Source organism: Lysobacter panacisoli (assembly GCF_009765165.1).
Lineage (GTDB): Bacteria > Pseudomonadota > Gammaproteobacteria > Xanthomonadales > Xanthomonadaceae > Lysobacter_J > Lysobacter_J panacisoli.
Window position 1 is genome coordinate 1 of sequence record NZ_VLNU01000002.1, and the last position, 57,311, is coordinate 57,311.

Consider the following 57,311-nt stretch of genomic DNA (forward strand, 5'->3'; position numbering starts at 1 on the left):
AGCGCCAATGCCATGCGGTACATCACCAGCAGTGCGCCGCCCGTCAGCGCCGGCCCAATCGTGCCGACGCCGGCCAGCCATTGAGCCCGATCCTTGTCCGTCTCCAGGTTCTGACTGCCGTCGTGGAGGTTCAGGGCGTCGAGGGCGACCATCGCCGCTTCCATCTTCGCCAGGCTCGCGTTGATCATGTCCTCGGCATGCTTGCTTTCACCCGTCAATGCCACGGTGATCTCACCCGGCAGCCCGTTCACCAGGAGGCTGTACACGTCACCGTTGCCGAGGGTCAGCGTCAGCGCCAGCGTGACGATGAAGGCGACACGGCCCGCATCCACCATGCCTTCCATCGCGTTGTGAACCCGCCCCTGCAGGACGCGATAGCCGTACCACAGCAGCCACAGGACTACGATCACCGCTGCGCTTCCGCCTACCCAGCGCATCATTTCGTGGAGCGTGTTGTCGCGGAACGTATCGATTTCCTGATGCAGGAACTCGAAGATGACCTTGTAGTAGAGCCACTGGCCGATGCCGTCCCATTGGGTGCTCAGGCCATCCATCAATCCGGCGGTCAACACCTTGCCCATTCCGTGGCCCTTCCTCTTCGGGAAGGTCAGAGTTGAGTGCACATGCCCGCCAGTCCATAGGAACCGTCTGAACTATCGGCACTGCTAGCGCATAGGGAGGCGAATGACCTTCGGCTTGCTGACGCGACTCACTCGCCCGGCTTGGCCGCTTCCGTAGGTGCCGTGGTCGCATGCCTGCGCAGCAGCACCGCTTCGCGGTGGGCGATGTAGGCGTTCGAGGCGAGGATGATGCCGGCGCCGACCCAGGTCCATGCGTCTACCGTCTCGCCGAACCACAACCAGCCGACCAGCGCCACCAGCGGCAGCTGGACGAAACTGATCGGCGTCAGCGCGGAAACTTCACCCAGTTTGAGTGCGTGCGTCCACAGCACCTGGCCGCCGGTGCCGAACAGGCCCGCGCCGATCACCCACAGCCAGGCGATGCCCTGCGGCCATTCCCACACGAACAGCGCGGGCACGATCGAGATCGGCACCCAGAACAGATACGTGTAGAGGACGATGGTGTTGGCGGCGTCCACGCGCGAGAGCTGCTTGATCTGGATCGCCACCACCGCGCTCAGCACTGCGGCGAGCAGCGCGATCAGCGTGCCGGCGCTGAAATCGGTGGAGCCGGGTCGCACGATCACCAGCACACCGATGAAGCCCAGCGCGACGGCGGCCCAGCGTCGGCCGCGCACGTGTTCGCCCAGGAACAGCACGGCGAGGATGGTCACGAACACCGGTGAGGAATACGACAGCGAGATCGCCTGCGCCAGAGGCAGGTGGCCGATCGCCCAGAAGCCGGCGAGCATCGAGAAGATGCCGATCGAACAACGCACGAAGTAGCGCGACAGCTGCGTGGTGCGCAGCGAGGCCGGGTCCACCCGCATCACCAGCGGCAACACCGCGAGCAGGCCGAACAGGTTGCGGAAGAACGCGATCTCGAACGTGTGCAGCGTGTGCGAGGCGAGGCGGATGGTGATCGCCATCGCGCCGAAGCAGAGCGTGCTGGCGAGCATGAAGCCCGCGGCGCGAAGGGGATGGTGGATCGTCGTCGCGCTCACGGAGTTCTCTTACCAGTCCGCACCGATGACCCGTGGCTCGGGTTCGATGGCGACGTTGAAGCGCCGTTGTACCGATTCGGCGATGCGGCGGGCGAGGTCGAGCAGCTGTTGCCCGGTGGCGCGGCCGTGGTTGACCAGTACCAGCGCGTGCGTCGGCGCCACGCCGGCGTCGCCGTCGCGATGGCCCTTCCAGCCGCAGGCATCGATGAACCACGCGGCCGACAGCTTGCGCGTGTCGGCGTCGCTGCCGCGGAACACCGGCATCGCCGGGTACTCCGCCTGCAACGCCTCGACCAGCGCGGCGGGCACGATGGGATTCTTGAAGAAGCTGCCGGCGTTGCCGAGCACCGCCGGGTCGGGCAGCTTGCGGCGACGGATGGCGATGACCGCTTCGGCGACTTGGCGCGGCGTCGGCGCAGCGATGCCCATCGCGATGAGTTCGTCGCCGATGCCGGCATAGTCGAGCTTCAGCGACGGCGCGCGCGACAGCGCGAATTCCACCGCAGTGACGATGAAGCGGTCGGGCTCGTGTTTGAACACGCTGTCGCGGTAGGCGAACTTGCACGCCTGCGCATCGAGGCGATGCACCTGGCCGGTGGACGGTTCGAACGCTTCCACCGCGTGCACGAATTCGCGCACTTCCACGCCGTAGGCGCCGATGTTCTGGATCGGCGCGGCGCCGACGGTGCCGGGAATCAGTGCCAGGTTCTCCAGCCCGGCGAAGCCGTCGGCGAGCGTGCGCATGACGAAGCCATGCCAGGGCACGCCCGCGTCGGCGCGGACGATGGCGTGGCCGTCGTGTTCCGCGACGATACGCACGCCGTGCGCTGTCAGCGCCAGCAGCGGCATGCCGGGATCGCCGGCGAACAGCAGGTTGCTGCCGCCGCCGATCACCAGCGGCGCGCGCGCGGAGAATTCCGGGCGGGCCAGCAGTTCGGGCAATGCGGCGGCATCGCGCACGTCCGCCAGCAGCGGGGCGGTCGCGGCGACACCGAAGGTGTTGCGGGTTTCCAGCGGGGCATCGTGCAGGACGCGGACGGACTCGCTCATGCGTCGTCCCGCGATGTTTCGCGCATCGCGCTCATACCACCGGCGGCATGTTGCCGCGACTAGGAGCTTCCTTGCGGCGACGCATGGCTTCGACGCATTCGTGGATCAGCCCCGGTCCGCGGTAGACGAGACCGGTGTAGCACTGCACCAGGGTCGCGCCCGCGGCCATCTTCGCTGCCGCATCGGGGCCGGAGAGGATGCCGCCGACGCCGATCATCGGGATCGCCTCGGGCAGGCGCGTGCGCATCATGCGCAGCACGGCAGTGGCCTGGCCCAGCAGTGGTTTGCCGGACAGGCCGCCGATCTCGTTGGCGTGCGGCGCACCTTCGATACCGATGCGCGAGACCGTGGTGTTGGTGGCGATCACGCCGTCCACCTGCAGGTCGCCGAGCACGCGCGCGGCGGCCTCTACGTCGTCGTCGCTGAGGTCGGGCGCGATCTTCACCAGCATCGGCACGCGCTTGCCGTGCACGCCGGCAAGACGCTCCTGCGCGTCGCGCAGCGTGCCGATCAGCCGGCGCAGCGCCTGTTCTTCCTGCAGCTCACGCAGGCCCGCGGTGTTGGGCGAGGAAATGTTGACGGTGACGTAATCGGCGAGCGGGTACACGCGCTCCAGGCAGAGCAGGTAATCCAGCTCGGCGGAGTCGTTGGGCGTGTCCTTGTTCTTGCCGATGTTGATGCCGAGCAGGCCGTTGCGGCGCTTGGCCTTCTCGACATTGCGCACCAGCGCGTCCACGCCGCCGTTGTTGAAACCCAGCCGGTTGATGACGGCCTGCTGGTCGGGCAGGCGGAACATGCGCGGCTTCGGGTTGCCTTCCTGCGGACGCGGCGTGACCGTGCCGACCTCGACGAAGCCGAACCCCAGCGCGAGCAGCGCGTCGATGTGCGCGCCGTTCTTGTCCAGCCCGGCGGCGAGGCCGACCGGGTTGGGGAAGGTCAGGCCGAACGCGCGCGTCGGCAGCGGTGCGGGCCGGCGGGCCAGCAGCACGCTCGTGCCGCTGCGGTACGCGGCCTCCATCGCCTGGAGGGCGACGCCGTGGGCGGTCTCCGCATCGAAACCGAACAGGAAGGGGCGCGCGAGTCCGTACATGCCGGTCCGTCAGAGATCGAACTTGATGCCCTGGGCCAGCGGCAGCGCGTCCGAGTAGTTGATGGTGTTGGTCTGGCGACGCATGTAAGCCCTCCACGCATCGGAGCCCGATTCGCGGCCACCGCCGGTTTCCTTCTCGCCGCCGAACGCACCGCCGATCTCGGCGCCGGAGGTGCCGATGTTGACGTTGGCGATGCCGCAGTCCGAGCCGGCCGCCGACAGGAACGCCTCGGCCGCCTTGAGGTTCTGGGTGAAGATCGACGACGACAGGCCCTGCGGCACGTCGTTCTGCATGTGGATGGCGTCGTCCAGGTTCTTGTACTTCATCACGTACAGGATCGGCGCGAACGTCTCGTGCTGGACGATCTCCGCGTCGTTGCCCAGGCCGGTGACGATGGTCGGCAGGACGAAGTTGCCCGGACGGTCGATCGCGGCACCGCCGGTCTCGACCTTGCCACCGGCCGCCTTGGCCTTCTCGACGGCGTCGAGGTAGGCCTGCACGGCGTCGCGGCTGTTGAGCGGGCCCATCAGGTTGGTCGGGTCGGTCGGATCGCCGATCTTCTTCTCGACCTGCTTGTACGCGGCGATCAGCTTGGCGAGGACGTCGTCGTAGATCGACTCGTGCACGAACAGGCGGCGCGTGGTGGTGCAGCGCTGGCCGGCGGTGCCGACCGCGCCGAAGGCGATCGCGGGAATGGCGAGCTTCAGGTCGGCCGAGGGGTCGACGATGATCGCGTTGTTGCCGCCCAGCTCGAGCAGCGAGCGGCCCATGCGGCGCGCGACGCGCTCGCCGACGATGCGGCCGACCTTGGTCGAGCCGGTGAAGCTGATCAGCGGGATGCGCTTGTCGTCGACGAAGGTCGAGGCGAGCTCGGTGCCGGCGTCGTTGAACAGGAAGAAGATGTCCGGGAAACCGCCGGCCTTCAGCGCCTCGTTGCAGATCTTCATCGACGCGATGGCCGACAGCGGGGTCTTGGGCGAGGGCTTCCAGATCGTGATGTCGCCGCAGATCGCCGCGATGAACGAGTTCCAGGCCCACACCGCGACCGGGAAGTTGAACGCGGAGATCACGCCGACCAGGCCGATCGGATGCCACTGCTCGTACATGCGGTGGCCGGGACGCTCGGAATGCATGGTCAGGCCGTACAGCTGGCGCGACAGGCCGACCGCGAAGTCGCCGATGTCGATCATCTCCTGCACTTCGCCGTCGCCTTCCGGCTTGGACTTGCCCATCTCCAGCGCGACCAGCGAACCCAGCGCGTCCTTGTGCTTGCGCAGCGCGTCGGCGCACAGGCGGATGGCTTCGCCGCGACGCGGTGCCGGGGTGGTGCGCCACACCTTGTAGGCGGCCTGGGCGCGCTCGACGATGGTGTCGTAGTCGGCCTGCGAGGACGCGTGGACCTTCGCCAGCACCTCTCCGTTGGTCGGGTTGACCGACTCCAGCACGCCGGCGTCGCGGGTAGCGGACCACTGGCCGCTGCCAAGGAAGGTGCCGGATTCGGTGTCGGCCAGGCCGAGCGCGGTGAGGACGGGGTGGGTCATCGAAAGCTCCTGGGTTCGGGGCGGGCAACAGGCCGGAAGCGGGGGCTTCGCGGGGACGATTGCATTGCTCGCCGCAATGGCGGCCCCGACACGATTCGAACGTGCGACCTTCCCCTTAGGAGGGGGACGCTCTATCCAGCTGAGCTACGGGGCCATTAGCCGCGCATTTTCGCATGAACGCGCCGGATCCGGGCCGGGGTTTTTCGAGGCCGTGGTGGCACTTGCGCGCGCGGACCACGCCGATCAGGCCGCGGGACCGGCGGGAACGTCGTCCGGGTCCGCCGGCTGGCCGCGCGCGACCACGGTGGTCGCGGTGAGATCGCCGGTGACGTTGCCGAGCGTGGCGAATACGTCGGGAATCGTGTCCAGGGCCAGCAGCACGCCGAGCGGTTCGACCGGCAGGCCCATCGCTTGCGTGACCGGCATGTTGGTGGCCATGAAGCTGACCTGCCCGGGCAGGCCGACCGAGCCCATGCTGATCACCACCGCCAGCGCCGCGCCCGCCGCGAGCTGGGCGACGCTCAGGTCCACGCCGTAGGCCCAGGCGATGAACGCCGCCACGCCCATGTACTGGATCGGGCTGGTGATGCGGAACAGCGACACCGCCATCGGCAGGACCAGCGAGGTCACGCTCAGCGGGTGGCCGAGGCGTTCGCGCGAGGATTCGATCATCGCAGGCAGCGAGGCCAGCGACGACTGCGTGCTGGCCGCCACGACCTGCGCCGGCGCGATCGCCGAGGCGAAGCGGCGCAGGCGTTCGCGCCCGGCCAGCACGGCAATGGGGTACATCAGCGCGGTCGCGCACAGGTACATGGCCGACAGGATCGCGATGTACCAGCCGAACGCGCCGATCATGCCGTGGCCCACGCGCGCGCATACCGCCAGCACCAGCGCGAACACGCCGATCGGCGCGACCCACAGCACCCAGTGCACGATCACGATCATCACGTCGGCGATGCCCTGCACCAGTTCCAGCACGCGGCTGCGGCGCGTCGCCTCGATGCGGGTCAGGCCGAAGCCGAAGAACAGCGCGAACACCACCAGCGGCAGCATCGCGCTCTGCGCAGCGGCGGCGATGGCATTGCTCGGGATGATCCCGGCGAACCATTCGGCCAGCGAGCTGGGCAACGACAGCTGCGCCGCGCCGGCGGTCGCCGCGCGCAGCGATTCGGCCAGTCCTTCCTGGCGCGGCACGAACGAGAACAGGATCGGCGCGACGATCGCCGCGTAGGCCGCGCACAGGCTCAGGATCACCACGAAGGTCACGATCGCGCGGCGCGCGGTGCGCCCCGACGCGGCGGCGTCCGTGGCGTGGTTCACGCCCAGCACGACCAGCGCGGCGACCAGCGGCACCACCGTCATCTGCAGCGCGTTGAGCCACAGCCGGCCCACCGGCGCCACCAGGTCCGCCACCTTCACCGCCAGCACGGGATCGCCCCAGGCCAGCAAAAGGCCGATCACGGCGCCGAGGAAGAGTGCGAGCAGGACGCGGGCGGTGTTCGACATCGGGTATCCAGAAGGGAAGGGCGGGTCGGGACGGACGCGATGTCCGGCCCGATATTCTCATCGAGCCGGCGTCGCCGGCGGCAGGGCCCAATCGTGGCGCAGTCGTTCCAGTTCGTCATGGGGCAATAACACGAAGACCGGTCGCCGCGCCGGCGACAGCCACGCCAGCAGTGCCTGCATCGCCGGTTCCGCCATCGCGGTGCAGCCGGCGGTCGCCTCGCCGGGCGCCTTCCACAGGTGGGCGAAGATGCAACTGCCCGCGCCGCTGCGGTTGTCGGGGTTGTGTTCGATCACGAAACCCAGCTTGTAGCGCTGGTCGCCGTTGGCGAGCAGGTCGCGGCGCATGGGCTCGCTCGAACCGGCCACCGCCGCTTCGCCAACTTCGCGCGAATCGACGATGCGGTTGTAGAGCGGCGAGCCGTTGACGTCGATGCACCAGTCCGAGGCGTTCATGCCCTGATACGGCCAGCCCGTGTCGGCGCGGTCCGCGTAACCGAACGCGGTGCCGATGCGGAACACGCCTGCCGGCGCGCGGCCATCGCCTTCGCGCTTCTGCGGCCCGTTCGACTGCGCCGGATGCAGGCCGACGCCCCACGCCGAGCCGCTGCGGCCGACGGTGATGGGCTGGGCCTGTCCGACTTCGCGCCATCGCGTTCCGTCGCGCTCGAAATGACGCAGCGAACCGGTGGTGGCGTCCCAGTCCGGCGTGACCACCAGCACCAGCTGCTGGGCGTCGGCCCATGCGAGCTCGGCCTTCCTCGTGCCGGTGGCGCAGGCCGCCAGGCACAGCACGGACAGGATCAGGCAGGCACGCAGCAGGGTCTTGGCGGCAGGCATCGGCATCCTCGGGTGGGTCAGCTGTCGAGCAGGTCGTGGATGCGCTCGAAATTGCGGTCGAGCTGCATGCGGCGCTCCTCGCTCGCGTCGCACAGCAGCACGAAGATCAGATCGAGCAGGTGCTGCAATGCGGACTGGTAGAGCAACGGTTCGATATGGCGGCGCTCGTCGTGCGCGGACACCAGCAGGGCCGCATCGGCGTGCGCGCGCAGCGGATTGGGCGTATGCCGGGTCACCGACACGACCTTGCCGTCGCGTTCGCGGAACAGGTGGCTGATCTGGCACAGCGCCGGCTGGCGGCCGTGTTCGGAGAACACCAGCAGCACGTCGCCACGCGCGCAGGTGGAGACGCCGGCCTGCATCAGCATCGCGTCGACGTAGTGCACCGTCAGCACGCCGAGCATCGACAGCCGCGTGGCGAACGCGCGTGCCGGGATGCCGTCCTCGCCCAGGCCGATGATGAACACCTTGCCGGCCTGCTGGATCGCATGGGCGATGGCGTCGATGCGTTCGGGCGGATTGATCAGCCGCGTTTCGGCCTCGGCCAGCGCCTTGAGGTGCCACAGGTTCTCGGCGAGCGCCGCATGCGGATCGTCGCGACGGACGTCGGCGGTGCCGGTTTCCTCGGCACCGTCGCCGCGCGCCACCGCCTGCCCGATCGAGTACTTGAGGTCCGGATAGCCCTTGTATCCGAGCTTCTGGCTGAACTTCACCACGCTCGACTGGCTGATGCCGAGCGCGTTGGCGAGCTGCTGCGAAGAGTAGTCGCGCAACAGGTGCGCGTTCTCCAGCAGGAAGTCCGCAATGCGCCGTTCGATGGCCGACATCTGGTCGCGTTCCGCGCGGATCTTCAGCAGTGGCGACATGCCCGCTCCACTCAGTCGGGAAGGAGTTCCAGGCCGCGGATCTCGCGGATGCCCAGGCCGGGCGCGTCGGTCACCGAGATTTCCGACTCGTTGAAGATGACGCCCCCGTCGACCGGATTGAACGCGCTCAGCGACGGTCCGTCCAGATCCACCTTGGTGATCGCGTTGGACTTGGCCACCGCCAGGTGCACGGCAGCGGCGACGCTGATGCTGCTTTCGAGCATGCAGCCGATCATGCATTCCACGTCGTACAGCGCGGCGATGTCGGCGATGCGGATCGCATTGGACAGGCCGCCGGTCTTCATCAGCTTGATGTTGATGATGTCGGCCGCGCGCATGCGGATCAGGTCGATCACCTCGGTCGGTCCGAACACGCTCTCGTCGGCCATGATCGGCGTGTGGACGCGCTCGGTGACGTATTTCATGCCGTCCAGGTCCTGCGCCTTGACCGGCTGTTCGACCAGCTCCAGGCGCACGCCGGCGTCCTCGAGCATGTTGATCGCATGCACGGCCTGTTTTGCGGTCCAGCCCTGGTTGGCGTCCAGTCGCAGCAGGGCGCGGCCTTCGACGGCGGCGTAGATCGCCTTGACCCGCTCGATGTCCACGCCGATGTCCTTGCCGACCTTGATCTTCAGCGACTCGAAGCCGCGTTCCACCGCGCTGATCGAGTCGGCCACCATCTTGTCGATGTAATCCACGCTGATGGTGATGTCGGTGGTGATCACCGGATCGCCGCCGCCGAGCATCTTGTACAGCGGCACGCCGTAGAGCTGGCCGAACAGGTCGTATACCGCGATCTCCACCGCGGCCTTGGCGCTGGTGTTCTTCTCCAGCGCGGTCTGGATGAGCTGGGTGATGCGGTTGAGGTTGGCGATTTCCTGGCCGATCAGGCGCGGCGCGATGAACTTGCGGATCGCTTCGATGATCGAGCCGTGGGTGTCGCCGGTGATGACTGCGGTGGCCGGCGCTTCGCCGTAGCCGATCTGGCCCGTGTCGGTGTGCACCGCGACCACGATGTCCTCCACCGCTTCGACCGTGCGCAGCGCGGTCTTGAACGGCGTCTTCAGCGGTACGCGCAGCATGCCGAATCGGATGTCGGTGATTTTCATTCTTCGTGTTCGAGGGATGGAGTACGGGTAGGGTGGCGGCGCCCGGTTACGGGCGGATGCGCTGGATGTTGGTGATGCGGTCCACGAAGCTCTGTTTCTCGTTGAACAGCAACGGCGACAGCGGCGAAACGGTGACACCGTTGGTGCGCGCGCGCATGGTCTTGCCGTCGCCGTCCTTGAACGTCAGGCCGGTGGTGTCGTGGATCACGTAGGGCTCCCCGTCGATCTGGCCGATGACCATCATCACGTGGCCGGGGATGTAGACCAGGTCGCCGACCTGGAGTTCACGCACCGCCGGATCGCGGCGATCGCGGCCGTCCTTCGCGTCGAAGGCGATGCGGTTGAGCGCCGGGCTTACCGCCTGGTCGCTGGTGTTGCGCGGCAGCTGCACGCCCATGCTGCGGTAGATCTCGGAGACGAAGCCGCTGCAGTCGCGGGCGTTGTAGCTGTGGCCCCAGCCGTAGCGCTCGCCGAGGAACTTGAAGCCCTGTTCGATCAGGTTGCGCTTGTTGAGCGACAGATAGTCCGCATCGCTGGGCTCGCGCCGCGGCAGCAGCGCAGGCGCGAAGCGCAGGCGCCCATCGGCTTCGCGTACGGGCAGTTCGATCACGTCGGCCGTGTAGGCGTGCTGTCCGTTGACCGGACGTCCCACCGGCCAGTCCGCCAGCAGCGGCACGCGCACGCCCATGTCGAGCTGAAGTTCGGACACCGCCGGCTCTTCCGGCGTGAACACAGTGGTCGCGCGCGCGCCGGTGACGATGCGATAGGGCGTCTTGCGGCCGTAGCCGAACACCTGATCGGCGCTACCCTGCGCGACGAAGCGCTTCTCGATCCACGCTGCGTAGCGCGTGTTGACCACGAACCACCACTCGCCGTCCCGGCTTTCGTGCGCGATCACCACCGGATCGCCCGGGAACAGGCCGCTTTCCTGGAAGCGGTCGATGTCGTGGTCGTCGCTGGAATTGAACACGCGGGTGCGCGTCGGGAAGGTGCGCAGGTCGGCGCGATGCACCACCAGTCCGTAGCGCGTTTCCTGTCGCTGCGGGATGGCCTGCGGCTGCGCGTTCGCGACGATCGCGTCGAGTGCCTCGCGCGTGAGCATTTCCCCGCGCTCGTCGTAGATCGCGCGGGTCGGGCGCTTCGACAGTCCTTCGACCCAGCCGGCGACGCGGGCGCGGTCGAGTTCGGCCGGCAGCGCCTGCAGGTCGTGCATGCTGCGGTCGAGCTGCATCAGCTTCGCGTTCTGCGCGGCGATCGCGGCGGCGTCCATCACCACCCGGTCGGCGTCGGCCTGGCGCTGCACCCAGAACGCCGGGTCCAGCTGCGCGCGCTCGACGCCGACGACGCCGGTATCGGGCACGGTCCAGGCGCGTTCGAACGCCGCCGCCTGCGGGGTCGCGAAGGACAGGAAGGCGAGGGCGGCGAGCGTGGCGATCAGTCGCATGGCACGGAATCCGGTGTCGGGCGGGCAAACCGGCGTGCGCGCCGGCTTTGTGTGAGGCCGCGGGGCGGGCCGTGCCGACGCGAACAGCCCGCGGCTCGGCGGGAATTCCGCGTCGCTGAGCCTGCCCGGTTCGATCATCGCGTCCCCTCATGGCCGCCGGATATTGATGGCGGCCGGCTGGGCAGAATAGATACTTCTTTTTCTTGGATAGTCAAGAATAAATTATTGACCGGGTACTCCAGTCATGTTACACAGCCATGAAATCGACACCCAGTGAGTCGGCTGCGACGTGGACGGTCCCTTGTTACCGCTGCAATCGCCAGTGCCCGGCACGCGTCCAACGCGCGTGATCGCCGGGGCCATGCTGACCCTCGCACTCGCCGCGGCCGCCGGTGCCGCTCCGACCTCCCAACCGCTTCCCGCTGCGATGGCGGAGATCGACGCCGGCCGTTTTGCCGACGCGACCGCGCGGATCGACGAGGCGCTCGCACGGCCCGGCGTCGATGCCGAAAGCCGTGATGCGCTGGAGTTCCAGCGCGAACGTATGCGCCGCATGCGGCTGGATTTCGACCTGACCGAGGCCGAGGCGAAGGCGCAGCTGCGCGAACGCATTCCGGACTTGCGCGACGAGGAGTTCGCACGCTGGACCGCGTCGAACCAGCTCGAGCATCTGGTGATCGACGGGCAGCCGTTCTACTTCAGCCGATCCGTCTCGAACCTGTTCCGTGTGAGCCCCGAGGCGGTGGCGCGTCGCGCCGCGCCGTTCAAGCCCACCGAAGGGCCGATGGAAAGCGCGAACGCCTACCACGACGAGGCCGTCGCGCAGTCGCGCAGCAGTGGCGACACGAGCGTCGCACCGCGACGCGTGCGCGTGACCCAGTCGATCTCCGTGAATGCCGATGCGGTGCCGACCGGTCAAACCGTGCGCGCGTGGATTCCGTATCCGCGTTCGCTGCGGGGCCAGCAGGAAGATATCCGCTTCGTGTCCAGCGTGCCGGACAAGCATGCGATCGCACCCGAATCGACGATGCAGCGCACGGTGTACCTGGAAGAGGCGGCGACGAAGGGCAAGCCGACGACGTTCTCGATCACATACGAGCTGACGATCTTCGGCCAGCACCATCGCATCGATCCGGCCAAGGTCACCGCACTGGGCGATCGCCCGGATCTTGCGCCGTACCTGTCCGAGCGTGCGCCGCACATCGTCTTCACCGACGACCTGCGCGCGTTCTCGCAGCGCGTCGTCGGCGACGAGAAGAACCCGTACCGCATCGCGCAGAAGCTGTTCCAGGCGGTGGACCGGATTCCGTGGGCCGGTGCGCGCGAGTACTCGACGATCACCAACATCAGCGACTACGCACTGCATGCCGGCCACGCCGACTGCGGGCAGCAGACGCTGTTGCTGATGGCGCTGCTGCGGCTCAACGGGATTCCGTCGAAGTGGCAGTCGGGCATGGTCTATTCCGACGGCAGCTACGACAACCTCCACGACTGGGGCGCGCTGTATCTGGCGCCCTATGGCTGGGTGCCGATGGACGTGACCACCGGCCAGTTCAAGGACGCGCGCGATCCGGACGTCGAATGGTTCTATCTCGGCGGGCTGGACGCCTACCGCATCGCGTTCAACGACGACTACGGAACGGATTTCGTTCCGGCGAAACGGCATTTCCGGTCCGAGACCGTGGACTCGCAACGCGGCGAAGTGGAGTGGGCAGGGGGCAACCTCTACTTCGACCAGTGGGATTACGCGTTCGCCGCACAGGTGCTGCCGGCGACGCGTTGAAGGTCAACCAGTTTTCTTTTGCATTTCAACCTTGTGAGAGAGGGGAGAGGGGAATGAGCGGCAAGGTTTTGCGTAAGGCAGCGCTGTGCCTGGCATTGGGCACGTGCATGGCGTCGATGGCGCCGTTGGCGATGGCACAGAACGTCACCGGTTCGGTCGCGGGTCGGGCCAGTGCTGGCGACCAGATCACCGTGGTCAACAAGGCCACCGGCCTGAGCCGCACGGCCACTGTCGATGCCAATGGCACTTATCGCCTGGGCCAGTTGCCGGTGGGCGACTACAGCCTGCAGGTGAACCGCTCGGGGCAAGCTGTCGGCGACGCGGTGGCGGTGAACGTCTCGCTGGGCAACACGACGACGGTCAACCTGGGCAGCTCCGGCAGTGTCGTCAACCTCGAATCGGTGCAGGTCGTCGGCTCGCGCGTGGTCAACCGCGTGGACGTCAGCTCGACCGAAACGGCCACCAACATCACCCGTGAGGAACTCGCACGTCTGCCGGTGCAGCAGAGCATCGAAGCGGTCGTCCAGCTCGCCCCGGGCGTGCAGGCCGGCAACGCGACGTTCGGCGGCCTGACCTTCAGCGGTTCCTCGGTGGCCGAGAACGCCGTCTACATCAACGGCCTCAACGTCACCGACTTCTACACGCGACAGGGCTTCTCCAGCGTTCCGTTCGCGTTCTACCGCGAGTTCCAGGTCAAGACCGGCGGCTATTCGGTGGAGTTCGGCCGCAGCACCGGTGGCGTGGTCAACACGATCACGCGTTCGGGCACCAACGAAGTCGAAGGTGGCGTGGAGATCACGTTCGAGCCAGCCGCCATGCGGTCCTCGGCCGATGATCAGTACCACTCGGACGGCACCGTGCATGCGCTGGCCAGCCGTGACACCCAGCAGTTCACCAAGGCCAACGTCTGGGGATCCGGCCCGCTGGTGCGCGACCGCCTGTTCCTGTTCGCGATGTACGAGCAGCGCGACACCGGCGAGCGCAACACCAACGACCCCGGCAACACCTGGACTGACAGCGACACGAACGACGGGTTCTGGGGCGCCAAGCTGGACTGGAACATCACCGACAACCACCTGCTTGAAGTACTGGCCTTCTCCGACAAGTCCGATACGGAGGCGGCGGCGTACAACTACGTCTTCGCCACGGGCGAGATCGGCGCCTACCAGGGCGACAGCTTCTCCACGACGGGTGGCGACAACTGGTCGCTCACCTACACCGGTCACATGACCGAGAACTTCGTCGCCAAGGCGATGTACGGCATCAACAATCGCAGCAGTTTCGTGCGTTCGGCATTGGATGAACAGTGCAGCCGGGTGACGGCCGGCTCCAGCTACTCGACGATCTACAACTCGATGGGCAGGCCGGTGCTTGGCTGCCATCCGACCGGAAACTCGGTGGTCAACCGGGACGACGAACGCGAAGCCTCGCGCCTGGACTTCGAATGGAGCCTGGGGGATCACCTGCTCCGCTTCGGTTTCGATCGCGAACTGATGACCACCGAGCAGTCCTCGCGCTATCCGGGCCCGGAGGGTCAGACCTACACCGCCATCACCGTCGTACCCGGCCAGGAGATCTGGGACACGTCGGGCGCATTCGTGCCGGCAGGCGTCACCCAGGCCATCGACGCGCGCAGGCGCCTGCTGGGCGGTACGTTCGAGACGGAGGCCAATGCCTTCTACATCGAGGACAACTGGAACGTCACGCCCAACTTGCTGCTCAACCTTGGCGTGCGCTGGGACAGCTTCGACAACCGCACGGCGGCCGGCGACAGCTTCATCAAGATTGACGACATGATTGCGCCGCGCGGTGGCTTCTCGTGGGACATGAAGGGTGATGGCAGCACCAAGCTGTACGGCAACCTGGGCCGTTACTACCTGCCCGTCACCAACAACATCAACGTATCGTTCGCTGGTGGCCTGATCGACGAGCACACCTACTACGCTCTCAATGGATGGAGCCAGCAGACCAATCCGGTCACCGGCGCTGCTTACCTGGCGCCCGTGCTCGGCCCGCAGATCGGCCCGGTGGACGACCGCCTGAACGTCGGCGGGGGCGACCTGCGCCAGAGCGTGGACCGCGACATCAAGGCGGTTTACCAGGACGAGTTCATCCTGGGCTACCAGGCCATGCTCGATCCGGCGTGGTCCTGGGGCGTCAATGGCACGTACCGCCGCATGGAACGGGCGCTCGACGACATCCGCATCAACCACACACCATGCGGACCGACCGGCAGCACGCTGTTCCCGATCGGCAATCCCGGCGAGAACCTGACGATCTGGGGCGACGAAAGCATCGGCTGCGCGGCCGAGGGCTGGATCACCATCGACACCTCGAAGGACGGCTACCGCAAGGGCGGCAGTGGCGAGGTCATCGGCTACTACGATCCGGAGCGCACATACAAGGCAGTGGAATTCCAGATCGATCGCGCATGGGACGAGAAGTGGGCGTTCAATGCCTCCTACCTGTGGTCCAAGTCGGAAGGCAACTTCGAAGGCCCAGTAAATTCGGACCTGGGGTATGGCGATACCGGCATGGTCCAGCACTGGGATCACCCGGCCAACAACGAGCGCTACGGCTACCTTTTCAACGACCACCGCCACCAGATCAAGGTGCGCGGCAGCTACGCACTCAACGAGCAGTGGACGTTTGGCGCCAATCTGCAGGCGCAGTCGGGCGGTCCCGTGACGGCCTTCGGCGTCGTATGGCCGAACGACAGCACCGCGGCTGGCAGCTTCACCAATGAGTTTGGCAGCGGCGGATCGGGCTGGATCTGCGTGGATAGATGTTCCGGCCGGGATCCGGTCACCGGCGTTGCGTACACGTACGCGGACCGCGTACTCGAGTACACGCCGCGCGGCGCCTACGGAACCCTGCCGTGGACCTGGACCCTGGGCGCCAACGTGACCTGGAAGTTGCCGGTGGAGACGACCGACCTGCAGGTGCGGTTCACTGTCTTCAACCTGACCAACAACCAGGAGAAGGTCAACATCCACTCTCGCTACGAGGCCGCGCCGGGTGTCTACCGTCCGTACTTCGAGGAGGGCACGCGGTGGCAGTCGCCGCGCTACGCGCAGCTGGTGGTGAGCTGGCGCTTCTGATCGATGTCGCGAACGCCGGGCGGTGCACGCGGCCCGGCCTCGATGGACTGGCGGGCGTGCTGCGAAAGCAGGCGCCCGCATCGCATCGACGGCATGCAATGGATACGACGACATGAGTGTGGTTGAAGGCAAGGCAATGACGGCAATCGCGGACGTGGCCGCATCCAGAACGTTCGACGGCGTCGACCTGCACGCACTGGCCGCGGCGATCCAGACGCCTTTCTACGCATACTCTGCCAATGCGATCCGCCAACGCATCGCCGGTCTGCAGACAGCGTTCGACGGCCTCGATCACCGCATCTGTTACGCGGTGAAGGCCAACTCCAATATTGCGATCCTGCAGTTGATGGCACACCAGGGAATCGGTGCGGACATCGTCTCCGTCGGCGAGCTGCAGCGCAGCCTGGCTGCCGGCATCCCGGCCGAACGCATCGTGTTTTCCGGCGTGGGCAAAACGCGCGAGGAAATCGGCAAGGCACTGGCAGTGGGCGTGTGGCGCTTCAACGTCGAGTCCGCGGACGAGCTCGCGCTGCTGGAGCAGGTGGCGAAAGAGCAGGGCGCATGCGCGCGCGCCGCGGTTCGCATCAATCCGGACGTCGATGCGCAGACGCACGCCAAGATCTCCACCGGCAAGGCCGAGAACAAGTTCGGCGTGTCGATCGACGAGGCCCGACGCTGGTTCGTGCAGTCATCGGGAAGTGCGCACTTGCGACTGGATGGGCTGCACGCGCACATCGGATCGCAGATCCTCAGTCTCGAACCTTTCCGTCGAGCGCTACGGCGCGTGGAGGACTTCCGTCGCGAACTGGTCGAGGCTGGGCACGAGATCCGCAGCGTGGACATCGGCGGCGGCCTCGGCGTGTCGTATCGCGCGGGCCTTGACCGCCCGGTCGACGTGAACGAATACGCGGCGCTGGTGCGCGAGATCTTCGCCAGCTTCAACGGCACGCTGGTGCTCGAGCCCGGGCGGTACCTGGTCGGTGAGGCCGGGATCCTGCTCACGCGCGCGATCCGGGTGAAATCCGCTGGCGAACGGGAGTTCCTGGTCGTCGACGCGGCAATGAACGACTTGCTGCGGCCCTCGCTGTACGAGGCATGGCACGACATCGTGCCGCTGCACGACCGCCGCGAGCCCGCGCGCTACGACGTCGTCGGTCCCGTGTGCGAGACCGGTGATACCTTCGCCCGCGACCGTGCCATGACGCGTTGCCGGGCGGGCGACCTGTTGATGATCGGCGGTGCCGGCGCGTACGGTTCGTCGATGGCATCCACCTACAACTCGCGGCCGCTGACTGCCGAGGTCCTGCTCGACGACGGCCGCTACGCGGTCATCCGTCGTCGCCAGTCCTTCGCCGAGATGGTGGCCGGGGAACAACTACCGCAGGCATGGAATGAAACCTGAGTCGGGTCTCCGCCGCGCCTGCTTCGGCGCGTTGCTCGCCTTCGCGCCGCTACTCGCTTCGGCGGCGCAGACCGATCGCGTCGTTGTCGATGCCGCATTCGACGCAGTCGTGCAGCGTTACCGGTTGCCGGGGCTGGCGCTGGGCATCGTCGAGGACGGACAGGTCGTCTACACGCGCACGACCGGCGAGCGCATCGCCGGCAGCGGCGAGGCCATCGACCGGCAGACGTTGTTCAAGGTCGCGTCCAATACCAAATCGATGACCACCGCGACGCTGGCGCGACTGGTCGATGCGGGCAAGCTGCGCTGGGACGATCCGGTGACGAAATGGTTGCCGCAGTTCCGCATGAACGATGCGTGGGTCGGTCGCGAGATGCAGGTGCGCGACCTGCTGATCCACAACAGCGGGCTGCGCGCGGGCGCGGGCGATCTGATGCTGTGGCCGGAGCCGAACACGTTCACCCGCACCGACATCATCCACGGACTCGCCTACCTGAAACCGCAGCGGAGTTTCCGTTCCGGCTACGACTACGACAACCTGCTGTACATCGTCGCCGGAGAGGTCGCCGCCGCCGCGGGTGGCGCGCCGTACGAATCGCTGGTGCGGCGCGAGGTGTTCGTGCCGCTGGGCATGTCGCGATGCCAGGTCGGACAGTGGAATCGCGCGCAGGTCGGCAACGTCGCGCAGCCGCACATGCGACAGGGCGAACGCAACGTGCCGGTACGCAGCGACGGCGACATCGTGCCGGCCACGACGATGGATCCCGCTGGCGGTGTGCGCTGCAGCCTCGACGACATGCTGCACTGGGTCACGGCATGGCTGAAGCCGTCGCCCGCGACGGTGCAGTGGCTGTCGAAGGAACAGCGCGAAGCCGTGTGGGCGCCGCAGATGCAGATGCCGCTGTCGAAGCGGATGCGCGAATGGGACAACAGCCATTTCTCCGCTTACGGCTATGGCTGGCGCCTCGCCGACGTCGACGGCGCGTTCAAGGTCGCGCACACCGGCACGCTGATGGGCATGTATTCCGCGGTGACGATGCTGCCGGACAAAGGCGTGGGCTTCGTCATCCTGATCAACGGCGAAGGCGAGGACGCGCGCACCGTGCTGAGCCAGGTGCTGGTCAAGCATTACACCCGTCCCGCCGCGCGACTGGACGCCGCGCACTACGCCAGCGAACTGGCACGTGAGGACGCCGCGCGTCCGGCCGCGCAGAAGGCACCGGATACGTCGGCGCGGCGCAAGGCGACGGCGAAGGAGTTCGCGTCGCGGTTTGGTGTGTATCGCGATCCGTGGTTCGGTGAGGCACGGTTATGCGCGGACGGAAACGTGGTGCGCTTTCGTTCGATCAAATCGCCGGTGCTCACCGGCGTGGTACAGAAGGTCGGAGCCGGATGGCTGGTGGACTGGGACGATGCCAGCGTCGATGCCGAGGCGTGGCTGGATTTCGCCCCTCAGGCCGACGGAACGCAGTTGCGCATGAGCAAGGTCGATCCGCAGGCGGACTTCAGCTACGACTATGAAGACCTGGCGTTCCAGCGCGTCGGCGAGTGTGCGCGACCGTGAGTTGCCCGAGCGCATGAAGGCAGGAGCTGCCTCGTTGCTACTGGCGATCGCAGCCGTGGCCGGTTGCGCGACTGCGCCGCAAGCACGACTTTCGCCCGCGACCGAGCCAGCGCAGGCCGGGCTGGTCGACATCCGCTCGCTCGTGCCCGACATCGAGCTCGATATCCGTTACGCCGGCAGCAACAATTTCGTCGGCGCGCGCGTGGACGGTTACGAGGCGCCGAAATGCCGGCTGCTCGATCCCGCCGCGCAGGCACTGGCACAGGCCGAGCGATCGCTGCGCGAACAGGGCATGCGCCTGCGCGTGTTCGATTGCTATCGGCCCGCGCGCGCGGTGCGGCATTTCGTCGCCTGGGCGCACGATCTCGACGATCAGACGACCAAGTCGCGTCATTACCCGGATCTCGACAAGCGCGAGCTGCTCAACGGCTACATCTCGCCGCGTTCGGGTCACAGTCGCGGTGCGACCGTGGATCTGACGCTGCTCCAGTGCGATACCGCCGGAGCCGCTTGCCACGCGCTCGACATGGGCACCGATTTCGATTTCTTCGACGTGCGCGCCAACACCGATTCGCCGCTGGCGACGCCGGAACAGCGCGCCAATCGCGACCGCCTGCGCCAGGCGATGCAGCAGGCGGGATTCCGGAACTACCCGATGGAGTGGTGGCACTTCACTCTCGCGCCCGAGCCATCGCCGGGCGTCTACTTCGACGTGCCGGTGAAGTGAACCCGGCGCGTCACTCCGCGGCGACGCGGTCCAGCGCGAGCGCGGCGATCTTCTTCGCCATTTCGTAGGGTTCGGGTTCGTTGCGGTTGGTCAGTACGACCACGGTCAGGTGCTGCCGGGGATAACGCACGATCACGTTGCGGAAGCCGATGGTCTCGCCGGAATGCCACAGCGTTTCGCCGGTGATGCGCCAGCCGAACCCGTACTCGACGTCGTCTTCGTCGGTCTTCGTCGCGGGCATGAAGGCCTGCCGCAACGAATCCGCGCTGAGAAGGCGCTGGTCGTAGAGCGCGGCATCCCAGCGGGCGAGATCGTCGATCGACGAATAGATGCCGCCGTCGCCGAGCACGGCGCTGGTCGTGCTCTGGTCGGTGCGCTGCCACGTACCGTCCTCGAAACTGTATCCGTAGGCGCGATGCGTCACGCTCGAGATCCCGTCCTCGAACGCCACCGTATCGAGCATGCCCAGCGGCACGAAGATGCGTGTGCGCAGGAAGTCCGCATAGCGCTGGCCGGACGCGCGTTCGACGATCAGTGCGAGCAGCGCGTAACCGCTGTTGCTGTAGCGGTAGCCGTGGCCGGGCGCGAAGTAGGTCCGATCCTGCGCTTCGAGCAGGTGCAGCACATCGGCGTCGTGGACCTGGCGTGTATCGGTCGCATCCATGACGTCCTCATAGTCGATCAGCCCGGATGTGTGCGTGAGCAGTTGTCGGAGCGTGATCGCATCCGCCACGGCCGGCAGTGATGGCAGCCAGCGCCGGACCGGATCGTCCAGTGTAAGTTTCCCGTCCTGAGCGAGCAGCAGGATCGAAGCGGCAGTGAACTGCTTGCTCACCGACGCGAGACGGTAGTTCGTCGTCGGCGTCGCCGCGATGCCGGCTTCGAGATCGGCACGTCCGTAGCTGCGCCGGACCAGTGCTTCACCGTCGCGCAGCACCAGCACCGAAGCGCCCGGAACCTTGCCGTCGTAGGCGCGCATCAGCGCGTCGATATCGTGCTGCATTCGTGGGCCTCCACTCGCGCAACCGGCAAGCAGCAGGGCGGATCCGATGAGCCAGGCCGGGGTGCGCATCGGTGGATGGTAGCGGGCCGACTGCGCTGTGTATGCGGTGGCTACGAGTCTTCGCGACAGCTGTCGGCATCCCACCTCGCGGGGGACATGACGCCCGCGCCCCAGAAGCAGGAAAGCCCCGGAAGGCGAGCTCCCGAGGCTTTCAAGGCTGGATGAGTGGTGGAGCGGAGGAGGATCGAACTCCCGACCTTCGCATTGCGAACGCGACGCTCTCCCAGCTGAGCTACCGCCCCACGAAGGTACAAATTCTAGCGGGCGATCGCGCACGGCGCCAGCCCCGGGCGGAATGCGGCTTTTTCTTATTGGCTGGGGCGGGTTGATCGTCGTCAAGCGGTGCCTGGGCGGCGGGTCGGACAGTGGCGGCCTGTCCATGAGGAATCCCCGATGCACACGTCCGCCGCCACGCCCGGTCCGGTTGAATCCAACCGCGACGCCGAATCCCACGCCGCTCAGACACGGGATCCCGGGACCGCGGATGCCGGATCCGGCACGCCGGTGCTCGCCGAGCGGCCGGCGCCGTCCAACGATCCTGCCGAACCCGTCCAGCGCGCCCGGATGTCGCGGCGCCGCTACGAGCGCGAGAAGCGCCAATTGCAGATCGAACTGCTCAAGTTCCAGGCCTGGGTGAAGGAGACCGGCCAGCGCGTGGTGATCGTGTTCGAGGGGCGCGATGCGGCGGGCAAGGGCGGCACGATCAAGCGGTTCATGGAGCACCTGAACCCGCGTGGCGCACGCGTGGTCGCGCTGGAGAAGCCGACCGAGATCGAACGTTCGCAGTGGTATTTCCAGCGCTACGTCGAGCACCTGCCAGCGGCGGGCGAGATCGTGATGTTCGACCGCTCCTGGTACAACCGCGCCGGTGTGGAGCGGGTGATGGGGTTCTGCACGACCGACGAGTATCTGGAGTTCATGCACCAGTGCCCGAATTTCGAACGCATGCTCGTGCGCAGCGGCGTGCGACTGTTCAAGTTCTGGTTCTCGGTGAGTCGCGAGGAGCAGCGCCGCCGTTTCGCGGGTCGCAAGAAGGATCCGCTGAAGCAGTGGAAACTTTCGCCCGTCGATCTGGCATCGCTGGACAAGTGGAGCGAATACACGCGGGCCAAGGAAGCGATGTTCATCGCCACCGACACGCCCGATGCACCGTGGACGGTGATCCGTTCCGACGACAAGAAGCGGGCGCGGGTGAACGCAATGCGCGCGGTGCTCAACACGTTCCACTACACCGCACAGGATCGTGGGGTGGTGCGCGCGCCGGATCCGTTCATCGTCGGTCCGGCCTCGCGCGTTTACGAGGACGGCGAACGACTCTTGTTGCCGGAGGGCGAGGGTCGCCAGCGCCGGACGTTCGAGCCGGCCTGAGGATCAGCGCGGGTCGGTGAGCAGCGGCGCGAGGCCCGGTTCGAGTGCCTTGCGCCGCCAGCCGGCGAGCGCGTCGGGCCATTCGCCCTGATCCATCAAAGCTTCCAGCCAGCGGCGCGACGCGAGCACGCCGTCGGGCAGGCCCAGTTCCGCGCTGCGTGCGGCGACCACGTCCTGCAGCTTGCGCAGGCGCTGCTTGTCGCGGTTTTCGGCGACGGCGGTATCGGGCGCCTGCGCTTCGTCGTCGAGCGGCGTGTTGAGCGCGGTCCAGATCGCGTCGCCGAGCTTGCGCGGCGACTTCGGATGCGCATCGAGCGCTCGTTGCAGGCCGGCGCGGTCGATCGGCGGATTGCGCGCCAAGCCCACGGCCAGCTCGTTGTCGAGGATCCAGGTGCGCGGGCGATCGTTGTCGCGCGCGTAGGCATCGCGCCAGCGCAGCAGTCGAAGCAGGCGCAACTGCGCGTCGCGATCGAGGAACTGCGCGCTGCGCATCGACGCGTGCGGCCAGCGTTCGCCCGATTCGGTCTGCGCGTTGTGCACGGTGCGTGCGGCGTCCTCGGCCAGCCATTCGCGGCGGCCGAGCATGTCCAGGCGCTGGTCGAGCTGGTCGTGCAGTTCGAACAGGTGGCGCACGTCGTCCGCGGCGTATTCGAGCTGCGAGTCCGACAGCGGCCGGCGCAACCAGTCCGAGCGCGTTTCGCCCTTCGCCAGCACGATTCCGGTGAGTTGTTCCACCAGCTTCTGGTACCCGAGGCCACCGCCGACGCCCGCCAGCGCCGCGGCCAGCTGCGTGTCGAACAGCGGCTTGGGCACCACGTCGCAGGCATGGCGGAACGCCACCAGGTCCTCGCTGGGGCTGTGCATCACCTTGACGATGGATTCGTCGGCGAGGATCGGCGCCAGTGCTTCGGTGATCCCGCGCGCGGTGGGATCGATCAGCAGGATGTCCGGTTCGCCACCGTCGGTTTCCAGCGCGATCTGCACCAGCGCCAGTTGCGGCCAGTACGTGCGTTCGCGGATGAACTCCGTGTCCAGACCGATGCGTGCCGGTCGCGTGGCGAAGCGGGAGCGCAGTTCGGCGGGGTCGGTGATCCAGGCGACGGGCATATCGGACGGGCGAATGGACAGGCGGCGAGGTTGCCGGGGCGGGCGACAATAGCCTACTTTCGACGCTCCCGGGGGCGAGGCTCGTGAAGGCCGCCGGACCCATCAGGCCCACGTGAGGCGAGGAGGACGTTTGCGCGCACCGCTGTTGGCTGGCATCGCGGCGATGACGCTGGCGGTTGGGTGCTCTCGCGAGCCGGCCGCGCCCCCGGGCGATGCCGCCGTGCGCACGCCCATCGTCACCATCAGCGCCGACCAGGCGGTGTCGCCGGTGCCGCCGTGGCGCATGCCCGCGGTGCAGGTCACCGATGCCAACGTTAAGGATCTCAAGGCCAAGGCCGCGCAGGCGTTGAAGGAAGGGCGGCTGTTCGGCGGCAACGAGGACGCGGTCCCGCTGTATTTCGCGCTGCGCCGCTTCGATCCGGAAGATGCGGCCGCCAACCGCGGTTTCGACCGTTCGCGCGCGTTGCTGATCGACCGGGGCGATCAGGAACTCGCCACGCTCGACCGCGATCCGTTGTCGCTGCGCCGCGCGCACGAGATCGCGGCGGTGCTGCGCGCGATCGCGCCGGGCGATCTCGATGTCGTCGAATACCTCGCCCGTCTCGACCGCACCGACGAGGCGCAGGAAGCCAACCGCCTCGGCGAGGAAGCGCTTAACGCAGGGCGGCTGGGCGTGGACGGCGGGGCCGGCGAGGCGCTCACCCATTTCCAGGAAGCACTGAAGCTGCGGCCGCGCGACATGCGTGCGCGGCAGGGCGTGGCAGCGGTCGAAAGCGCGCTGATCCGGCGTGCGGAGATCGCCGCCGACCATGACGACTACGTAGGCGCGCAACGCGAGCTCGACGTCGCTGCCAAGGTGCGTCCGCCCGCGCCGAGCGTGGAGGATGCGCGGGCGCGCGTGGCGATGCAGCGGATCGTGCGGGTGAATGCATTGCGCGATGCGGGCGTCGCGTCGCTGCTGCGCGAGGACGGCATCGACGAGGCGCGCCGCCAGCTCGCGGTGTTGTTGCGGATCGCGCCGGCCGGCGACCGCTCCGCGGCGGAGCTGCGCGAACGCATCGACCTGGCCACGCATTACGGCCTGTTCCGTCCGGGTCAGGTGTTCACCGATGCGATGAAGGGCGGCGGTCGCGGACCGCAGCTGGTGGTCATTCCGCACGGCGCGTTCCGCATGGGCTCGGAAGAGAGCGAGGGCCAGGAATCGGAACGCCCCGCACGCAATATCCGTTTCGATCGCGGCCTGGCGATGTCGCGTACCGAGATCACCGTCGGTGAATTCCGCCGCTTCATGCAGGCGAGCCGTCATCGCGCGCGCGCTTCGCGGCGTGGCTATTCGACCGCTTACGACGAGCGCGGCGGCAACCTGGTGCGTGCCGGCGGCGTGGACTGGCAGTCCGACTACGCGGGCCAGCCGGCGCGCGACAACCTGCCGGTGATCCACATCAGCGCCAAGGACGCGATGGCGTATGCGGAATGGCTGTCGAACCAGACCGGCCAGCGTTACCGGCTCGCCAGCGAGGCGGAGTTCGAATACGCCCTGCGCGCGGGTGGACGCGGCCGATATCCGTGGGGCGACGGTGCACCGCCGGCGCGCGCGGGCAACTTCACCGGCGGCGCCGACGCCTCGCCGAGCGGCAGGCGCTGGCAGAACGCGTTCGCCGGCTATGGCGACGGCGCGTGGGGGCCGGCGCCGGTCGCCAGCTATCTGCCCAACGCGTTCGGCGTGCACGACCTCGCCGGAAACGTCAGCGAATGGGTCGCCGACTGCTGGCACGACACCTACCGCCGCGCCCCGCGCGACGGCGCGGCCTGGCTGAACCCCGGTTGCCGTTCACGAGTGGTGCGGGGCGGCTCCTGGGCGAGTTCGCCGGAGGAAACCCGTTCCGCATGGCGCCAGGGCAGCGACGTCAACAACACGAACGCGCGGGTAGGCTTCCGCGTGGTACGGGAGATCTGATCGCGACGATCTTTTCGCGTGGATCCCTGATCCCATTCCGGTGCGGCACGGCTACAGTGAAGCTTCCAACGGACGGAGCAGGAGAGCGCAGATGAGAGTCGACCCTTTCGGCGGTGCGCGACAGCAACAGGGACGCCCGCGCCGCGGTTTCGGCGGCATCCGCTGGTGGATACTCATCCTGTTCGCGGGCTACGCCGCGTGGTCGTGGTTCGGCAGTGCGAAGGTGGATCCGTACACCGGTGAGCAGGCCCACTACGGCACGAGCGCCGAAGAGGAAGTGCAGCTGGGCGCGCAGGCGTTCCAGCAGGTGCTTGGCGATGCCAACGCGCAGGGCGCGCTGCTGCCTGCCAACGCGCAGGCCTCGCAGGAAATCCGCCAGATCGCCCAGCGCCTGATCGAGCGCGTGCCGCAGGTGACGGCGGCGCTCGCGGCGCAGAACCAGCAGCAGGCGCCGACCGACCATCAGACGTTCCAGTGGGATGTCGCGGTGATCCAGTCCGACCAGGCCAATGCGTTCTGCCTGCCGGGCGGAAAGATGGCGGTGTACACCGGGTTGATTCCCATCGCGCAGACGCCCGACGCGATGGCGGTGGTGATGGGGCACGAGATCGCCCATGCACTGCTGCGCCACGGCAGCCAGCGCATGGCCCAGCAGAAGCTGGTGCAGATGGGGCAGATGGCCGCCGGCATGGCGGTGGGTGGAATGGACCCGCAGCAACAGCAGGCGGTGATGGCGGCGCTCGGCGCGGGCGCGCAATACGGCCTGATCCTGCCTTACGGCCGCAACCATGAAACCCAGGCCGACAAGGTGGGCCTGATGCTGGCCGCAGCGGCCTGCTACGACCCGAAAGCCGCGATCCCGTTGTGGGAGCGCATGTCGCAGCTGGGCGGTGGCGAGCGTCCGCCGGAATTCGCCTCGACCCATCCCGATCCCGCGAACCGCATCCAGGTCCTGCAGGGACTGATGCCGCAGGCGGAGCAGTACCGCGCCCAGTTCTGTGGCGCCGGCGCGGCGTCCACCGCAGCCAACTGACCTGAGCCGAGCCCAGAAACGACGATGCCGGGAAGCCCCGGCATCGTGTCGTTCCCGCGTATGTCCGGTCGGGCCGGTCAGCGCTTGGGTTCGTTCTTGGCCTTGTTGGGCGGCTGGTTGGCGCTCTGGCCGACGTTGCCGGACAGGTTGCGCTGGAACTCGTTCCACATCGCCAGGTTGCGCTCGGTGAGCTGGTTCATCAGCGCCCACGGTGTCTGCCCGAGGATGCCGCCCATCTGGTTGCGGAACTGCTGCTGCTGGTCCAGGAAGACCTGCATAGACCGCTCCAGGTAGCTGCCCATGAAGCCCTGCAGCGAATCGCCGTAGAAGCGGATGATCTGGCTGAGCAGCTGGGTCGACAGGACCGGTTCGCCGTCCTGTTCGTGCTCGGCGATGATCTGCAGCAGCACCTGGCGGGTCAGGTCATCGCCGGAGCGCGCATCGCGGACCTCGAACTCCTCGCCGTCGACGATGAGCTGGCGGACGTCCTCGATGGTGATGTAGCTCGAAATCTCGGTGTCGTAGAGCCGTCGGTTCGGATACTTCTTGATGACGCGCATCGAGGCCATTGAGCTTCGGCTCTAAATCGTGATGCCATGCAGCATGGCGCAGTGCCGCGGGCCTTGCAACTGTCCCAAACGGCATGCCGATCGGGCCGGTGGGGTGAATGGGGGCGGGGATGGATGGCGGGCAGACAGGCGGCGAACGGGCCTGATCACCAGCCCATGTGGTGGCCACCGTTGATGTCCAGGTTCGAACCGGTGATCCAGGCCGCTTCGTCCGCGACGAGAAACCCCACCGCATAGGCGATCTCGTCCGGCGTGCCGAGGCGACCGGTGGGAATCTCCGCGACGATCTTGGCGCGCACGTCTTCCGGAACCGCCATGACCATGTCGGTGGCGACGTAACCGGGCGATACCGTGTTGACGGTGATGCCGAAGCGCGCGTTCTCGCGCGCGAGCGAAATCGTGAAGCCGTGCATGCCGGCCTTCGCCGCCGCGTAGTTGGCCTGGCCGTACTGGCCCTTGAGGCCGTTGATCGAGCTGATCTGCACGATCCGTCCCCACTTGCGCTCGCGCATGCCCTCGATGACCGGGCGCGTCACGTTGAAGCAGGAGTTGAGGTTGGTGCCGATCACTTCGTTCCACTGCATCGGCGTCATGCGGTGGAAGGTGGAGTCGCGGGTGATGCCGGCGTTGTTGACCAGCACTTCGACCGGGCCGAGCTGGCGCTCGATGTCCTGCACCAGCGCCTGGGCCTGATCCGGGCACGACACGTCGCCCTTGGCGAGGGCCACCTCGAAGCCGCGCTCGCGCATCTGCGCCTGCCACGCGCGGGCGCGATCCTCGTCGCGGTAGTTGGTGGCCACGCGATGCCCCGTCGCCGCCAGACGCTGGACGATGGAGCTGCCGATACCGCCGGTACCGCCGGTCACCAGAGCCACGCGAGATTGCATCTTGATCCTCTCCTGAAGTGCGGGCGGCGCGCCGTGCGACCCGCCCGTCTGATTCTATTGCGCAATCCGGTCGCGCAATCTAGTCCGTCATCCTACGCAGCGCCGATGACACTTCCTGCAACAGCGGCGGGGCCGGAATGCGCGCGGGATCGAACGCGCGCGTGGCCCGGGCCAGCAGCTCGGCGAGGGTTTCGGCGTCCTCCAGAGCAGCCGGCGACTGGCCCAGCCGCGCCCAGGCCTCGTGCAACGCGGGCAGCGGGTCGCCGGGCTCGACCGGCATCGCGGCATCCGACTTGGACAGCTTGCGCCCGTCCGGACCGAGTATGAGCGGCAGGTGCGCATGCCGCGGCACCGGCAGGTCGAGCGCGCGCTGCAGCAGGATCTGCCGCGGAGTGGATTCCAGAAGGTCCGCGCCGCGCACCACGTCGGTGATGCCCTGCGCAGCGTCGTCCACCACCACCGCCAGCTGGTAGGCCCAGCAACCGTCGGCGCGCTTGAGCACGAAGTCGCCGACCTCGCGCGCGACGTCCTGTTCGACCGGGCCGCGCACGACGTCGTCGAAACGCACCACGCTGCCGTCGGCCACGCGCAGGCGCACGGCCGGATCGGGCCGCGTCTTGCCGGGAACGCAGGCGCGGTGCACGCCCGCCGCCGCCGCCAGGTCGGTACGGCTGCAATGGCATTCGAACGCATGACCATCGGCGAGCAGGCGATCGAGCGCGGCCTGGTACAGCGCCGAACGCCGGCTCTGCCAGACCACCTCCTCGTCGGACACCAGACCGAACGCGGCGAGCGTGTCGAGCTGGCGTCGCGCCGCGCCGGCGACTTCGCGTGGCGGGTCCAGGTCCTCGACCCGCACCAGCCAGCGACCGCCGGCATGGCGCGCGAGCAGCCAGCTGCCGAACGCCGCGAGCAGGGAACCGAAATGCAGGTCGCCGGTCGGCGACGGAGCGAAGCGTCCGCGATAACCGGACGACGGAGAAGGGGACGTCACAACGGACTCGTCGGGCAAAGGGCGTGCCGGGCGTTTCACTTGAATTCAACGGCAGCGTGCCACATTTTCGAGTTACGACGCGCATGGTGCGCGGAAGGTTTCCGTCATGTTCAAACGCATCGCCCTGTTCCTGGCCACCAACCTGGCCGTCCTGGCCCTGCTGAGCATCGTCATGGCCGTGCTCGGGGTCAGCCCGCAAAGCTCGGCCGGTCTGCTTGTCATGGCTACCGTGTTCGGTTTCGGTGGCTCGCTGATCTCGCTGATGACCTCCAAGTGGATCGCCAAGCGCTCGACCGGCGCCCACGTGATCGAGCAGCCGCGCAACGAATCCGAGCAGTGGCTCGTCAACACCGTGCGCCGCCAGGCCGAGGCCGCTGGCATCAAGATGCCGGAAGTCGCGATCTACGACGCGCCGGAGATCAACGCCTTCGCCACCGGCCCGAGCCGCAACAACTCGCTGGTCGCCGTGTCCACCGGCCTGCTGCGCGCCATGAATCGCGACGAGGCTGAAGCCGTGCTGGGCCACGAAGTCAGCCACGTCGCCAACGGCGACATGGTGACGATGGCGCTGATCCAGGGCGTGCTCAACACGTTCGTGATCGTGCTGGCCCGCGTGGTCGGTCGCGTGATCGACAGCTATCTCAGCGGCAACCGCGAAGGCGGTCCGGGCATCGGCTACTTCGTGATCGTGTTCGTGCTCGACATGATCTTCGGCCTGTTCGCCAGCATGATCGCGATGTGGTTCTCGCGCCATCGCGAGTTCCGCGCCGACGCGGGCGGTGCGCGCCTCGCTGGTCGCGACAAGATGATCGCCGCGCTGCAGCGCCTGTCGCAGACCTATGGCGAAAGCACGCTGCCCAAGACCGTGCAGGCCTTCGGCATCAGCGGTGCGGTCGGCCACGGCCTGCGTCGCCTGCTGATGAGCCATCCGCCGCTGGAAGAGCGCATCCAGACGCTGCGCAATGCGCCGGTCGAACAGGTGCGCGGTACCGTGGTGAGCTGATCGCCGCGCGCCACAAGGCAAAGAAAAAGCCCGCCGGAAGGCGGGCTTTTTTGTGCGCTTTGGTGAATCCTCAGAACTCGTATTCCATCCCCGGTCCCGGCGGCGCGAGGAAGTTGCCCTGCGCATAGTCGATGCCCGCGCCGAACAGGATGCTCATGCTGCCCGCGTCCTGCACGAATTCGGCGATGGTGGTCTTGCCGAGTTCGCGGGCCTTGTCGGCGATGTCGCGCACGCGCTGCTGGTGCTCGGCGTTGCCGGCGAGTTCCTGCATGAAGCTGCGGTCGATCTTGATCAGGTCGGCGTTGAAGTGGGTGAGCAGCTGGAACGAATTCAGACCCACGCCGAACTGCTCCAGCCCCACGCGGACGCCATGCGCCGCGATCTGCGTCTGGAACTCCTGCGCCGCGCGCAGGTGGGTGAACACCTTCGATTCGGGCAACTGCAGGACCAGCAGGCGGCCGTCGGCGCCGTGCTTGGCCAGTCGTTCCTGGATGAACTGCTGCAGCGTGTTGTCCTGCAGCGACGCCTGGGTGATCTTGACCAGCACCGTGGTCTGCCGGCCCGCGCGCAGGCGCTCGCCGATGACCGCGATGGCCTTGCCGACGACCCAGCGGTCGATTTCCCACAACAGGCCGTGCTCCTCGGCGATCTGCAGGAAGGCCAGCGGCGGCACCAGTTCGCCGTGCTCGCCCTGCAGGCGCAGGTAGGCCTCGTACATCTCGATCGGCTCGCCGTGCAGGCCGATGAGGGGCTGGTATTCCATGATGAAGCGGTCGGCGTCGAGCGCGTCGCGGATGCGCTGCACCCACGCCTCGATGCGTTCTTCCTCGGCGCGGTCGGCCGCGCCCGGATCGAACAGCTCGGTGCGGTTGCCGCCGACGCCGCTGGCCGACTGCAGGCACTGGCTGGCCTTGCCCAGCACCGCGGTGATGCTGGCGATCTTCTCGCCGATCAGCACGCCGCCGATGCTCACCGTTGTGCTCAGCGAGCGGTCCGCCGTTTCCAGCACGTGGTCGGCGAAGGCGGCGCGCAGTTTCTCCGCCAGGCCGGTGGTGTGGCGATGGTCGGCGTTGGGCGTGAGCACGGCGAACTGGTGTTCGCCGAAACGCGCGGCGACGTCGTTCGGGCCGAGTGCCGTGCGCAGGCGCTCGCCCATCGCGGCGACCAGCGTGTCCGCGGCGTCGAGGCCGATATCCTGCAGCAGGCGGTTGAAGTGGTCCGGCTCGATCAGCAGCAGGCCGTGGTGTGTGCCGTTCTGCGCGGACGCGGCGACGGAGTCTTCGAGCGAACGCAGGAACGTGGCGCGGTTGAGCAGGCCGGTGACCTGGTCGCGCTGGCGCAGCGCTTCGACTTCGCGCGCGAGTTCGGGGTCGACTTCCTGCCGGCGCAGGATCACCTGCAGGCAATTCTCGCCTTCGTAGGTGGCGGTGGTGAATTCCATCACCGCCGGGAACTGGCTGCCGTCGAGCGTGCGCGCCTCGGTTTCGTGGCGCGGCGGCGCCTCGCCCTTGGAAATCTGTTTGAGCAGCTGTTTGAAGCCTTCGACCTTCTGCGGTGCGATGAGGTCGAGCAGCGACATGCCCTCGATCTCGTCGAAAGACTCGAAGCCGAACACTTCCAGGTACGCGCCGTTGGCGCGGATGTGCATGCCTTCGTGGATGTAGGCGATGGGCTCGCGCGAGGAATCGATCAGCGCGTCGCAGCGACGTTCGGTCTCGCGGATCTGCGCTTCGAGGCGGCGCTGCGTGCGGCGCGCTTCCAGGTCGGCCCACTCGGCGCGGACGCGGGCGTTCACGTGCTCGGAATGGTTGCGCAGGATCACGCCGCGCGCGCCGAGCGTCACCACTTCGATCAGGCGACCGTCGTCCACGGTGTCGAGCAGCACCAGGACCGGCAGGTCCTTGCCGCTGGCGTCGACCGCCTGCATGACCTTGGTGATCGGCACGTTGCGCGCGTCGCGCGCGGCCAGCACAAGGTCCTGCGGCTGGCTCGCGATCAACGTGGCCAGTTCGCTTTCGTTTTCAGGACGCGACGGGCGCACCGCGATACCGCTGTTGCGCAAGCCGCTGACGATGGCCTCGGCCGCTTCGACGCTGTCGTCGACGATCAGCAGGCGCAGCGCCGTGTCTTTGCCGAATTGCATTGCATCACCTCCCCAGGCGCCTTGTTATGACATGAACAGGGTCTGTCAGTCCATGCACATGGACCGATCGGTGGGGGATATGACGACTTAACGACCGATCGGGCACGAACTTGAGACGAAAGTCGCGCACGGTCTGCGAACGCTATGCGTACGGAAGCGGGCGCTTGCCCGGATCGCCGGCGACTTCGCGCACCAGTCGGGGCACCAGATAGCCCGACAGGCGCGCGGCCAATGCGCGGTGCAGCGCGAGCGCGATCTCGTCGGGCACTTCGAAGTGCGCCGCCCCCTGCACGCGGTCGAGCTGGTGGAGGTAATAGGGCAGCACGCCAGCGGCGTGGCCGCGCTCGCTCAGGGCGGCCAGCGCATCGACCGAGTCGTTGACCCCGCGCAGCAGCACCGCCTGGTTGAGCAGCAGCGCGCCGGTCGCGCGCAACCGGGCAAGGGCGGCGTCGACCGTGGCGTCGAATTCGTTGGCGTGGTTGGCATGCAGGACCACGGTGACGGGCCAGGGCAGGGAGCCGAGCCAGTCGACGAGGGCGTCGTCGACGCGCTCGGGCAGGACCACCGGCAGGCGCGTGTGCACGCGCAGGCGCTTGAGATGCGGGATCGTCGCCAGTGCGTCGGTCAGTTCGGCCAGCTTGGGCGTGGCGAGCGACCAGGGGTCGCCGCCGGACAGGATCACCTCGTCGATGCCGGCATCGCCGCGGATGATTTCCACCGCCTCGCGCCAGCCCGAAGCCGCGGCGGTTTCCTCGGCGTAGGGGAAATGGCGGCGGAAGCAGTAGCGGCAGTGGATCGCGCAGCTGCCAGTGGAGACCAGCAGCGCCCGCCCGCGGTACTTGCGGATCACCCCGTGGCCGGCCTTGGCCGCGCCGTCGCCCACGGCATCCAGGCTGAAACCCGGCATAGGCTGCATTTCCGCATCCAGCGGCAGTACCTGGCGTAGCAGCGGATCGTGCGGGTCGCCGTGGCGCATCCGAGCGACGAAGCCGCGCGGCACCCGCAGCGGGAACTGCATCGCGGCGGCATCGGAGACCGCAAGACCCTCGGCCAGCGCGTCCAGGCCCAGCAGCGCCAGCAGCTCGCGCGGCTCGCGCATCGCCTCGCGCCACAGCTGCTGCCAGCGCGGCGCGGAGGGGGCGAGGGGCACGGGGGCGTGCTGGGGGGCGGGGGCAGCGGGTATCATGTCGGACCGGTTTTCCTTGCGCCACGGCCCAGCGGCCGGGCACAACAGCCCGACATTCTAGCCTTCGCTGCCCTCGTGCGGCCGGCGCCCCGATACCTATTCACATAGCAAGCAGGAGTTCCCTCATGGCCACCCTCGGCATGAACGACGTCAAGAACGGACAGAAGATCCTGGTCAACAACGAGCCGTGCATCATCACGGAGACCGAGTACGTCAAGCCGGGCAAGGGTCAGGCGTTCACGCGCATGCGCTACCGGATGATCAAGTCGGGCCGCGTCCAGGAAATCACCATGAAGGCGACCGACTCGGTGGAAGTGGCCGACGTCGTCGACACCGACATGCAGTACCTGTACTCCGACGGCGAGTACTGGCACTTCATGAACCAGGAGTCCTTCGAGCAGGTCCAGGCCGACAAGGCCGGCATGGGCGGCGCCGAGAAGTGGCTCAAGGGCGAGGAAGAGTGCGTGGTGACCCTGTGGAACGGCACTCCGATCGCCGTGCAGCCGCCGAACTTCGTCGAGCTGAAGATCGTCGAGACCGATCCGGGCGTGCGCGGCGACACCTCCGGTGGCGGCGGCAAGCCGGCCACGCTGGAAACCGGCGCCGTGGTCCGCGTGCCGCTGTTCGTGGCGCAGGAAGAAGTGATCAAGGTCGACACCCGCTCGGGCGAGTACGTCAGCCGCGTGAAGTGATGCATCGGGCCGTCCGCGCCGTGCGCGGATGGCCTTTTCGTCGTCCCGCCTTCGCCTCCGAACCGTAGCGAAGGCGCGGGACACTGGGTTCCCGCCCTCGCGGGAACGACGTGCCAGGTAAACGAATGACCGCCGATACCCGCCCCGAAGCCTGCGACCTGTTGATCGAAGCCGGATGGGTGGTGCCGGTGGAACCGCACGGCGTGGTCCTGGAGGACCATGCCGTCGCCGTGCGCGACGGCGCGATCGTCGCGCTGCTGCCGACCCGCGAGGCGCGCACGCGTTTCAGCGCGGCCGAAACGGTGTCGCGCCCCGATGCGGCGCTGATCCCCGGGCTGGTCAACGCCCACACCCACAACCCGATGACGCTGCTGCGCGGCATCGCCGACGACCTCCCGCTGATGGAGTGGCTGCAGGGCCACATCTGGCCGGTCGAGGGCGCGGTGATCGGGCCGGAGTTCGTCGCGGACGGCATCGCACTGGCGATCGCCGAAATGCTGCGTGGCGGCACCACCTGCGCCAACGAGAACTACTTCTTCCCCGACGTGCAGGCCGCGGTCTACAAGCGCCACGGTTTCCGCGCGCGCGTCGGCCTGCCGGTGATCGACTTCCCGACCGCGTGGGCGAAGACCTCCGACGAATACTTCGACCGCGCCGGCGAGGTCCACGACCAGTGGCGCGACGATCCGCTGGTCGCCACGACGTTCGCACCGCACGCGCCGTACACCGTGTCCGATGCCAACTTCGAGCGCATCCGCATGCTCTCGGACCAGCTCGACGTGCCGGTGCACCTGCACACGCATGAGACCGCGCAGGAAGTGGTCGAGTCGCACGACAAGCACGGCCAGCGCCCGCTCGCGCGGCTGGACCGGCTGGGCCTGGTCAACGACCGCCTGATAGCCGTGCACATGACCCAGCTGACCGACGCGGAGATCGCGCTGTGCGCCGAACGCGGTGTCAGCGTCGTGCACTGCCCGGAATCCAACCTCAAGCTCGCCTCCGGCTTCTGCCCGGTCGGCAAGCTGCAGAAGGCGGGCGTGAACCTCGCCATCGGCACCGACGGCTGTGCGAGCAACAACGACCTCGACATGTTCGGCGAGACGCGCACCGCCGCGCTGCTGGCCAAGGCCGTGGCCAGCGACGCGTCGGCGCTCGACGCCGCAAGCGCGCTGCACGCGGCCACGCTCGGCGGCGCGCGCGCGCTCGGCTTCGACACGGCGATCGGTTCGATCGAACCGGGCAAGCAGGCCGACCTGGTGTGCGTGGACCTGGGCCAGATCGAAACCCAGCCGCTGCACCACGTCATCTCGCAACTCATCTACGCGACCGGTCGCCAGCAGGTCAGCGACGTGTGGATCGCCGGCAAGGCGAAGCTGCGCTCGCGCGTGCTGGTCGACATGGACGCCGATGCCCTGGTCGCCAACGCGCGCCAGTGGCGCATGCGGATCGCCGCGATCCGCCTGACCTGACCGTCTTCGCGACACATCCCGTCGTGCGCGCGAACGGTCGTCGCGCACGCCACGGCACCGGAGGAAGTGCATGACCACGCAAGCTTCAGGCGATACCAACTTCAGCCAGGCCGAACTCGACAAGTTCGGCGCGCTCGCGCAGCGCTGGTGGGACCCGGAAGGCCCGCAGAAGCCGCTGCATGCGCTCAATCCGGCGCGGCTGGGGTATGTCGCTGACCGCACCACGCTGCAGGACGCGCGCGTGCTCGACGTCGGCTGCGGCGCGGGCCTGCTCAGCGAGGCGCTCGCACGCGCTGGCGCGCAGGTGACCGCACTGGATCTCGCGCCGGAACTGGTCAAGGTCGCGCGCCTGCACGGACTGGAGAGCGGCGTGAAAGTCGATTACCGCCTGCAGTCGGTGGAATCGCTGGCCGCGGAAATGCCCGGTGCGTTCGACGCCATCGCCTGCATGGAAATGCTCGAACACGTGCCCGATCCGGGTTCGATCATCCGCGCCTGCGCCACGTTGCTGCGCCCGGGCGGGAAGCTGTTCCTGTCCACGCTCAACCGCACGCCCGCGGCGTTCGCGCTGGCGATCGTCGGCGCCGAGTACGTCGCGCGCCTGCTGCCGCGCGGCACGCACCAGTACCGCGACTTCATCAAGCCGCACGAACTCGGCGCCTGGCTGCGTGACGCCGAACTGCGCCTCGAGGACGTGAGCGGCCTGATGTACCAGCCGTGGAGCAACAGCGCCCGCGTCATCGCGCGCACCGACGTGAACTACCTCGCCTGCGCGAGCAAGCCCGAAGCGGCCGCGGTCTGATGGCCGTGGTCGACGCGGTGACGTTCCCGAAGGCCGTGCTGTTCGATCTCGACGGCACGCTGCTCGACAGCGCGCCCGACATGGCCGCGGCGATCGACGCGATGCGTGCCGCACGCAGCCAGCCGGCAATGCCGCTGGACGAGCTGCGTCCCCATGTATCCAAGGGTGCGCGCGCGATGGTCGCGGCGGCGTTCCCACAGGTCGATGTGGCGGAGCGGGAAAGCTGGATCCCCGAGTTCCTCGACCACTACGAGCGCGAACTGGGCCGGCACGGCAAACCATTCGCCGGCGTCGAGGCGATGCTCGGCGCGCTGGAACGCGCCGGCACGATCTGGGGCATCGTCACCAACAAGCCCGAATACCTCGCGCGCCAGCTGATGCCGTTGCTCGGCTGGGAACAGCGCAGCGCGGTGCTGATCGGCGGTGACACGCTCAAGGCACGCAAGCCCGATCCGCTGCCGCTGCTGGTCGCGGCCGAGCGCATCGGCGTCGCTGCGCCGGATTGCATCTACGTCGGCGACGACGAGCGCGACATCCTCGCCGCGCGCGCTGCCGGCATGCCCTCGGTGGTGGCGCTGTGGGGCTATCGCCTGGACGAGGACGACCCGGTGGCGTGGCAGGGCGACGTGATGATCGACGCTCCGCTCGAATTGACCCAGGCCGCGGCATGGCCGCTGCGACGATGAGCCACGAGTCCGCCCACGACGACGCGCTCGACAGCTTCCTCGACAAGTGGCGCGCGCGCTGGCCCGAATGGAACGTGGCGCAGGTATTCGTACCGCACGCGCAGCGCGAGACCGTACTGGCCTGGGCCGCATTGCAGCAGGAACTCACCGACGCGGCGTGGGGCGGCAGCGATGCGCGCCCCGGCGAAGCGAAGCTCGCGTGGTGGATCGAAGAATTGCAGGGCTGGTCGCGCGGCGGTCGTCGCCATCCGCTCGGCATCGCGCTGCAGAAGCTGGGCGCACCGTGGGAACGCCTGGCGATGGCCATTCCCTCGCTGCGCGACACGCGCGAGCGCCCGCGCGATCGCGATGAAGCGCTGGCACTGTTGCAGCCATTCGCGCGCGCCGTCGCGGACGTGGAGACCGCGTTGTTCGACGGCACCGCGACGGAAGCGACCGTCGCGGCGATCCAGTCGACCCTGCTGCACTCGCATCTCGCCCTCGGCGGCGAAGGTGCGGTGCCGTTGAGCGCGCTGGCGGGGGCAGGCGAGGGCGAACACGCCCGCGTCTGGGGCGCCGAACTCCTGGAGCGATGGCCTGCCTCCGGCGCGGCCAACCGACCGCGCCGCCTGTGGTCCGCGTTGGCCCGGCAGCGTCTCCGTCGCGGCGACGCAGCCCTCCCGCTGCCTCCAGTCGCCGCGCTGATGACCGCCTGGCGTGGCGTACGCGGCTGACGGCGCCGCCTATCGGCTCGATAGGCTGTCCGACAGCCTGCAACTGACTGTTGCAGGCCACGCCCGGGCCCCCCGTGGATCCGGCCGCTACAATGGCCCGGCTTGCGCTCCCCCGCGCCAACCCCATCTCTTCGCCGTGACCACGACCTCGACCACCCCGCGCCGTCTCCCCGATGTCGCCTTCGACGCCGCCGCAGCGGCGCGACCGCTCGACTGGGTCGGCATGTCCAACATCGCCTTGCCGCTGCGTGTCGCCACCGGCGACGGCGAGCCGATCACCGTCGCCGCCTCGGTCGACGTGTCGGTCGACCTGGCCGATGCCAACTCGCGCGGCATCCACATGTCGCGCATGTACCTGCAGTTGCAGAACGCGTTCGCCAGCGAGACGGTGACCCCGGCCGGCCTGCGCCGCGTGCTGCAGACACTGATCGAGGAACAGGGCGGCATCTCCACCGCCGCGCGCCTGGTCCTGCGCTACGAACAGCTGTTGCTGCGTCCGGCCCTGGCCAGCGACAACGCCGGATGGAAGCGCTATCCGGTGGAGATCGACGCCACTTTGCGCGAAGGCCATCTGCACCTGGCGCTGCGTTTCGCGGTCGAGTACTCCAGCACGTGTCCGGCTTCGGCCGCGCTGTCGCGGCAGCTCAACGCAGAACGGTTCGTCGAGGACTTCGCCGCCGCGCGGCCGTTGTCCACCGCGGTGGTGGGCGAGTGGCTGGCTTCCGAACGCGGCCTCGCCGCCACTCCGCACGCGCAGCGCAGCCGCGCCGATGTGCGCGTGGAACTGCGCCCGGCCTTCGACGAACTGCCGCTGGCGGCGCTGATCGATGCCCTCGAACAGGCCCTGGGCACGCCGGTCCAGACCGCGGTCAAGCGTGAAGACGAGCAGGCCTTCGCCCGCCTCAACGCCGAAAACCTGATGTTCTGCGAGGACGCCGCTCGCCGGGTCGCGGCCGCGCTGTCGGCCGATCCGCGCATCGAGCGCTTCGATGCCCACGTCGCCCACTTCGAAAGCCTGCACGCCCACGACGCCGTGGCGCGGGTCAGCGGACAGGGTCGTCGCGACTGATCTGCCGCCGGGCCCCGTCCCGGCGCCCTTCATCGGCCCGTTTCGCGACGAACGTCTCAGTTGGGTATGCTGTCGGGCCTAGCAGGGGGCCGGACGGGTTATGGGGAAACCCTCACGTCGTTGGTGGCAGGCCGCTGTATTGGCCGCGCTCGGCATGCTCGTGGCGACCTCAGTGTCGGCGCAGCGCTTCGACGTGGCCCGTCTCGACGGCGATCCGCTGCCGCTGCAGGTCCTCTCCGGTGAGCTGCGCAACGACTTCGCCAGCGTCGAAGGCCAATCCGTCCACGAAACGAGCCGCCGCCCGCGCTGGTGGCGCCTGACCGCACGCGAGGCGATCTCGCCTGCGGACGCCCCGCACCTGATCCTGCGATTCCCGTACCTCAACCATGTCGAAGTGTGGCGGCCGGGTGAGGTCATGCCGCTGCGCCGGGGTCTGGTCGGCGACGACGCCGATCCGGGCTTCTCCACGCGGGCACTGGTGGTGCCGCTGCCGCAGGGGCTCGCGACCGGCGAGTCGATCTACCTGCGCGTGCACGCGCTCACTCCGACGCCGATGTACGTGGACGTGGAACCGCTCGCGCAGGTGCATCGCGAAGACCTGAGCCACGTCGCGCTGCGCACTTTCGTGCTGGGCACGCTGGCGGTGCTGGCGATCCTGGCGATCGGCTTCTGGATCGGCATCGGCGAACGCGCCTATGCGTACCTGTTCCTGACCCTGGCCGCGCAGGCGTTCTACCTGGCCAGCGTGGGCGGCGAAGTGCGGATGGTGCCCTGGCTGGCCGACCTGATCGGCGCCGATCCACGCGTGGGCCGGATGTTCGGCCTGCTTGGCGTGCTGGCTAGCAACAGCTTCGTCGCGCTGTACCTCAACCTGCCCGAACGCCATCCACGCCTGATGCGTGCGCTGCACGGCTGCAACGCGGCGCTGCTGTTGCTGCTGCTGGCCACCGTGGGCAGCGCCGCCAACGTGCTCGGGGTGCTGGCGAGTGCGGTGTTCCTCGCTTCCGCGGTGGCGACGTTCGTGGCGAGCATCGCAGGCGCGCTGCAACGCCAGCGCGAAGCGTATTTCATGGTCCTGTCGTGGACGCCGATGCTGGTGCTCGCCGTGCTGCGCATGGGCGAACTGCTTGGCGGCTGGCGCAATCCGGAATGGATGGAGTACGCGTTCCCGATCGGCCTGGCGATGGGTGGCCTCGCACTGACCATCGGCCTGACCGACCACATGCACCAGCTGCGTCGCGACCGCGATCATGCCAGCCACATGGCGACCTACGACGTGCTCACCGGTGCACTCACGCGCTCGGCGATCACCGAACGGCTGGACGCGCTGGTCGACGCCGCACAGCGCGGACGGCGCCCGCTGTCGGTGGTGTTCTTCGACATCGACCGTTTCAAGCGCATCAACGACGAGTTCGGCCATCGCGTCGGCGACCAGACGTTGCGCATCGTCGCGCTGCGCACGCGCAACCGGCTGCGCACCTACGACCTGTTCGGTCGCTACGGTGGCGACGAAGTCTTGGTGGTGTTGCCCGACACGCAACTGCGCGAGGCCCTGTGCGTGGCCGAGAATCTGCGCGCGGCGGTCAATTGTCGGCCACTGTCGATCGACAATCGCCTGTTCAACGCGACGCTCAGCCTCGGCGTCGCGGAACTGCACCACGGCGAGACCGTCGAGAAGCTGCTCGAACGCGCCGACGCGGCGCTATACGCGAGCAAGGAAACCGGGCGCGACCGCGTCACCGGATACACCGCCTCGCGTTTGCGCACCACCGCGGCGGCGCCCGTCGCCAACACCGCGAACGCGCAGAACGCGAGCACGATCTTCTGATTCCACGTGCGGATCAGAATGGCCATGAAGATCGGCATCGCGTAGCCCGGGCAAGCGAAGCGCACCCGGGATGACCGCCTTGTGCGTGCCGGTGCCCCGGGTGCGCTTCGCTTACCCGGGCTACTGCACGAGTGGTCGCATGGCATGCTCGTGGGTGCTACTTACTTCCGCTCCAGCACCAGCAGTGGATCGATGCGTACGTCGAACCGCGCCGCGATGAAATGCAGCAGTCGCACCGAAGAACGCGCCGCAGCGCGTTGTTGCGGGAAACTACAAGAGTGACTACTTCGTCCGCTCCAGTACCAGCAACGGGTCGATGCGGACATCGAACCAGTTCATCCCCCAGTGCAGATGCGGCCCGGTCGCGCGTCCCGTCGCGCCGACGGCGCCGACGACCTGTCCCTGCGTGATGCGATCGCCCACCTTCACGTCGATGCGCGACAGGTGCAGGAAGTTGGAGCTCACGCCGTGGCCGTGGTCGATCAGCAGCGTGCCGCCGGTGAGGTAGAGATCCGGCGCGGCGAAGGTGACGACGCCCGCGGCGGGCGCGAGCACCGGCGTGCCCGTGGGCGCGGCGATGTCCATTCCCGAGTGCGGCGACTTCGGAATGCCGTTGTACACGCGCTGATTGCCGAAGCGCCCGCTGATGCGGCCCTGGACCGGCCAGACGAACGCCTGCGCGAAGTCGGCGCGGTCGTCGTCGCGCACGCGTGCCGCGGTGACCCGCGCCTGTTCGCGCTCGATGCGCGCGGCGATCTCCGGCGGCGGTTCGACCGTCTTCGGTGGCATACCGCGGATGTTTTCCACCGGCCAGTCGCGCGGCGTGACGGCGATGGCGACGTCACGAGCACTGCCGTCCGCGAGCACGACCTGCACGCTTACCGGGCCCGTCTCGTCGCGGCCCACGCCGAACACGACCGTGCCGTACGGCGTGGCGCGCAGCGTGCGCGCGCCGTATCGCACCGTGCTGCCGGTCGGTACCTTGCCGAACACCAGCGCACCTTGTTGCACGGACTGCGGAAACACCACGCGCGAGTCGACTGGCGCAGCGGTCGATGCAGCGGGCGAAGCGACCGCGCCGCGCTCGGCGGTGGCAGCGCAGGCGGTGACGGCGACGGCAAGCAGGCACAAGGCCGACAGGCGTGGCCTCATCGATCGAAAGCCAGGCGCTGGCCGTGCGGCTTGCCGACCAGCTGGCGACCGTCCCAGGCGAGTTCGCCGTTGACCCAGGTCGAGGCGATGCGCGAACGGAACGTCGTGCCCTCGAACGGCGACCAGCCGCACTTGGACAGCACGTCCTCGCGCTGCACGGTGAACGGTGTGTCGTCGATCAGCACCAGGTCGGCGGCGTAGCCTTCGCGCAGGAAGCCACGGCCCTGCACGTCGAAGAGCTGCGCCGGCGCGTGCGCGAATTTCTGCACGACCTGCGCCGTGGTCAGTCGTCCCTCGTGCACGAGTTCCAGCGCCGCGACCAGTGCGTACTGCACCAGTGGCAGGCCGCTCGGCGCGGCGGTGTAGGGGCGGGCCTTTTCTTCCAGCGTGTGCGGCGCGTGGTCGGTGGCGAGCACGTCGATCACGTCGTTCGCCAGCGCCTGGATCAGCGCCTCGCGATCGCCCGCGTCCTTGATCGCCGGGTTGCATTTGATCAGGTTGCCCAGGCGCTCATAGTCGGCGCGATCGAAACGCAGGAAGTGGACGCAGGTTTCCGCGGTGATGCGCTTGCGGCTGCCATCGGCGCGGATCAGCGGCCCCTGTTCGAACAGCGCCAGTTCGTCGGCCGTGCTGATGTGCAACACGTGCAGGCGCGAATCGTGGCGGCGCGCCAGCGACAGTGCGAGCTGCGTGGACTTGATGCAGGCTTCGCGCGAACGAATGTCCGGATGGCACGAGACCGGGATGTCGTCGCCGTATTTCGCCTTGTAGCGGGCGAGCTGCGCGTCGATCATCGGCGTGTCTTCGCAATGCGTGATGATCGGCACCGGCGCATCGCGGAAGATGCCGTCGAGGATGTCCGGGTTGTCGACCAGCATGTTGCCGGTGGAAGCGCCCATGAACACCTTCACGCCCGGCGCCGCACGCGGATCGATCGCCTGGATCGCGGCCAGGTTGTCGTTGCTGGCGCCCATGTAGAAACCGAAGTTCCCCCACGCGCGGCCTGCGGCGCGGCGGTACTTGTCCTCCAGCGCCGCCGCGTCCAGCGTGGGCGGGTTGGTGTTGGGCATGTCCATGAACGTGGTCAGGCCGCCGGCCGCGGCCGCCGCCGACTCGGTCGCCAGGTCGGCCTTGTATTCCATGCCCGGCTCGCGGAAGTGCACCTGGTCGTCGATCATGCCGGGCAGCAGGCGCCGCCCCTGGGCATCGACCACCGTTTCACCGGCGCGCGCATCCAGTCCGGTGCCGATGCGTTCGATGCGTCCGTCGGCGATGCGCAGGTCGCCGTCGAACTCGCGGCCTTCGTTGACCAGGCGGGCGTTGACGATCAGTGTCGTGGGCATGAGTGTTTTCCAGGAGGGGAGTCGGGCACGGGATCGAGCCCGCCGGGATGCAGCGGATGGCAACGCAGGATGCGACGGATCGCGAGCCAGCCGCCCTTGAATGCGCCGAAGCGGGCGATGGCCTGCATCGCGTATTCCGAGCACGTCGGGTGGAAGCGGCAACGCGGACCGAGCAGTGGACTGATCCAGCGCTTGTAGCCGCGCAGCGCGACGATGAGGAGGCGGTCGATCACGGTTCCTTAATGCGGCCAGGCACTTGAATATGCGGTTGCCGCAGGTGCCGGGGCAGGGTATAACAGCGCGCTTTCCCGTCACAAGGCTTCAGTCCGGACGATCGGAACGGGTCGGCCGGAGATCGCGGAACCGGTGTCAATCGACCGGACCGCTCAGGGGTTCCGGCACTTGCATGCCGTAACGCAAAGTGGGGCATGCTGTGCTCCGCACCGCCTTCGGATCGTCCCGTCCGGAGGCCTCAGGGAACAGAAGGACACGTCGCTCGTGGCAGTGAAAAAAACCGCGAAGAAGGCCGCCAAGGCCGTCAAGAAGACCGTCAAGCCGGCCGCCAAGAAGGCCGCGTCCAGTAAACCCGCAGCAAAGAAGACCGCGGCCAAGAAGCCGGCTGCCAAGAAGGTCGCGGCGAGCAAGCCGGCGGCCAAGAAGGCTCCGGCCAAGCCGGTCGCCAAGGTCGCGAAGAAGGCCGCTCCGGCCAAGAAGGCGCCGGCCAAGAAGCCCGCGCCCAAGCCGGTAGCGAAGAAGGTGCCCGCCAAGAAGGCGGCGCCGGTGAAGAAGCCCGTCGCCAAGGCGCCGGCACCCGTAAAGAAGGTCCCGCCGGCGAAACCCGCGCCGGTGAAGGCCGTCCCCCGCAGCGAGAGCAAGCCCACGGCCGTCAAGCCGGAAAGCAAGCCTCTCGTCGACAAGAAACCCGCACCGCGTCCGGCCACCAAGTCCCAATCGGTGGCACCGGCCGTAAGCAAGCCCGAAGTTGCCAAGAATCCAGTGACACAGCCCGTATCCAACAAGGCGCCTGCACCCAAGGCGGCGGCCGCCAGCACCCCCGCGACCAAGACCGCTCCTCGCCCGGCCGGCAAGGTGGCCGTGGCCGTCGTTGCCAAGCCGCAGGCACCTGCGCCGAAAGGCAAGGTCAAAGTCGTGCCGTACACCACCGATGACGCCACCGGGCGTCCCATCGTCCCGCAGGGCTACCGCCCGGCCGTGGACGAGGAGTACATGAGCCCGCTCCAGCTCGAGTATTTCCGCCAGCGCCTGCTGCAGTGGCGCGCCGATCTGGTCGAGGAATCCAAGCAGACCATCGAGAACCTCAAGGACGAAGTCCGCGACGTCGGCGACGAAGCCGAGCGCGCGACCCGCGAGACCGAGAACTCGCTCGAACTGCGCACCCGCGATCGCTACCGCAAGCTGATCAGCAAGATCGACAGCACGCTCAAGCGCGTGGATTCCGGCGACTACGGTTACTGCGTCGACACCGGCGAGGAAATCGGCCTGGAACGCCTGGAGGCGCGCCTCACCGCCGAGCGCACGATCGACGCGCAGGAGCGCTGGGAACACCTGCAGAAGCAGATGGGCGACTGATCCGGTCGCTTCATCGCAACCCGCGCGGCTTCCTCGTCGCGCGGCGCATGAGTGCGGAAAGCCCGGCTTCGGCCGGGCTTTCGCGTTCCGGGAACGGGACGCGCGAAAGGACACATCCCGTCGCGCGATACGGCGCGTTCCGGTGCATGCTGGCGCGATCGTAGGAAGGAGCGCGCGCATGACCAACCTGCCCGAATCCAGCACCGATCCGATGCACGAAGCCATCGCGATCGCGCGCGACAACATCGCCGCCGGCGGCCGTCCGTTCGGCGCGGTGGTGGTGCGTGACGGCGTGGTGCTCGCACGCGCGGCGAACCGTATCCACGAAACCTCCGATCCGACCGCGCATGCGGAACTGCTCGCGTTGCGCGAAGCGGCGCAGAAGCTGGGCACGCCACGCCTGGAGGGCTGCGTCGTCTATGCCAGCGGCCATCCGTGCCCGATGTGCCTGGCGGCGATGCATCTGTGCGGGATATCCGCCGCCTATTACGCGTATTCCAACGAAGACGGCGAACCGTTCGGTCTGTCGACGAAGGCCGTGTACGAGCAGATGGCGAATCCGCCGTCGCAGCAGTCCTTGCCGCTGAAGCAGGCGTTGCCGGAAGGAGAGTCGGGCCTTTACGCGCAGTGGGCGCAGCGCCCGCGCTGATCGTCAGTGCAGCTCGCGCAGGTCGAGGCGGCGCAGCTTCGGCGCGAGCTTCGCGGTGGCGCCGACTACGGCCAGCGTCATGCAGCCGCCGAAGATCACCGACGGCACCAGTCCCATGAAGCGCGCGGCGAGTCCCGATTCGAACGCGCCCAGCTCGTTCGACGAACCGATGAAGATGCCGTTGATCGACGACACGCGCCCGCGCATGTGGTCGGGCGTGGCGAGTTGCAGGATGGTGGAGCGCAGCACGACCGACACGCCGTCGCACATGCCCGAGAACATCAGCATCAGCGCCGATAGCCACAGGTGGCGCGACAACGCGAAGCCGATGATGCACAACCCGAAGCCCGCCACCGCGAACAGCAGCACGCGTCCGGCGTTGCGTTGCAGCGGGCGTCGCGCGAGGTAGATGCCCATCAGCACCGCGCCGACGGCCGGCGAGGCGCGCAGCAGACCGAGTGCTTCCGGCCCGTAATGCAGGATCTCGTTGATGAAGGCCGGCAGCAGCGCGACCGCGCCGCCGAACAGCACCGAGAACATATCCAGCGCCTGCGCACCCAGCACGACCTGCGTGTTGAACACGAAGCGCAGGCCTTCGCCGATGCTCTTGAACACCGGCGCGCGTTCGGCCGGCATCGGTGGCTCGGTCACGCGCAGGGTGATGATGGCGATCGCCGCCGCGGCCGCGAATACCGACGCGACCAGATAGGCCGTGGTCTTGCCGCCCCATGCCACCAGCAGACCGCCCATCGCCGGTCCGAACACCAGGCCGGTCTGCATGACCACGCTGCTCACGCCGGCACCGCGTGCGAACTGCTCGCGTTTGAGCACGCGTGCGAACAGCGACATGTACACCGGCGCGAGGAACGCGCGGACGATGCCGTTGACGCCGATCGCCGCGTAGATGACCAGCGTGCCGAAACCGAATGCGCCGGCCGGCAGGACGCCGCTGGCGACACCGGCCAGTGTCAGCGTGGTGAGCAGCAGGCCGACGCACGCGAACATGCCGAGCTTGCGTCGCGGCAGATGGTCGACGGCATAGCCGGCGAACAGGGCGAAACAGAAATACGGGATCACCTCGGCCAGGCCGATCAGGCCCAGCGCGAGCGCATCACGCGTGAGTTCGTACACGTGCCAGCCGACCGTCACCGCGACGATCTGGTACGACAGCATCGCCAGCAGGCGATAGGTCAGCAGTCCGGTGAAGCCGCGGTTGCGCAGCAGCGCCGCGACTCCGGTGGCGGCGGCAGGAGGTTCGGCCTGGGCCGCTTCGCTCACGGACGCGCGCTCACAGCTGAGTGCGGGCGCGATCGCGGATGAAACCCAGCAGCGCGGCCAGGCCGTTGCTGCGTGTCGGCGAGAGGTGCCTGGCCAGGCCGATGTCGGCGATGTAGTCGGCGTCGGTGCCGACGATCTCCTGCGCGCTGCGGCCCGAGTACACGCGCAGCGCGAGGTAGATCAGGCCGGAGACGATGGCCGAATCGCTGATCGCGTGGAAATCGAGCCGGTCGGCATCACCTTCGGCGACGATCCAGACCATCGACTGACACCCGTGCAGGCGATGTTCCTCGCTCTTCCACTCCGCCGGCAGGTCCGGAAGCTTCCGCCCCAGGTCGATCAGGTACTGATAACGCTCCGACCAGTCGCCGAAGAAGGCGAACTCGTCGCGGATCGCCGCCTGCGCGTCGCGCGCGGTGGTTTCGAGGGGGAAGGGACTGACGGGAGCGGCGATGGCGTTCATTCGGAGAGGATTTTACGCCCGGCTCGCGCCGGACTTGCCCACGCGGGCTTCATGCCGGTGGGTCGCTGCGTTGCGCGCATGGCGTGGCGCCCTCGTGGAGGGCGCACGGAGGATTAGGCCCGCTTCCAGCGCACGCCCTGTGGCGTGTCCTCGAGCAGGATGCCCTCGGCGGCGAGCTGGTCGCGGATCGCGTCCGCGCGGACGAAGTCGCGTGCTTTCTTGGCTGCGATGCGTTCGTCGATCAGGGCCTGGATACGCCCGTCGTCGTCGTTGCTCGCGCCGCGCGCGAACCACGCCGCCGGATCCTGCTGCAGCAGGCCCAGCGCCAGGCCGGCGCCGAGCAGCTCGCGCTTGAGGTCCGCAAACGGGCGAGCCGACGGGGTCCGAAGGTAATTCTCCAGCCGTTCCCTCAGGTCCATCGCGTCCAGCATGCCGTTTCCCGCGTGGGGGAACGACATTCCGAGAGGGGCAATCAGGTCGTCGTTTGAACGAACGATGCTGGCTTCAATCTGATTCAAAGGGGTGATCGAGATCTTGAGGTGCTCGATTCGGGACAGGAGCTTGCGTGCCTCGCCGGCGATGCGGGCGATCTCGGCCAGCACCTGCGGTGTGTTGAGGTCGTCGTCGAGGGCGGCTTCGATGCCGGCCGGAATCTCCGCGGTCGCGGCGACATCCGCCAGATCCCGCAAGGTTCCGTAAAGGCGATCCAGCGTGCGGATGCTCTGTTCGATCAGCGCGTCCGACCATTCCAGAGGCTGCCGGTAGTGCGCGGAGAGCAGGGCATAGCGCAGGGCTTCCGGCGGGTACTCACGGACCAGGTCGTGGACGCGCTGGATGTTGCCCACCGACTTGGCCATCTTGGCGCCGCCGAAGTTGAGCATGCCGTTGTGCAGCCAGAAGCGCGCGAACACCCGGCCGCCGTGCGCGCATTCGCTCTGCGCGATCTCGTTCTCGTGGTGCGGGAACTGCAGGTCGACGCCGCCGGCATGGATGTCGATGGTCTCGCCCAGGTGCGCCTCGGCCATCGCCGAGCATTCGATGTGCCAGCCCGGACGGCCACGGCCCCACGGCGAATCCCAGCCGGGCAGGTCGTCCGTGGAGGGCTTCCACAGCACGAAGTCGCCCGGGTCGCGCTTGTACGGGGCCACGTCGACGCGCGCGCCGGCCAGCAGTTCATCGGTATCGCGGCGCGAGAGCTTGCCGTACTGCGGGAAGCTGGCGACCGAGAACAGCGCGTGGCCTTCGGCGGCGTAGGCGTGGCCGGCCTCGATCAGGCGTTCGATCATCGCGATGATCTGGCCGATGTGGGCCGTGGCTTCCGGTTCCAGGTCCGGCGGCTTCACGCCCAGGGCAGCCATGTCCTCGCGATAGGCGGTGGCGAAGCGCGAGGTGATGTCGGAGATCGGCACGCGCTGTTCGCGGGCGGCATTGTTGATCTTGTCGTCCACGTCGGTGATGTTGCGGGCGTAGGCCAGCGCGCCGAACCGGCGGCGCAGCAGTTCGGCCAGCACGCCGAACACGACCGGGCCGCGGGCGTTGCCGATGTGGACGTAGTTGTAGACCGTGGGCCCGCACACATACATGGTCGGGCGGGCGGGATCGAGCGGCAGGAACGGCTCGACCCGTCGCGTCAGGCTGTTGAAGAGATGCAGGCTCATGGATTTACCGCCGGGAGTGCCGGCCATTCTAGCGGTTGCATGCGGCCGGCTGCGGCGGGGGTGATAGGGTGCCGGACCGGGAGCGGGCCGGAATCCTAAAGGCGGGGTTCAGACCCCGACCGCCCGATCCGCTTACAATTTCTGAACATTTTCCGACCCTGCGAGTGTGATGGCCCGTCCAGTTCTGTTCCTGCCCGCCCTGGTCGCGCCCGTCATCGGGTTCGTCCTGGCCACCGTCCCGTTCGGGGCGGCGCGTGCGCAGAACACGGTCATCCAGGCGGAAAACGTCCGCTTCGACTACGCCCAGGTGCTGCGCGTGACACCGGTCTACCAGACCCTGCGCGCTACGTCGGTCGAGGAACAGTGCGAGAGCGAAGAGAAGGACTCGCGCCTGTCGCGCGTGGTCGGCGCAGTGAAGGAAGCGCTGACCCGCGAGCAGAAGGAGCAGCAGGAAGCCGCATGCCGGCCGGTGACGGTCGAACGCGAATTCCGCCGCCCCATCGCCTACGACGTGGACTACGTCTACAAGGGCGCCAAGTACCGCTCGCGCCTGCCCGAAGACCCCGGCAACCGCCTGCGCATCCGCGTCTCTGTGACGCCGGTCGTGCAGGCGCCGCGCACCCGCTGACGACCCGGCGGCCCGCCATGCTTGCACCCGTCGCGGGTGCATGCGAGCATTCGCACCCTCGATGAACGCCCACTACGCCGACGCCGACGTCCTCACCTCCGCCTACATGGCGGCGGGCATGACCTCGCGCGCGCGCCGACCGTTTCCCTGCCAATCCGCTGGGTAACGGTCACTACGCGCTTTCGCAACAGGCGAAGTGACACACGAAAAGCCCAGCCTACGCGCTGGGCTTTTTTGCTTTTCGGCCCAGCGAACCACCTTCGCGAATCTTCTTTCACGGGAACGCAGTCGATGACCCACAAGCATTTCCTCAACACCCAGGACTGGTCGCGCGCCGACCTCGACGCGCTGCTCGCGCAGGCTGCGCAGTTCAAGCGCAGCAAGCTCGGCGACCAGCTCAAGGGCAAGTCGATCGCGCTGGTGTTCTTCAACCCGTCCATGCGCACGCGCACCAGCTTCGAACTCGGCACCTTCCAGCTCGGTGGCCACGCCGTGGTGCTGCAGCCGGGCAAGGACGCATGGCCGATCGAGTTCAACCTCGGCACCGTGATGGACGGCGACACCGAGGAGCACATCGCCGAAGTGGCGCGGGTGCTGGGCCGCTACGTCGACCTGATCGGCGTGCGCGCGTTCCCGAAGTTCGTCGACTGGCAGTACGACCGCCAGGACATCGTGCTCAACAGCTTCGCCAAGTACTCGCCGGTGCCGGTGGTCAACATGGAGACCATCACCCATCCGTGCCAGGAGCTGGCGCACATCCTCGCGCTGCAGGAGCACTTCGGCACGAACGACCTGCGCGGCAAGAAGTACGTGCTGACCTGGACCTACCACCCCAAGCCGCTCAACACCGCGGTCGCCAATTCCGCCCTGACCATCGCCACGCGCATGGGCATGGACGTGACCCTGCTGTGCCCGACGCCGGATTACCTGCTCGACGAGCGCTACATGGGCTGGGCGGAGCAGAACGTCGCCGAAAGCGGCGGCTCGTTCACCGTGAGCCACGACATCGAGAGCGCCTATCGCGGTGCCGACGTCGTCTACGCCAAGAGCTGGGGCGCTCTGCCGTTCTTCGGCAACTGGGAACCGGAGAAGCCCATCCGCGACCAGTACAAGCACTTCATCGTCGACGAGGCGAAGATGGCGTTGACGAACAACGGCGTCTTCAGCCATTGCCTGCCGCTGCGCCGCAACGTCAAGGCCACCGATGCGGTGATGGACTCGCCGCAGTGCATCGCCATCGACGAAGCCGAAAACCGCCTGCACGTGCAGAAGGCCATCATGGCCACGCTCGCCGGCCGCTGACATTGCAAGCCTCTCCCGCACGCGGGAGAGCGAACAACGAACCCCACAGAGATTCCGAAATGAGCAAAGACATCGTCCTCGCCTTCTCCGGCGGCCTCGACACCAGCTTCTGCGTGCCCTATCTGAAGGAGCGCGGCTGGAACGTGCACACCGTGTTCGCCGACACCGGCGGCGTCGATGCGGAAGAGCGCGCCTTCATCGAGCAGCGCGCCGCCGAACTCGGCGTGGCCTCGCACGTGACCGTCGATGGCGGCCCGGCGATCTGGGAAGGCTTCGTCAAGCCGTTCGTGTGGGCGGGCGAGGGCTACCAGTCGCAGTACCCGCTGCTGGTGTCCGACCGCTACCTGATCGTCGATGCCGCGCTCAAGCGCTGCGACGAGCTGGGCACGAAGGCGATCGCGCACGGCTGCACCGGCATGGGCAACGACCAGGTGCGTTTCGACCTGGCGGTGAAGGCGCTGGGCGACTACGAGATCGTGGCGCCGATCCGCGAGATCCAGAAGGAACACACCGAAGTCCGCGCCTACGAGCAGAAGTACCTGGAAGACCGAGGCTTCGGCGTGCGCGCCAAGCAGAAGGCCTACACGATCAACGAGAACCTGCTCGGCCTGACCATGTCCGGCGGCGAGATCGACCGCTGGCAGGCGCCGGGCGAAGGCGCGGTGGGCTGGTGCAAGCCGCGCGCCGAGTGGCCTACGCAGCCGCTGCGCGTGAAGATCGGCTTCCACAACGGCGAGGCCGTGACGCTGGACGGGCAGAAGATCGCCGGCCACACCATGCTCGCCAAGCTCAACGGCCTGTTCGCGCAGTACGGCGTGGGTCGCGGCCTGTACACCGGCGACACGACGATCGGACTGAAGGGCCGCATCATCTTCGAAGCGCCGGGCCTGACCGCGCTGCTGGCCGCGCACCGCGCGCTGGAAGAAGCCGTGCTCAGCAAGCAGCAGAACCGCTTCAAGCCGGACGTCGCACGCAAGTGGGTGGAGCTGGTGTACGAAGGCTTCTTCCACGATCCGCTCAAGACCGACCTGGAAGCTTTCCTTCAGTCCAGCCAGTCGACCGTCAACGGCGAAGTCACGCTGGAGACGCAGGGAGGCACCGTCACGGCGGTGGCCATCGAGTCGAAGCACATCCTCAACGCCAAGGGCGCGACCTACGCGCAGGCGGCGGACTGGGGCGTGGCCGAGGCCGAAGGCTTCATCAAGCTGTTCGGCATGAGCAGCACGCTGTGGGCCGAAGTCAACCGCGGTGGCGGGAAGGGCTGACGTGCTCGCGAAGACGCTCAAGCACCTGGATGCGCTGGTGTCGTTCGACACCCGCAATCCTCCGCGCGACATCGGCACCGGTGGCATTTTCGACTACCTGCGCCAGCAGCTGTCGGGCTTCCGCATCGATGTCGTCGACCACGGCGACGGCGCGGTGTCCATGCTGGCCGTGCGCGGCAATCCGCGCCGGCTGTTCAACGTGCACCTGGACACGGTGCCGTCGTCGGAAGCGTGGAGCGCCGATCCGCACCGCCTGCGCGTGACCGCCGACCGCGCCATCGGCCTGGGCGCGTGCGACATCAAGGGCGCGGCGGCGGGCCTGATCACCGCCGCGTCGGTGACGCAGGGCGATGCCGCATTCCTGTTCTCCACCGACGAGGAAGCCAACGATGCGCGCTGCATCGCAGCGTTCCTGTCGCGCGCGCAAGCGTTCGAGGACGTCATCGTCGCCGAACCGACGCAGTGCGAGGCGGTGCTCGCGCACCGCGGCATCAGCTCGGTGCTGCTGAAGTTCCGCGGCATCGCCGGGCACGCCTCGGGTGCGAACGCGATGCAGGCCAGCGCGCTGCACCAGGCGATCCGCTGGGGCGGGCATGCACTCGACTACGTCGAAAGCCAGCAGCACCAGCGCTTCGGCGGACTGACCGGCCTGCGTTTCAACATCGGTCGCGTCGAAGGCGGGATCAAGGCCAACATGATCGCGCCGAGCGCGGAAATGCGTTTCGGTTTCCGTCCGCTGCCGTCGATGTCGATTGACGCACTGCACGAGAAGTTCGGCACGCTGATCGAGGCCGGTGCCATCGAACGCTACGAGGAAACCTTCCGCGGTCCGTCGCTGCCGTCGGGCGATGTCGCCGATGCCGAACAGCGGCGGCTGGAAGCGCGCGACCTCGCCGACGCGCTCGGCCTGCCGATCGGCAACGCGGTCGATTTCTGGACGGAAGCGTCGCTGTTCTCCGCCGCCGGCTTCACCGCGATCGTCTATGGCCCGGGCGACATCGCCCAGGCGCACACCGCCGACGAATGGGTCTCGCTGGAGCAACTGCAGCGCTATACCGAATCGGTAACCCGCATTCTGGAACATTGACCGTAGCCCGGGTAAGGCCACAAGGCCGCACCCGGGTCGCGTTTTCCCGGGTGCGCTCCGCTTACCCGGGCTACTGGACCGCAATACGTGAACGATACAAGAGACATCCAGACCCGCCAGACCATCGTGCGCCTGCTTTCGAGCATGGCCAGCGCGAAAGAGATCTCGCAGTACCTCAAGCGCTTTTCGCAGCTGGACGCCAAGCGCTTCGCCGTGGTCAAGGTCGGCGGCGCCGTCCTGCGCGACGACCTCGAAGCGCTCACGTCCTCGCTCGCGTTCCTGCAGGACGTCGGCCTGACGCCCATCGTGATCCACGGCGCCGGCCCGCAGCTCGACGAAGAACTCTCCGCCGCTGGCATCGTCAAGCAGACCGTCAACGGACTGCGCGTGACTTCGCCGGAAGCGCTGGCCATCGTGCGCCGCGTGTTCCAGTCGCAGAACCTGAAGCTGGTCGAAGCGTTGCAGGCGTTCGATGCGCGCGCCACGTCGATCGTGTCGGGCGTGTTCGAAGCCGACTACCTCGATCGCGACACCTACGGCCTGGTCGGCGAAGTGAAGCGGGTGAACCTTGCGCCGATCGAAGCCAGCCTGCGCGCGGGTTCGATCCCAGTAATCGCCAGCCTCGGCGAAACCGCCGGAGGCCAGATCCTCAACGTCAACGCCGATTTCGCCGCGAACGAACTCGTGCAGAAGCTGCAGCCGTACAAGATCGTGTTCCTCACCGGCACCGGCGGTCTGCTCGACGACAACGGACGTGTGATCGATTCGATCAACCTGTCGACCGAGTACGAACACCTGATGGACCAGCCGTGGATCAACGGCGGCATGCGCGTGAAGATCGAACAGATCAAGGACCTGCTCGACAAGCTGCCGCTGACGTCCTCGGTGTCGATCACCAAGCCGTCGGAGCTGGCGAAGGAGCTGTTCACGCACAAGGGTTCCGGCACGCTGGTGCGCCGCGGCGAGCGCGTGCTGCAGGTTTCGCAGTGGAACGAGCTGGACCTGGAGCGCCTGCGCGGGCTGATCGAATCCGCGTTTGGCCGCCGTCTGCTGCCGGATTACTTCGAACGCACCACGCTGCATCGCGCCTACGTCAGCGAGAACTACCGCGCGGCGGTGATCCTCACGGCGGAGGATGCCGGCATCTACCTTGACAAGTTCGCCGTGCTCGATGAGGCGCAGGGCGAGGGCCTCGGGCGCGCGGTGTGGCACGTTATGCGCGAGCAGAATCCGCGCCTGTTCTGGCGTTCTCGCCACGGCAATCCGGTCAATCCGTTCTATTACTCTGAATCCGACGGCTGCCTGAAGCAGGAGAAGTGGAAGGTGTTCTGGTACGGAATCGACGGCTTCGACGATATCGCGCGCTGCGTCGCGCACTGCTCGACGCGCCTGCCCACGCTGGTGGACGCGACATGAGCAGCGTTCCCTTTCTCGATCCGGTGGTGCTCGAAGGCCGCCACGTGCGCCTGGAGCCGATGGAGGCCTCGCATGCGTCCGGGCTGGCGCAGGCCGTGCGCGATGGCGAGCTCTGGAAGCTCTGGTACACCAGCGTTCCGACGCCGGACGCGGTCGATGCGCATGTCGAGCTGATGCTCAAGCGTCGCGAGCTGCGCACGTTCCTGCCGTTCGTGGTGAAGTCGGTCGAGACCGGCGAGATCGTCGGCCAGACCACTTTCTGCAACGTCGATCACGACAACCGTCGCGTCGAGATCGGCTACACGTGGTACTCGCAGCGTGTGCAGCGCACCGCCATCAATACCGAAGCCAAGTGGTTGCTGCTGCGCCACGCCTTCGAGGCTTGGCAGTGCATCGCGGTGGAGTTCCGGACGAACTGGTTCAACGAGCGCTCGCGCACCGCAATCGCGCGCCTGGGCGCGAAGCAGGATGGCGTGCTGCGCAACCACATGCGCATGCCCGACGGCTCTTTCCGGGATACCGTGGTGTTCTCGATCATCGAATCGGAATGGCCGGCGGTGAAGCGCAATCTCCAGCACCGGCTGGAACAGAACGAACAAGGGAGCCGGCCGTGAGAAAGTCCGTTGGCATCGTCGGTGCGCGCGGTTACGTTGGCGCCGAACTCATCCGCCTGATCGCGGCGCATCCGCAGTTCGATCTGGCGTTCGTGTCCTCGCGCGAGCTGGTCGGCCAGCGCGTGGCCGATCATTTCGCGGGCGTCGCCGGCATCGATCCGGAGCTGCGCTACAGCTCGCCCTCGCACGAGGAGCTGCCCGCGCTCGGCGCCGACGCGGTCGTGCTGGCGCTGCCCAACGGCAAGGCCGCGGCCTGCGTGGCGGCGTTCGATGCGGCGGGCGTGGATCCGGTCATCGTCGATCTCTCCGCCGATTACCGCTTCGATGACGCGTGGTATTACGGCCTGCCGGAGCTGACCCGCGCGAAGTACGCCGGCCAGCGCCGCATCAGCAATCCCGGCTGCTACGCGACCGCGATGCAGCTTGCGGTGGCGCCTATGCTCGACGTGCTCGACGGGCCCGTGCAGTGCTTCGGTGTGTCCGGTTATTCCGGGGCGGGGACGTCGCCGTCGGACAAGAACGATCCGGAGAAGCTGCGCGACAACCTGATGCCGTACGCGCTGACCAACCACGTGCACGAACGCGAGGTCACGCGCCAGCTTGGCCATGAAGTGCAGTTCCTGCCGCACGTGGCGCCGCATTTCCGCGGACTGACCATCACCGCCAACCTGCCACTGTCGAAAGCGGTCGAACGCGACGAGGTCGTCGCGCGCTATCGCACGCAGTACGCCGGCGAGCCGCTGGTCGATGTGCAGGACGACGCGCCGTGGGTCAGCCATATCGCTGGCCGCCACCACGTCGAACTCGGCGGCTTCACGCTTTCGCCGGACGCGCGCCGGCTGGTGGTCGTGGCGACCGAGGACAACCTGCTCAAGGGCGCGGCGACACAGGCGCTGCAGAACCTCAACCTCGCCTTCGGGCTGGACGAATGGACGGGCATTCCCGTCGCGGAGAAGGCGGCATGAGCGGTCTGTTGTGGCAGAAGCCCGGCGTCAAGGTCGACGCGCGCATCCAGCAGTTCCTCGCTGGCGAGGATGTGATCCTCGATCGCGAGTTCTTCCTGTTCGACATCGAGGCCAGTCGTGCGCATGCGCAGGGCCTACAGCGAATCGGCATCCTCGCCGTGGATGAACTCGCCGGACTGGAGCGCGAACTGTCCGCGCTGGCGGAGGATTTCCGCGCCGGCGCCTTCGTGCTCGACGAGCAGTACGAGGACGGTCATTCGGCGATCGAGATGCGGCTGGTCGAGCGCCTCGGCGATGCCGGCAAGAAGATCCATACCGGCCGCAGCCGCAACGACCAGATCCTGGTCGCCACGCGCCTGTGGCTGAAGGATCGCCTGGCGCGCGTGGCCGCGCTGTGCCGCGAGAGCGCGCAGGTCGCGCTGGCCCGCGCCGAGGCGGAGCATGGCGTACCGCTGCCGGGCTACACGCACCTGCAGCGCGCCGTCGTGTCTTCGCTGGGCATGTGGTGGGCGGCATGGGCGGAAGGCTTCATCGACGACGCGCAGCGCGCCGTGCAGACGCTCGCGTGGGTCGATGCCAACCCGCTCGGCAGCGCCGCCGGCTACGGCGTCAACCTACCGCTGGATCGCGACCACACAACTGCCGCGCTCGGCTTTGGCCGCATGCAGGTGTCGGCGGCGTACGCGCAGCTTTCGCGCGGCAAGTTCGAAATGGCCGCGATCGAGGCGCTGTCGTCCGCGCTGCTCGACCTGCGTCGTCTTGCATGGGACCTGAGCCTGTTCACCAGCGCCGAGTTCGGCTTCGTCGCGCTGCCGGCGCAGTACACCACCGGCAGTTCGATCATGCCGAACAAGCGCAACCCCGACGTGATCGAACTCATGCGCGCCAGCTATGCCGCCGCCGCGGCCGCGCGCACCGAGATCGAACAACTGCTGTCGCTGCCGTCGGGCTACCACCGCGACCTGCAGTTCTCGAAGGGCGCGATCTTCCACGCGTTCGGTCGCGGCCTCGGTGCGCTGGAACTGTTGCCGGACCTGCTGCGCAACCTGGAATGGAAGGTCGAGCGCATGCGCGAAGCGCTGGACCCGTCGATGTACGCAACGGATCTGGCGGTCGATCTTGCACGCCAGGGCCTGCCGTTCCGCGAAGCCTATCGACAGGCCGCCGATCCGGCACGCTGGGCGCAGGGCGATCCCGAAGCGAGCCTGGCCGCGCGCGTATCGCCGGGTGCGTCGGCGGAACTGCGTCTGGACGCACTGCGCCAGCGACTGGATGCCCTCGACGGGGCATGAAGTCATGAGGCTTCGTCATCAGGCCGCAAGGCCGATGACGCGGACAATGCAGCGAAGGATTCCGTAACCCCACACGACGCGATCCCATGAGCGCTTCCGCTTTCAGTCCGCAGCCATTGCCCGCCTGGCGCCGCGCCGTGCTCAAGGTGGGCAGCAGCCTGCTGGCGGGCGAGGGCGGACTGGATCCGCAGTACGCGATCGGACTGGCGCGTTTCATCGATGCGGCGCACGTGCGCGGACGGGAAGTCGTGCTGGTCTCGTCGGGTGCAGTGGCTGCCGGTCGTGGTCGGGTCGGTGCCGCGGGCGACGGCCTCGTGTTGCGGCAGGCGCTGGCTTCGCTGGGTCAGGCCTCGCTGATCGCGTTCTGGCAGCAGCTGACGACGCAGCCCGTCGCG

Annotated in this window: 50 protein-coding genes and 2 tRNA genes (1 of these 52 running past the window's edge); 27 read left to right on the forward strand and 25 right to left on the reverse strand. The window is 67.8% G+C overall.

What is annotated here, in order from left to right; all coding sequences use genetic code 11:
• The 11 genes from FOF45_RS17425 to FOF45_RS17475 form a co-directional block, all read right to left on the reverse strand.
• Nucleotides 1-581: type IV secretion system protein (locus tag FOF45_RS17425; protein ID WP_199244585.1), on the reverse strand; the 581-nt coding region annotated here is incomplete at its 3' end.
• Between the two features lie 128 nt (nt 582-709).
• A complete protein-coding gene (locus FOF45_RS17430; RefSeq protein WP_158987914.1) occupies nt 710-1,579 on the reverse strand; it encodes a DMT family transporter in 870 nt (289 codons plus the stop codon).
• A 54-nt stretch (nt 1,580-1,633) separates the two neighbouring features.
• Nucleotides 1,634-2,674, reverse strand: a complete 1,041-nt coding sequence (gene murB / locus FOF45_RS17435; RefSeq protein WP_158987676.1) for a UDP-N-acetylmuramate dehydrogenase — start codon at nt 2,672-2,674, stop codon at nt 1,634-1,636.
• Between the two features lie 31 nt (nt 2,675-2,705).
• The gene (locus FOF45_RS17440) at nt 2,706-3,764 is read right to left on the reverse strand and encodes a quinone-dependent dihydroorotate dehydrogenase (RefSeq protein WP_158987678.1); all 1,059 of its coding nucleotides are present in this window, start codon (nt 3,762-3,764) and stop codon (nt 2,706-2,708) included.
• Between the two features lie 9 nt (nt 3,765-3,773).
• Nucleotides 3,774-5,306, reverse strand: a complete 1,533-nt coding sequence (gene amaB / locus FOF45_RS17445) for an L-piperidine-6-carboxylate dehydrogenase (protein ID WP_158987680.1) — start codon at nt 5,304-5,306, stop codon at nt 3,774-3,776.
• Between the two features lie 77 nt (nt 5,307-5,383).
• A tRNA-Arg gene (locus FOF45_RS17450) sits at nt 5,384-5,460 on the reverse strand.
• 89 nt (nt 5,461-5,549) lie between these two features.
• Nucleotides 5,550-6,812 carry a dicarboxylate/amino acid:cation symporter gene (locus FOF45_RS17455; RefSeq protein ID WP_158987682.1) on the reverse strand — a complete coding sequence of 421 codons (1,263 nt, stop codon included), beginning with the start codon at nt 6,810-6,812 and terminating at the stop codon, nt 5,550-5,552.
• Nucleotides 6,813-6,869: 57 nt separating this feature from the next.
• Entirely contained in the window at nt 6,870-7,649 is a 780-nt protein-coding gene (locus FOF45_RS17460; RefSeq protein WP_158987915.1) for a L,D-transpeptidase family protein, read from the reverse strand.
• A 17-nt stretch (nt 7,650-7,666) separates the two neighbouring features.
• Nucleotides 7,667-8,515, reverse strand: a complete 849-nt coding sequence (locus tag FOF45_RS17465) for a MurR/RpiR family transcriptional regulator (protein ID WP_158987684.1) — start codon at nt 8,513-8,515, stop codon at nt 7,667-7,669.
• Nucleotides 8,516-8,526: 11 nt separating this feature from the next.
• Nucleotides 8,527-9,624 (reverse strand): dipeptide epimerase, encoded by a 1,098-nt coding sequence (locus FOF45_RS17470; RefSeq protein ID WP_158987686.1) that lies wholly within the window; start codon nt 9,622-9,624, stop codon nt 8,527-8,529.
• Between the two features lie 46 nt (nt 9,625-9,670).
• Nucleotides 9,671-11,068, reverse strand: coding sequence for a C40 family peptidase (locus tag FOF45_RS17475; protein ID WP_158987688.1), 1,398 nt, complete (start codon nt 11,066-11,068; stop codon nt 9,671-9,673).
• Between the two features lie 361 nt (nt 11,069-11,429).
• Here FOF45_RS17475 and FOF45_RS17480 point away from each other — a divergent pair, with 361 nt between their 5' ends.
• The 5 genes from FOF45_RS17480 to FOF45_RS17500 all read left to right on the forward strand — a co-directional run bounded on the left by FOF45_RS17480 (nt 11,430) and on the right by FOF45_RS17500 (nt 19,645).
• Nucleotides 11,430-12,851 (forward strand): transglutaminase-like domain-containing protein, encoded by a 1,422-nt coding sequence (locus tag FOF45_RS17480; protein WP_158987690.1) that lies wholly within the window; start codon nt 11,430-11,432, stop codon nt 12,849-12,851.
• A 53-nt stretch (nt 12,852-12,904) separates the two neighbouring features.
• On the forward strand, nt 12,905-15,952 hold the full coding sequence (locus FOF45_RS17485) for a TonB-dependent receptor (protein ID WP_158987692.1): 3,048 nt from the start codon (nt 12,905-12,907) through the stop codon (nt 15,950-15,952).
• A 136-nt stretch (nt 15,953-16,088) separates the two neighbouring features.
• Complete coding sequence (gene lysA / locus FOF45_RS17490; RefSeq protein WP_233264250.1) at nt 16,089-17,354, forward strand: diaminopimelate decarboxylase; 1,266 nt, start codon at nt 16,089-16,091, stop codon at nt 17,352-17,354.
• Nucleotides 17,344-18,918 (forward strand): serine hydrolase domain-containing protein, encoded by a 1,575-nt coding sequence (locus FOF45_RS17495; RefSeq protein WP_158987696.1) that lies wholly within the window; start codon nt 17,344-17,346, stop codon nt 18,916-18,918. The genes lysA and FOF45_RS17495 overlap by 11 nt, the downstream gene beginning before the upstream one ends.
• A gap of 13 nt (nt 18,919-18,931) precedes the next feature.
• Entirely contained in the window at nt 18,932-19,645 is a 714-nt protein-coding gene (locus FOF45_RS17500; RefSeq protein ID WP_345476086.1) for a M15 family metallopeptidase, read from the forward strand.
• Nucleotides 19,646-19,655: 10 nt separating this feature from the next.
• Here FOF45_RS17500 and FOF45_RS17505 read toward each other — a convergent pair whose 3' ends face one another.
• A complete protein-coding gene (locus FOF45_RS17505; RefSeq protein WP_425481965.1) occupies nt 19,656-20,648 on the reverse strand; it encodes a serine hydrolase domain-containing protein in 993 nt (330 codons plus the stop codon).
• Between the two features lie 226 nt (nt 20,649-20,874).
• Nucleotides 20,875-20,950, reverse strand: a tRNA-Ala gene (locus tag FOF45_RS17510).
• A 151-nt stretch (nt 20,951-21,101) separates the two neighbouring features.
• Here FOF45_RS17510 and ppk2 point away from each other — a divergent pair.
• Nucleotides 21,102-22,076 (forward strand): polyphosphate kinase 2, encoded by a 975-nt coding sequence (gene ppk2, locus FOF45_RS17515; RefSeq protein ID WP_158987702.1) that lies wholly within the window; start codon nt 21,102-21,104, stop codon nt 22,074-22,076.
• Between the two features lie 3 nt (nt 22,077-22,079).
• Here the strand turns inward: ppk2 and rnd are convergent, their stop codons facing one another.
• Nucleotides 22,080-23,183 carry a ribonuclease D gene (rnd, locus tag FOF45_RS17520; protein ID WP_158987704.1) on the reverse strand — a complete coding sequence of 368 codons (1,104 nt, stop codon included), beginning with the start codon at nt 23,181-23,183 and terminating at the stop codon, nt 22,080-22,082.
• Nucleotides 23,184-23,313: 130 nt separating this feature from the next.
• Here rnd and FOF45_RS17525 point away from each other — a divergent pair, with 130 nt between their 5' ends.
• Both FOF45_RS17525 and FOF45_RS17530 read left to right on the forward strand, forming a co-directional pair.
• Nucleotides 23,314-25,140, forward strand: a complete 1,827-nt coding sequence (locus tag FOF45_RS17525) for a formylglycine-generating enzyme family protein (RefSeq protein WP_233264253.1) — start codon at nt 23,314-23,316, stop codon at nt 25,138-25,140.
• A gap of 91 nt (nt 25,141-25,231) precedes the next feature.
• Nucleotides 25,232-26,173 (forward strand): M48 family metallopeptidase, encoded by a 942-nt coding sequence (locus FOF45_RS17530; protein ID WP_158987706.1) that lies wholly within the window; start codon nt 25,232-25,234, stop codon nt 26,171-26,173.
• Between the two features lie 77 nt (nt 26,174-26,250).
• On the opposite strand, the gene phaR is transcribed toward FOF45_RS17530, so the two are convergent.
• The 3 genes from phaR to gluQRS all read right to left on the reverse strand — a co-directional run bounded on the left by phaR (nt 26,251) and on the right by gluQRS (nt 28,623).
• Nucleotides 26,251-26,742 (reverse strand): polyhydroxyalkanoate synthesis repressor PhaR, encoded by a 492-nt coding sequence (gene phaR / locus FOF45_RS17535; RefSeq protein ID WP_158987708.1) that lies wholly within the window; start codon nt 26,740-26,742, stop codon nt 26,251-26,253.
• Between the two features lie 146 nt (nt 26,743-26,888).
• Nucleotides 26,889-27,629: an acetoacetyl-CoA reductase gene (gene phbB / locus FOF45_RS17540; protein WP_158987710.1), complete on the reverse strand. Its 741-nt coding sequence runs from the start codon at nt 27,627-27,629 to the stop codon at nt 26,889-26,891.
• 79 nt (nt 27,630-27,708) lie between these two features.
• Nucleotides 27,709-28,623 carry a tRNA glutamyl-Q(34) synthetase GluQRS gene (gluQRS, locus tag FOF45_RS17545; RefSeq protein WP_158987712.1) on the reverse strand — a complete coding sequence of 305 codons (915 nt, stop codon included), beginning with the start codon at nt 28,621-28,623 and terminating at the stop codon, nt 27,709-27,711.
• A 106-nt stretch (nt 28,624-28,729) separates the two neighbouring features.
• Between gluQRS and htpX the strand changes: the two genes are divergently transcribed.
• Nucleotides 28,730-29,626 carry a protease HtpX gene (gene htpX / locus FOF45_RS17550; protein ID WP_158987714.1) on the forward strand — a complete coding sequence of 299 codons (897 nt, stop codon included), beginning with the start codon at nt 28,730-28,732 and terminating at the stop codon, nt 29,624-29,626.
• A gap of 70 nt (nt 29,627-29,696) precedes the next feature.
• On the opposite strand, the gene FOF45_RS17555 is transcribed toward htpX, so the two are convergent.
• Both FOF45_RS17555 and epmB read right to left on the reverse strand, forming a co-directional pair.
• Nucleotides 29,697-31,769, reverse strand: a complete 2,073-nt coding sequence (locus tag FOF45_RS17555; RefSeq protein ID WP_158987716.1) for an EAL domain-containing response regulator — start codon at nt 31,767-31,769, stop codon at nt 29,697-29,699.
• A 142-nt stretch (nt 31,770-31,911) separates the two neighbouring features.
• Nucleotides 31,912-32,955, reverse strand: a complete 1,044-nt coding sequence (gene epmB / locus FOF45_RS17560; RefSeq protein ID WP_158987718.1) for an EF-P beta-lysylation protein EpmB — start codon at nt 32,953-32,955, stop codon at nt 31,912-31,914.
• Between the two features lie 125 nt (nt 32,956-33,080).
• Here epmB and efp point away from each other — a divergent pair, with 125 nt between their 5' ends.
• The 7 genes from efp to FOF45_RS17595 all read left to right on the forward strand — a co-directional run bounded on the left by efp (nt 33,081) and on the right by FOF45_RS17595 (nt 40,214).
• Complete coding sequence (efp, locus tag FOF45_RS17565; protein WP_158987721.1) at nt 33,081-33,647, forward strand: elongation factor P; 567 nt, start codon at nt 33,081-33,083, stop codon at nt 33,645-33,647.
• Nucleotides 33,648-33,772: 125 nt separating this feature from the next.
• On the forward strand, nt 33,773-35,116 hold the full coding sequence (locus tag FOF45_RS17570) for a TRZ/ATZ family hydrolase (RefSeq protein WP_158987723.1): 1,344 nt from the start codon (nt 33,773-33,775) through the stop codon (nt 35,114-35,116).
• Between the two features lie 70 nt (nt 35,117-35,186).
• The gene (gene ubiG, locus FOF45_RS17575; RefSeq protein ID WP_158987725.1) at nt 35,187-35,918 is read left to right on the forward strand and encodes a bifunctional 2-polyprenyl-6-hydroxyphenol methylase/3-demethylubiquinol 3-O-methyltransferase UbiG; all 732 of its coding nucleotides are present in this window, start codon (nt 35,187-35,189) and stop codon (nt 35,916-35,918) included.
• Nucleotides 35,918-36,604: a phosphoglycolate phosphatase gene (locus tag FOF45_RS17580; RefSeq protein ID WP_158987727.1), complete on the forward strand. Its 687-nt coding sequence runs from the start codon at nt 35,918-35,920 to the stop codon at nt 36,602-36,604. Before ubiG ends, FOF45_RS17580 begins: the two co-directional genes overlap by 1 nt.
• A complete protein-coding gene (locus FOF45_RS17585; RefSeq protein ID WP_158987729.1) occupies nt 36,601-37,317 on the forward strand; it encodes a phytoene/squalene synthase family protein in 717 nt (238 codons plus the stop codon). Before FOF45_RS17580 ends, FOF45_RS17585 begins: the two co-directional genes overlap by 4 nt.
• A gap of 136 nt (nt 37,318-37,453) precedes the next feature.
• Nucleotides 37,454-38,386, forward strand: a complete 933-nt coding sequence (gene folE2, locus FOF45_RS17590; RefSeq protein ID WP_158987731.1) for a GTP cyclohydrolase FolE2 — start codon at nt 37,454-37,456, stop codon at nt 38,384-38,386.
• Nucleotides 38,387-38,486: 100 nt separating this feature from the next.
• The gene (locus FOF45_RS17595; RefSeq protein WP_158987733.1) at nt 38,487-40,214 is read left to right on the forward strand and encodes a sensor domain-containing diguanylate cyclase; all 1,728 of its coding nucleotides are present in this window, start codon (nt 38,487-38,489) and stop codon (nt 40,212-40,214) included.
• 282 nt (nt 40,215-40,496) lie between these two features.
• On the opposite strand, the gene FOF45_RS17600 is transcribed toward FOF45_RS17595, so the two are convergent.
• The 3 genes from FOF45_RS17600 to yidD are packed head-to-tail and all read right to left on the reverse strand — an operon-like array spanning nt 40,497 to nt 42,942.
• The gene (locus tag FOF45_RS17600) at nt 40,497-41,366 is read right to left on the reverse strand and encodes a M23 family metallopeptidase (RefSeq protein WP_158987735.1); all 870 of its coding nucleotides are present in this window, start codon (nt 41,364-41,366) and stop codon (nt 40,497-40,499) included.
• On the reverse strand, nt 41,363-42,709 hold the full coding sequence (locus tag FOF45_RS17605) for a dihydroorotase (protein ID WP_158987737.1): 1,347 nt from the start codon (nt 42,707-42,709) through the stop codon (nt 41,363-41,365). The genes FOF45_RS17600 and FOF45_RS17605 overlap by 4 nt, the downstream gene beginning before the upstream one ends.
• Nucleotides 42,694-42,942, reverse strand: coding sequence for a membrane protein insertion efficiency factor YidD (gene yidD / locus FOF45_RS17610; protein WP_199244586.1), 249 nt, complete (start codon nt 42,940-42,942; stop codon nt 42,694-42,696). The genes FOF45_RS17605 and yidD overlap by 16 nt, the downstream gene beginning before the upstream one ends.
• Before the next feature lie 265 nt (nt 42,943-43,207).
• On the opposite strand from yidD, the gene dksA reads away from it, so the two are divergent.
• Nucleotides 43,208-44,299, forward strand: a complete 1,092-nt coding sequence (dksA, locus tag FOF45_RS17615; protein WP_158987739.1) for an RNA polymerase-binding protein DksA — start codon at nt 43,208-43,210, stop codon at nt 44,297-44,299.
• A gap of 178 nt (nt 44,300-44,477) precedes the next feature.
• The gene (locus tag FOF45_RS17620; protein ID WP_199244587.1) at nt 44,478-44,948 is read left to right on the forward strand and encodes a nucleoside deaminase; all 471 of its coding nucleotides are present in this window, start codon (nt 44,478-44,480) and stop codon (nt 44,946-44,948) included.
• 3 nt (nt 44,949-44,951) lie between these two features.
• On the opposite strand, the gene FOF45_RS17625 is transcribed toward FOF45_RS17620, so the two are convergent.
• The 3 genes from FOF45_RS17625 to cysS form a co-directional block, all read right to left on the reverse strand.
• Nucleotides 44,952-46,226 (reverse strand): MFS transporter, encoded by a 1,275-nt coding sequence (locus FOF45_RS17625; protein WP_425481966.1) that lies wholly within the window; start codon nt 46,224-46,226, stop codon nt 44,952-44,954.
• Nucleotides 46,227-46,236: 10 nt separating this feature from the next.
• Nucleotides 46,237-46,689: a SufE family protein gene (locus FOF45_RS17630; RefSeq protein WP_158987741.1), complete on the reverse strand. Its 453-nt coding sequence runs from the start codon at nt 46,687-46,689 to the stop codon at nt 46,237-46,239.
• Between the two features lie 113 nt (nt 46,690-46,802).
• Nucleotides 46,803-48,347: a cysteine--tRNA ligase gene (gene cysS, locus FOF45_RS17640; protein ID WP_233264254.1), complete on the reverse strand. Its 1,545-nt coding sequence runs from the start codon at nt 48,345-48,347 to the stop codon at nt 46,803-46,805.
• Between the two features lie 169 nt (nt 48,348-48,516).
• Between cysS and FOF45_RS17645 the strand changes: the two genes are divergently transcribed.
• The 9 genes from FOF45_RS17645 to proB form a co-directional block, all read left to right on the forward strand.
• Complete coding sequence (locus FOF45_RS17645) at nt 48,517-48,975, forward strand: hypothetical protein (protein ID WP_158987743.1); 459 nt, start codon at nt 48,517-48,519, stop codon at nt 48,973-48,975.
• A gap of 291 nt (nt 48,976-49,266) precedes the next feature.
• Nucleotides 49,267-50,277, forward strand: coding sequence for an N-acetylornithine carbamoyltransferase (locus tag FOF45_RS17650; protein WP_158987745.1), 1,011 nt, complete (start codon nt 49,267-49,269; stop codon nt 50,275-50,277).
• Between the two features lie 59 nt (nt 50,278-50,336).
• Nucleotides 50,337-51,542, forward strand: coding sequence for an argininosuccinate synthase (locus FOF45_RS17655; protein WP_158987747.1), 1,206 nt, complete (start codon nt 50,337-50,339; stop codon nt 51,540-51,542).
• Complete coding sequence (locus FOF45_RS17660; protein WP_233264255.1) at nt 51,526-52,629, forward strand: acetylornithine deacetylase; 1,104 nt, start codon at nt 51,526-51,528, stop codon at nt 52,627-52,629. The genes FOF45_RS17655 and FOF45_RS17660 overlap by 17 nt, the downstream gene beginning before the upstream one ends.
• Nucleotides 52,630-52,773: 144 nt before the next feature.
• Entirely contained in the window at nt 52,774-54,045 is a 1,272-nt protein-coding gene (locus FOF45_RS17665; RefSeq protein ID WP_158987921.1) for an acetylglutamate kinase, read from the forward strand.
• Nucleotides 54,042-54,659 (forward strand): GNAT family N-acetyltransferase, encoded by a 618-nt coding sequence (locus FOF45_RS17670; RefSeq protein ID WP_158987751.1) that lies wholly within the window; start codon nt 54,042-54,044, stop codon nt 54,657-54,659. Before FOF45_RS17665 ends, FOF45_RS17670 begins: the two co-directional genes overlap by 4 nt.
• The gene (argC, locus tag FOF45_RS17675; protein WP_233264256.1) at nt 54,656-55,624 is read left to right on the forward strand and encodes an N-acetyl-gamma-glutamyl-phosphate reductase; all 969 of its coding nucleotides are present in this window, start codon (nt 54,656-54,658) and stop codon (nt 55,622-55,624) included. The genes FOF45_RS17670 and argC overlap by 4 nt, the downstream gene beginning before the upstream one ends.
• Entirely contained in the window at nt 55,621-56,916 is a 1,296-nt protein-coding gene (gene argH, locus FOF45_RS17680; RefSeq protein ID WP_158987754.1) for an argininosuccinate lyase, read from the forward strand. Before argC ends, argH begins: the two co-directional genes overlap by 4 nt.
• Nucleotides 56,917-57,002: 86 nt before the next feature.
• Nucleotides 57,003-57,311: the 5' end (the start) of a glutamate 5-kinase gene (proB, locus tag FOF45_RS17685; RefSeq protein WP_158987756.1), read on the forward strand. It continues 837 nt past the right edge of the window; 309 of the gene's 1,146 nt are visible here — the first part of the coding sequence; it begins with the start codon at nt 57,003-57,005; its stop codon lies off the right edge, out of view.

Bases quoted from the DNA above. Each gene is read 5' to 3' on its own strand.
- FOF45_RS17430 (WP_158987914.1), bottom strand. From the start codon at position 1,579: ATGCTCGCCAGCACGCTCTGCTTCGGCGCGATGGCGATCACCATCCGC.
- murB (WP_158987676.1), bottom strand. From the start codon at position 2,674: ATGAGCGAGTCCGTCCGCGTCCTGCACGATGCCCCGCTGGAAACCCGC.
- FOF45_RS17440 (WP_158987678.1), bottom strand. From the start codon at position 3,764: ATGTACGGACTCGCGCGCCCCTTCCTGTTCGGTTTCGATGCGGAGACC.
- amaB (WP_158987680.1), bottom strand. From the start codon at position 5,306: ATGACCCACCCCGTCCTCACCGCGCTCGGCCTGGCCGACACCGAATCC.
- FOF45_RS17455 (WP_158987682.1), bottom strand. From the start codon at position 6,812: ATGTCGAACACCGCCCGCGTCCTGCTCGCACTCTTCCTCGGCGCCGTG.
- FOF45_RS17460 (WP_158987915.1), bottom strand. From the start codon at position 7,649: ATGCCTGCCGCCAAGACCCTGCTGCGTGCCTGCCTGATCCTGTCCGTG.
- FOF45_RS17465 (WP_158987684.1), bottom strand. From the start codon at position 8,515: ATGTCGCCACTGCTGAAGATCCGCGCGGAACGCGACCAGATGTCGGCC.
- FOF45_RS17470 (WP_158987686.1), bottom strand. From the start codon at position 9,624: ATGAAAATCACCGACATCCGATTCGGCATGCTGCGCGTACCGCTGAAG.
- FOF45_RS17475 (WP_158987688.1), bottom strand. From the start codon at position 11,068: ATGCGACTGATCGCCACGCTCGCCGCCCTCGCCTTCCTGTCCTTCGCG.
- FOF45_RS17480 (WP_158987690.1), top strand. From the start codon at position 11,430: ATGCTGACCCTCGCACTCGCCGCGGCCGCCGGTGCCGCTCCGACCTCC.
- FOF45_RS17485 (WP_158987692.1), top strand. From the start codon at position 12,905: ATGAGCGGCAAGGTTTTGCGTAAGGCAGCGCTGTGCCTGGCATTGGGC.
- lysA (WP_233264250.1), top strand. From the start codon at position 16,089: ATGACGGCAATCGCGGACGTGGCCGCATCCAGAACGTTCGACGGCGTC.
- FOF45_RS17495 (WP_158987696.1), top strand. From the start codon at position 17,344: ATGAAACCTGAGTCGGGTCTCCGCCGCGCCTGCTTCGGCGCGTTGCTC.
- FOF45_RS17500 (WP_345476086.1), top strand. From the start codon at position 18,932: ATGAAGGCAGGAGCTGCCTCGTTGCTACTGGCGATCGCAGCCGTGGCC.
- FOF45_RS17505 (WP_425481965.1), bottom strand. From the start codon at position 20,648: ATGCAGCACGATATCGACGCGCTGATGCGCGCCTACGACGGCAAGGTT.
- ppk2 (WP_158987702.1), top strand. From the start codon at position 21,102: ATGCACACGTCCGCCGCCACGCCCGGTCCGGTTGAATCCAACCGCGAC.
- rnd (WP_158987704.1), bottom strand. From the start codon at position 23,183: ATGCCCGTCGCCTGGATCACCGACCCCGCCGAACTGCGCTCCCGCTTC.
- FOF45_RS17530 (WP_158987706.1), top strand. From the start codon at position 25,232: ATGAGAGTCGACCCTTTCGGCGGTGCGCGACAGCAACAGGGACGCCCG.
- phaR (WP_158987708.1), bottom strand. From the start codon at position 26,742: ATGGCCTCGATGCGCGTCATCAAGAAGTATCCGAACCGACGGCTCTAC.
- phbB (WP_158987710.1), bottom strand. From the start codon at position 27,629: ATGCAATCTCGCGTGGCTCTGGTGACCGGCGGTACCGGCGGTATCGGC.
- htpX (WP_158987714.1), top strand. From the start codon at position 28,730: ATGTTCAAACGCATCGCCCTGTTCCTGGCCACCAACCTGGCCGTCCTG.
- FOF45_RS17555 (WP_158987716.1), bottom strand. From the start codon at position 31,769: ATGCAATTCGGCAAAGACACGGCGCTGCGCCTGCTGATCGTCGACGAC.
- epmB (WP_158987718.1), bottom strand. From the start codon at position 32,955: ATGATACCCGCTGCCCCCGCCCCCCAGCACGCCCCCGTGCCCCTCGCC.
- efp (WP_158987721.1), top strand. From the start codon at position 33,081: ATGGCCACCCTCGGCATGAACGACGTCAAGAACGGACAGAAGATCCTG.
- FOF45_RS17570 (WP_158987723.1), top strand. From the start codon at position 33,773: ATGACCGCCGATACCCGCCCCGAAGCCTGCGACCTGTTGATCGAAGCC.
- ubiG (WP_158987725.1), top strand. From the start codon at position 35,187: ATGACCACGCAAGCTTCAGGCGATACCAACTTCAGCCAGGCCGAACTC.
- FOF45_RS17580 (WP_158987727.1), top strand. From the start codon at position 35,918: ATGGCCGTGGTCGACGCGGTGACGTTCCCGAAGGCCGTGCTGTTCGAT.
- FOF45_RS17585 (WP_158987729.1), top strand. From the start codon at position 36,601: ATGAGCCACGAGTCCGCCCACGACGACGCGCTCGACAGCTTCCTCGAC.
- FOF45_RS17595 (WP_158987733.1), top strand. From the start codon at position 38,487: ATGGGGAAACCCTCACGTCGTTGGTGGCAGGCCGCTGTATTGGCCGCG.
- FOF45_RS17600 (WP_158987735.1), bottom strand. From the start codon at position 41,366: ATGAGGCCACGCCTGTCGGCCTTGTGCCTGCTTGCCGTCGCCGTCACC.
- FOF45_RS17605 (WP_158987737.1), bottom strand. From the start codon at position 42,709: ATGCCCACGACACTGATCGTCAACGCCCGCCTGGTCAACGAAGGCCGC.
- FOF45_RS17620 (WP_199244587.1), top strand. From the start codon at position 44,478: ATGACCAACCTGCCCGAATCCAGCACCGATCCGATGCACGAAGCCATC.
- FOF45_RS17630 (WP_158987741.1), bottom strand. From the start codon at position 46,689: ATGAACGCCATCGCCGCTCCCGTCAGTCCCTTCCCCCTCGAAACCACC.
- cysS (WP_233264254.1), bottom strand. From the start codon at position 48,347: ATGAGCCTGCATCTCTTCAACAGCCTGACGCGACGGGTCGAGCCGTTC.
- FOF45_RS17645 (WP_158987743.1), top strand. From the start codon at position 48,517: ATGGCCCGTCCAGTTCTGTTCCTGCCCGCCCTGGTCGCGCCCGTCATC.
- FOF45_RS17650 (WP_158987745.1), top strand. From the start codon at position 49,267: ATGACCCACAAGCATTTCCTCAACACCCAGGACTGGTCGCGCGCCGAC.
- FOF45_RS17655 (WP_158987747.1), top strand. From the start codon at position 50,337: ATGAGCAAAGACATCGTCCTCGCCTTCTCCGGCGGCCTCGACACCAGC.
- FOF45_RS17665 (WP_158987921.1), top strand. From the start codon at position 52,774: ATGGCCAGCGCGAAAGAGATCTCGCAGTACCTCAAGCGCTTTTCGCAG.
- FOF45_RS17670 (WP_158987751.1), top strand. From the start codon at position 54,042: ATGAGCAGCGTTCCCTTTCTCGATCCGGTGGTGCTCGAAGGCCGCCAC.
- argH (WP_158987754.1), top strand. From the start codon at position 55,621: ATGAGCGGTCTGTTGTGGCAGAAGCCCGGCGTCAAGGTCGACGCGCGC.